This window comes from Gordonia zhenghanii, from assembly GCF_021738965.1.
GTDB classification, from domain to species: domain Bacteria; phylum Actinomycetota; class Actinomycetes; order Mycobacteriales; family Mycobacteriaceae; genus Gordonia; species Gordonia zhenghanii.
In genome coordinates, this window is sequence record NZ_JAKKOQ010000014.1 from 56,771 (window position 1) to 113,462 (window position 56,692).

Consider the following 56,692-nt stretch of genomic DNA (forward strand, 5'->3'; position numbering starts at 1 on the left):
ACTCGCCGCACACCGCACGCCAGTTCAGGACGACGAAGTCGCCGACCTCGACATGCGACACGGCGTCGCCGACGGACTCGACGACGCCTGCCGCCTCATGTCCCAATAGGAACGGGTACTCGTCGTTGATTCCGCCGCTCGCGTAGGCGAGGTCGGTGTGGCAGACGCCGCAGGTCTGCACTTTGACGACCACGTCGTGCGCCCCTGGATCGGGGATCACGACGTCGACGAGTTCGGTCGGCGCGTTCTTGGTTCGGGAGACGACTCCCTTGACCACCTCGGACACTCCGGGCTCCTATTCAGTTCGATGCATAGCTGACCCTGTCGATGGTAGGTCAGTTACGCCGTCGACCTACTTCAAAGCGGCGATCAACTCAGCCTTGTTCATCGTCGAATATCCCTTGACGCCCTTGGCCTTCGCTTCGGCCTTGAGCTGAGCGACGGTCTTCGAGCCGCCAGTCGCGGGCTTGGCTGCCGGCTTCGCGGCAGGCTTCGGCGCCGGGGTCGCGGCGGCCGGCTTGGCAGCAACGGGCTTGGCCGCAGCAGGCTTGGCCGGGGCGGCCTTCTTCACGGCGGCCGGCTTCTTCGGTGCGGCAGGCTTGCTCGCAGCAGGCTTGCTCGCCGCAGCCTTCTTGGGCGCATCAGCCTTCTTCGACGCCTCAGCCTTCTTGGGTGCCTCAGCCTTCTTGGGTGCGTCGGCCTTCTTGGTCGCGTTGCCCTTCTTGGACCCGCCCTTAGTCACCGCAGCGACGATCTCGGCGCCCGGCTCGTCCTTCTTGGCGAGCGGCGAGTAGGCGATGACGAGGTCACGCAGAGCCATCACCTCGTTCGTGAGGCGCTTGACCTCGTCTTCAAGGCGTTTGATCAAGTTCTTCTTGGCAGTCATCGGCAGATCCCCTCCGAAGATGTCGTGGCGCCTACCGGCGGTTCCGAGCAGGCTCGTCACTCACCCTACGACGCCGATCCCTCCGTCGCGGCACCCGACGCGTTGTTGATGTCAATTCCGGTCACGTGCTGCACCTGCAGTTCTTCGTCCAGAACGACGAGATCCGCGCGACGCCCGACCGTCAGGAGACCGATGTCGCTGCGGCCCAGGACGCGCGCGGGCGTCGTCGAGCACATGGCCGACGCCGCGAGCAGGGCGTCGTCGCGCGTCATGGGATCCGGTTCGGCGACGAGCCCGGCGACGGTCCTGACGAACAGCGCGTCCATCGTCGCGGTGCTCCCCGCGATGGCATCGTTGCTGCGTAGACGTGCCACGCCGTCCGCGACGTACACGTCGAGGGAGCCGAGCACGTAGTCGCCGTCGGCCATTCCCGCCGCGACCATCGCATCGGTCACCAAGGACGTGCGCGCCGAACCGACGGTCCGCTGCACGTCGGCGACGAGCGCTGGATGAAGGTGCACGCCGTCGCCGATGAGTTCGACGACGACGCGTGGATCCTCGGTGAGCGCCAGAACCGGCCCCGGCTCGCGGTGGCCGAGTGGAGCCATCGCGTTGAACAGGTGAGTCGCGACACGTGCCCCCCGATCGAGCGCCGCACGGGTCTGGGCGTACGTGGCGTCGGTGTGTCCGACGGCCACGAGAACTCCCGCGGCAACCAACCGGTCGACGGCGTCGAGCGCTCCCGGCAGTTCCGGCGCGATCGTCACCATGACGATGGTCCCGTCGGCGATCTCGAGCAGTCGATCGATCTCGGCGAGATCGGGTGCGCGCAAACGATCCGGCGCGTGGGCTCCGCATCGCGAGTGCGCGATCCATGGTCCCTCCAAGTGGATGCCCGCACTGACGCCGTCACGGACCAACGGTGCGAGACGTGCGACGATCCCCGCCAGTTCGTCAGGGCTCGCGCTGACCGTGCTCGTGACGGTCGTCGTGGTGCCGTGCGCGCGGTGGAACGCTGCGGCGGCACGTACTTGGTCGGGGTCCCCGTCGGTGTACGACGCTCCCCCACCCCCGTGCACGTGCTGATCGACGAACCCGGGCACCACTGTGCCGCTGGGGAACTCGAGATCAGGAGCGGACGGCGGAGCACCCGACCCGACGTGGTCGATCGTCCCGTCGCGGATCGCGAGCCATCCCGGCCGGTGAACCACGCCGTCGCCGACAACGGCCCCGGCACTGACGATCATCTACAGGGTCTCCGTCACCTTGCGCAGGCCGCGCGGAGTGTCCGGGTCCTCCCCGCGCGCGACGGACAGGTGCAGGGCCATCAGCTGGAACGGGATGATCTCGAGCAGCGGCGACAGGTCCTCGGGTGCGTCCGGGATCGCGACGCCGCCGGCCAGTCCGGCGATCGACGACGCGGCGCCCACACCGAAGATGTCCGCGCCACGCTCCACGAGGCGTTCGATGACGGGGGCCATCGCGTCGCCTCCGCGGCCGGCCGGAAGCACCGCGAGCACCGGCACCTGCGGGTCGACGGTCGCGAGCGGACCGTGAAACAGATCGGCCCCCGAGAACGCCTGAGCCGTCAGATACGACGTCTCCATGAGTTTCAGCGCTGCCTCGCGCGCCGTCGGGTACGAGTAGCCGCGGCCCGTGGTGAGCAGACGCTGCGCGTATCGGTACTTCTGCGCGGCGCCTGCCAACGCGTCGCTGGACTCGAGAACCTGGTCGCCGAGATCCGGGAGTGCGTCGGCGGCCGACGAGTCGGCCCCGCGCCACGCGGCGATCACCAGATACAGGGCGAGCAGTTCGGACGTGTAGCTCTTGGTCGCCGCGACCGACTTCTCCGCACCGGCGCGCACGTCGACGTGGAGCTCGGCCGCATCCGACAGGGGCGACGCGCCGTTGTTGGTGATCGCCAACGTCAACGCGCCCTGCGCCCGACCCACCTCGACGGACTTCACGAGATCGGGCGAGCCGCCGGACTGCGAGACCGCGATCAGCAGTACGTCACGCAGATCCGGTCGCGCTCCGTAGACGGTCACCGCCGACGGCGACACCATGCCCGCCGGCATCTGCAGACCGATCTCGACGAGGTACTTCGCGTACAGCGCGGCGTGATCACTGGTCCCGCGCGCGACGAACTGGACGAAACGCGGTGCGCGAGAGGCGATGACGTCGCCGATCTCGGCGCAGGCCGCGCGAGCCGCGAGAAGATCGCGCCAGGCCGCGGGCTGCTCGGCGATCTCCGCCGCCATCAGATGTCCGGGTTGGCGAGCGTTCACGGTCATGAGAGTCCTTCGCGGCGAGGGCGGACGTGTCGCCTCGACCATATCGACGATCAACGCGATCCACAGGCGGAAGACGCGTTCGTCCGTTCAGTCCAATTTCCCGTCGTACCGACACAGACCTGCGCAAATAGGCGATAGATGGACAAGAGAATCAAGCTCGGACGAGGAGCGTCATGACTTACCCACCAGGCATGCCCGACCAGCCGTACGGCTACGGACCGGACGCGGCGACCGTCGCCTTCAACACCGAGCGTCGAAAGAGTCGCCGACGGATGACCCTGGTGCTGTCGGCGATCGTCGCCGTCCTCGTCGTCGTGGTCGGCCTCGGTGCGGTGAAGCTGTATCAGGACAAGACCGGGAACATTCTGATTCCGGCCTTGAGTCTGCGGGCGGCCGACGATCCGGGCCCGGACCCGTTCACCGACTCCGTGGTCCTCAGCAACCGGGTCGCCCCGGCGAACATCGCGCCGCGCGGCACCGACGACCACGGCGTTCGAGCGGTCAGCGGCACCGCGCCCGGCCTCTACGGGACCATGGGCGGCGCATCGTGCGACACGGCTGCCCTCGGCAACTCCCTGGCCAATGATCCGGCCGCGGGCGCCGCGTGGGCCAGCGTCTTCGGCATCCGACGCTCCGACGTCCCGTGGTACCTCAACACCCTCACGCCCGTGGTGCTGACCGCCGACACGTGGGTGACGAACCACGCCTACCGCAGCGGGGTGGCTCAGCCCTTCCAGTCAGTGCTCCAGCGCGGGACCGCCGTCTACGTCGACGGTGCAGGCGTCCCTCGCGCGGTGTGCACCTGCGGCAACCCGCTGCTGCCGCCTGCTGCCGCGCCGGTCGGCGGATACCGGGTCGTCGGACACCCGTGGCCGACCTACCGGACGACGAACATCGAACGCGTCTCCTACACCGTGAACAACACGACGGTGAACAACACGAGGGTCGTCAACACCCCCGCTCCGCTGACGGAGCTGACCGTCCTCGACCTGCTGCGCGGCGTCAACGTCGTCACCGCGATCGGGAACACCCTGAACGATCTCGGTCCGGCGCCCGCGGGCATGAACCTGCCCGACCCGATGGCGAGCAACGGCCCGCCGTCCTTCACCGGACAGGCCGCGGCCGACAACGGTCTACGTGACGGCAGCACCGAGCCCGCGGAAGCGGTCGTCCAGCAGGCGGAGGACAACGGCGGCACTCCGGCCGTCGTGAGCCCCGGAACCGACGGAAGCACTCAGGCCGACGCGCCCGGCGGTTCCTCGACCACGCCCGAGGGCGCGGACAGTTCCACGGCCGCCTCGACGCCGACACCGACGGACTTCGGTACGTCGACCGGCGACGCCATCGGCTCGCTGACGTTCCGTTCGGGCGATCAGAGCGTGACCTGCACCCTGCCGTCGACGTTCGCCGCCGCCGAGGTCGGCAGCGACTGCACGGACGGGAGTGCCCGCTCGTTCGTGGCGGCCGGTCTGCTCTCCGACGCCGTCACGACTGCGGTCCACGCATCACCGGACCGCGTGTGGACGCTCGACACCACCAGCGGTCAGACGCTGACCGTGACGAGCGCGACGTGGCAGACCTTGGTTCCGGAGAGCACCGAGACCTCGGAGCCCGCCACCGAGACGACCACGCCGACCACCACCACGACCGAAGAGCCGACCATCACCGAGGAGTCGACGTCGGAGGAGACCGTGGCGACGACCGAGACCACAGAGCCGGAGTCGGGCGTCGCGCCCGCCGAGTGACCTGGACAACAGGCCTTTGAGACGATTGGTGATTGCCGTCTCAAAAGCCTTGACCTGGGCACACACCGAGGTGAGAGTCGGTAGGAGACATACTCCTATCGACTCTCCGGAGGCACACCGTGAGCACGACTGCCACGTCTTGGCTGGTTCCCGTCCGCCACCCGTCACCCGACGACCTCGAGTTGTGGCTGGAGAAGAAAGCGGCGCGCGGCGAGGTCCTCACCACGGTCGACGCCTGGAGCCCGCTGCGAATGAAGTTCGAGAAGGGCGAGGCCGGTCGTTTCCGGTACGCGCTCGAGCGTCGCGATGCACCGGTGCCTGCGCTCTACTTCACTGCGCGTGAGGACATGGGCTGGGAACGTGTCGGCAGCTTGTCGAACATCCACGTGTGGCGGCGCGCGTACAGCGCCGAGCGACCGGCCGGATTCATCGGCAACGACCTCGGGCGGCGCGCCGCCCTCGTCGGCATCGGGTTGACCGTCGTCGCCGCCATCGCGTTGATCGGAGCGATCGCGCTCGGTGTCGTCGCCGGTCTCGCCGACTTCTCGGCGGCAGACGACTTCTGGATTCCTGCCGCGGTACTCGGCGCGATCGCAGTCGTCGCCGGAGTCGTCGCACTGGTCATCGGAGTGTCGCGCCACTCCGCTGCTTCCGCGGAACCGACTACTCACCAGCCGGCGGCCCACACCGAACGCGAACTCATCGGCTCCTGAGGGCCAGTCGGACTCGCGGCGGCACTCAGGGCGTGAAGAACCGCGCCGTCTGATCCTGGTCGCCGGTCAGGTACGCGGGGTCGGGGACGTCCCACACCACGCGGAACACGTACTCGACGGCGACCGCGGCAGCATCGACATGTCGGCGATCGAAGCCGAGGACGATGGTGTCGTCGCCGTGGACCTGCCAACCCTGCGACCGAAGCAGTTCGGTGCGCGCGACCCGGTCGGTTCCGGGTGCCGCGAGCCTGGCCGCCTCGACGACGAGTTCGAGGGTGTCGTCTGCTGTCGCGACGGCTTCGGCGTGCGCCGTCGCGACGTGATCATCGGACACCATGTCGTAAACGGTGAACCGATGGCCGACGCCAAGGTCGGCCAGATAGTCGGCGAGCCTGATTCGGAAGTCCCGCCATCGGGAGTCGAGTTCGGCGTCGTACGCGGACTCGTCGAATCCGTTGACGTCTTCGGTGATCGGATCTGTCACAACACACTCCCGCGTCGGCGAACGTGGCTTGTGCCGTCAACCGTAGTCTCACCCGATCCGCCACGGGCGGAATCAGCGCAGCTTGTCGTGCCTGCAGCCGTTTCACTATGCGCAACTGTCGATTTCGCCGCGAACGTGACCCATCTGTGGGTACGGTTTGTTCACCCAAAGAGTCGACACTGCGAAGATGCGAGGCTCCGGGAACATTACGAGACTCGGGCGACCTGCCTAGGCGGTCATAGTGCTGCGGCTGGCGTCCAACAGGGAGAACGCGACCATGAGAATCAAAAGCGCCGCCTTACTGACCGCCGCAGTCCTCGCGACGACTGCCGTCGCTGGCTGCACGAAGACCGACTCCGGCGACACCGACACCCTTGCGAGCCTCCGCGACGCCGGTACCGTCACTGTCGCTTACGCCGATGAGGCTCCGTACTCGTTCGACAAGGACGGCGAGGTAACCGGCGCGACGATCGCGCTGCACCGCGAAGTGTTCAAGCGCCTCGGAGTCGACGAGGTGAAGGGCGTCAAGACCGACTGGGCCGGGCTGATCCCGGGTCTGAACGCGAAACGCTACGACCTGGTGAGCGCCGGAATGTCGATCACACCGGAGCGGTGTGATCAGGCCGCGTTCAGCGTCCCCGAGATCAACTACACGACCGCACTCATGGTCAAGCCCGGCAACCCGAAGAATCTGTCGAACATGGAGTCCATCAAGTCGAGTGGCGCACACATGGCCGCTATCACCGGCGCGATCGAGAACAATTACGCCGACGAGCTGTCGATCCCTGATCCGCTACTCGTGAAGGATCAGCAGGCCGGGATCGATGCGGTGACGTCCGGTCGCGCCGACGCCTTCGCCCTCACTGCGGTGTCGTTGAACTACGCGAAGGAGAACAACCCGGGCCTCGACGTCGAGGTGACCAAACCGTTCATCGCCGTGATCAACGGGAAGGAACAGAATCCGGCCGGTGCGACGGTCTTCCGGAAGGAAGACACGGAGCTGCGGGACGCGTACAACGCCGAAGTGAAGAAGATCCTGTCCGACAAGGCCGAGTACATGCGGATCCTGGGACCGTTCGGGTTCACCGAGGAGAACATCCCCGACCCGTCACTGACGACCGAGCAACTGTGCGCAGGCGAGTAACGGGCTCCTCAGACTGGTGAACACCAATATCGACGACCTCGTCGATGCCCTCCCCCGGATCGGGGAGGGCATCGTCGTCACTCTCGAGCTCACCGCGGGCGGCGGCCTACTCGCCTTCGTCCTCGCGATCGCTCTCGGAACCGTTGTGCGCGTGCGGTTTCTGCCGGTCCGGTTCGTCGCGCGGGTCTTGATCGAGTTCTTCCGCGGGACGTCGCTCGTGGTGCAGCTGTTCTGGCTGTTCTACGTGCTGCCGCTGCTCGGCTATCAACTCGACCCGCTGTTCTGCGGCATCCTCGCACTGGGGCTGAACTACGGCGCCTACGGTGCCGAAGTGGTCCGTGGAGCCCTCAACGCGGTGCCCCAAAGTCAGGTCGAGGCGACCATCGCGTTGAACTTCACGCCGTGGCAGCGGCTTCGGCTGGTGATCTTTCCGCAAGCGTGGGCGATGATGGTCCCGTCCCTGGGCAACCTGCTCATTCACCTGCTCAAGGGCACGGCGTTCGCGTCGTTCATCATGTTGCAGGACCTGACGGCACGCATCGTCGAACTGCAGAAGTCGACCGGAGACACCCTGTTCTCCTTCGGCATCGGCCTGCTGATCTACCTGGTCCTGGCCTACATCGTGACGTTGTTCCTCAACCTCGTCGAAGCGAGAGCCAAACACAAGCTGGGTCGTGGACCGTCATTGCGTGAGGTACTGAGCTTCCGTCCCACGACGGACGCCGCCGTGGGAGGTGGCCTGTGATCGACTGGAGTTGGCAGCGCGCCGAAGAGTCGATGCCGATCCTGTGGGACGGCTTCAAGATCACCCTGCTGGCGACGGCGATCGGCTTCCTGGTGGCTGCCGCCCTCGGCCTGCTGATCGCGGTGATCCGCCGCTCGGGTCCACGCTGGCTGTCGATGCCCGTGCACGCGGTGAGCGAGTTCGTACGGTTGACGCCCCTCGTGGTGCAACTGCTGTTCGTGTACGCGCTGTTCCCGCAGTTCTCGGCGCTGTCGATCGGTGTGACCGTGCTCGGTGTCCACTACTCGAGCTACATGGCCGAGGTGTATCGCGCAGGCATCGAGGCGGTGCCCAAAGGCCAGTGGGAAGCGGCGCACGCGTTGTCGTTGCCGCAGTCCCGGACCTGGCGCGCAGTGGTCCTTCCGCAGGTGATGCGAAACAGTCTGCCCGCGCTCGGCAACAACGCCGTCGCCATGTTCAAGGACACCCCCTACCTGTTCACCATCAGCGTCGTCGAGTTGGTGACGGCCGCACAGACCTACGGCGCGTCGCAGTTCGCCTACCTCGAAGCGTTCACCCTAGCCGGCGCCTTCTTCCTGGTGGCCAGCTACCCGACCTCGGTCCTGATCCGACAACTGGAGAAACACCTTGCCTACTGATCTGACCAAGCAGACGCCCGCCGGGCCGGGCGAGATGATCCGATTCGACCACGTGGTCAAGAAGTTCGGCGACCACGTGGTGCTCGACGAACTCGACTTCACCGTCGACCGCGGCGAGAAGGTGACGCTGATCGGCCCCAGCGGATCAGGCAAGACGACGATCCTGCGGCTTCTGATGACCTTGGAGAAGATGACTGAGGGCGACATCCTGGTGGACGGCGAGTCGCTCAACCAGAAGGAGAAGAAGCTGCGCGAGGTGCGCAAGCGCATCGGCATGGTGTTTCAGCAGTTCAACCTTTTCCCGAACATGGACGTCCTCGACAACATCACCGAGGCTCCGGTCCACGTCCTCGGACAGAAGCGGAACAAGGCGCGGACACGGGCGACGGAACTCCTCGAGATGGTCGGCCTCAGCGACAAGGCGCATGCGCATCCCAGCCAATTGTCGGGCGGACAGCAGCAGCGAGTCGCGATCGCTCGATGCCTCGCGATGAATCCGGAAGTGATGCTGCTCGACGAAGTCACGTCCGCACTCGACCCCGAACTCGTCGACGACGTGCTGTCGGTGCTGCGCGACATCGCGAAGAGCACCGACATCACCATGCTGATCGTCACCCACGAGATGCGTTTCGCGCGCGAGGTCTCCGACCGCGTGATGATGTTCGACGCGGGCCGGATCGCCGAGACGGGGCCGCCAGAGCAGATCTTCGAAGATCCGCACAGCGACCGAACCAGGGCGTTCCTCAAGGCTGTCCTCTAGCTCGGCGAGTCTCCGCACGGTCAGGCCGCATCCGCGGACCGCCGCGGCGGGCAACACGAACGAGCCGAGAGCCACGCGACTGCACACCATTCGCACCTTCGGGCCACCCGGCCCGAGGCACGCTTGCCGCCGCAACACCCTTCACGGCAGTTCGGCCCCTCCCCCGGGGCCGCTTACAGGCGAAGTCGCCATGCGCTGCGGCGCGCTATCGAATTGTCAAAGAACCGATCAGGACCTCCAGTCCGGGGACCGCGACCTGATGTGACCCACATTACCGAACGTGTGTTCGATTATCAAGAGGCTTTTCGGGCAATTCGCGCAGATTAGTTGCCGTGCGCCGCCGACCCGTGATGCCGTCCCATGAACGCCACACGTTCGCCAGGAACAGCGAGCAAGCACGACGCAATGCCGACGATTCGGCGTTCCATCGCACCCCACACTGCGTTTCGCCTGCGTCTCGCGCTTGTTTCTAGTCCGTGTCCAATCCCACATTCCAAGAGTGAAGTTTCACGTGATCGTTACACGCGGCTAGAGTTACACGCGGAATCGCCCGGCAGCCGACACGTGTTACACGGGTTCGTCGAGGCCGAGGGACGTCGCAATGGCGGGACGTCGCTCAATTTCGAGTAGAGAGAGTTGCCTATGAGTACCTGGGAACCCCAGCTCCAGGAGATCTTCGACGCCGTCGACCGCCGCAACCCGGGTGAGCCCGAGTTCCAGCAGGCGGTACGCGAGGTCTTCGATTCGCTGAGCCCGGTCGTGGCCAAGCACCCTGAGTACGCCGACGTGCTCACCCGGATGTGCGAACCAGAACGTCAGATCATCTTCCGCGTCCCGTGGACCGATGATCAGGGAAACGTCCAGATCAACCGCGGTTTCCGCGTCGAGTTCAACTCGGCGCTCGGACCATACAAGGGCGGACTGCGTTTCCACCCGTCCGTCAACCTGTCGATCGTCAAGTTCCTCGGCTTCGAGCAGATCTTCAAGAACTCCCTGACCGGCCTGCCCATCGGCGGCGGCAAGGGCGGCTCGGACTTCGACCCCAAGGGCCTGTCCGACCTCGAGATCATGCGCTTCTGCCAGTCGTTCATGACCGAGCTGTACCGCCACATCGGTGAGTACACAGACGTCCCTGCGGGCGACATCGGCGTCGGCGGCCGCGAGATCGGCTACCTGTTCGGCCAGTACAAGCGCATCACCAACCGCTACGAGTCCGGCGTCCTTACCGGCAAGGGCATGTCGTGGGGCGGCTCGCAGGTCCGCCCCGAGGCCACCGGCTACGGCGCCGTGTTCTTCGTCGACGAGATGCTCAAGTCCAAGGGCCAGAGCTTCGACGGCAAGCGCGTCCTCGTCTCCGGTTCGGGCAACGTCGCGACCTACGCGATCGAGAAGATCCACCAGCTCGGCGGCACCGTGATCGGCTGCTCGGACTCGTCCGGCTACGTCATCGACGAGAAGGGCATCGACCTCGAGATCCTCAAGGAGGTCAAGGAGGTCCGACGCGCCCGCCTGTCGGAGTACGTAGAGCTGCGCGGCAACGGCACCAAGGTCGGCACCGAGGGCTCGCTGTGGCAGGTCCCCGCCGACATCGCGTTCCCGTGCGCCACACAGAACGAGCTCGACGAGGCAGACGCGAAGAGCCTCGTGAAGAACGGCTGCACCATCGTCGCCGAGGGCGCCAACATGCCGACCACCCCAGACGCCATCAAGGTCCTGCAGGGTGCAGGCGTCGGTTACGCGCCGGGTAAGGCTGCCAACGCGGGCGGCGTCGCGACCTCGGCCCTGGAGATGCAGCAGAACGCGTCGCGTGACTCGTGGAGCTTCCGTTACGCAGAAGAGCGTCTCAACGCGATCATGCGCGACATCCACAACAACTGCCTGACCACCGCCGACGAGTACGGCGATCCGGGCAACTACGTGACCGGCGCCAACATCGCCGGTTTCGTGAAGGTCGCCGACGCGATGCGTTCGCTGGGCGTCATCTGATCTGAGCTCTCCGCACGTGCGGACTCACGTGGCCGCCGTACCCTCTCAATGGCGCGAGGGACGGCGGCCATCGTCATTTCTGGCCTCGTCGTTTCTGGCTTCATCGTTTCGGGCTTCATCGTTTCGGGGCTCATCGTTCTCAAGCGCATGCTCTGGACCGACCTATTCTCTGCTTCTGCCACACCCGCCACTTGCGTGTCAGCATCGCCTGCCAGGCCGGAGCCGCCTGGCAACCGGCTGACCTGCTCGTACCCGGAATTCTTCGCTTTCGATTTGCTGCTTGGTTGCTACCCTGGTGGAATCAGTGCGGGGAGAAGCTCCACCGACGGCGATTCGTCGGTAGACGAACAGGGGGTTCGGTCATGGGAGGAAACGTTCAACACCGACGGCAAGAGTTGGCGTCGGAGGGTTCCGCGACGGCAGTGCAGGAATCACCGACGCTGCGCGTCGCGATCCTGCAAGTCAGCGTCGTGATCGCAGTAGCCGTCGCCATCGTGCTCGCAGTGGTCGCCGCTCCCGCACAGGCGGCTACCGGCGGCCCAGACGGTCAGCTGATGCATGCCGTGCACCCTGGCACGGCACATGAACGATGACACGGCGAACTGGCTCGGCATCGCGCTCCGTCTGTTCTTCCTGATCGCGACGGTAGTGGCCTTCACGGCCGCAGTGTTCGCGGGGCAGTGAGGTCTCGGCCGGCGGAGGGATGGGTCTCGACTTCGCTCGACCAGCGGGGAGGGGCTCGACCGGCGGGGAAGGGCTCGACCGGCGGGGAAGGGGCTCGACTGGCAGGGAGGGCACTCGACCAGCGGGGAGGGGGCTCGACCAGCGACGACTACGTCTGGCCGACAGCCTTATGGACAGCCTTGGTGAACACCTCGTCGAAGCCTGCGCGGTCGACCGCACCCGACGGGCTCATCGCGGTCGCCTGAACCGACACTGTGTAACCGTTGACCGCGGCGTAACCGAGGACCATGTGCTGGGTCACCGACCGCGTGCCGACCTCGGACACCGTCGTCATCTCGACGACCAGTGTGTCGTCGACGCTCGTCTTCGGGCCGTCGACCACCTTCTGGTCGACGGTCCCCTTGACCGACTGGCCTTGGACGTCCATGTCCATCGTCAGATGGGCGCACTCGCCGCTGACCTGTGCCCGGTACTCGTCGATGGACGCCATCGAGACGCTGACGCCCTCGGCTATCGTCGCCTCCGCGCCCTTCGTGGCGACCACGAGCCCCAGTTCGTCCGCGTCGACTGACGCCGGGATGGCACTGAGTTGCAGGCAATGCGACGGTGTGACGTCGGCGGACCGTGTGCTCTCCAGGATCATGTCCATCATCTTCTGGGTCTGGTCGCGCGGCACTTCTTGCACGGTGTAGCCCGCCGGAAACGCGGAGGCGTCCAGCACGAGTTCGCGAGCCTTCGCCGAATTGGCCGTCGACGACGTGGTCTGCGAACTGTCGTCACCTGCCGCTACGGGGGACCCGGTGGTGGTCCCACACCCTGCGACCAGACCGATCAGACCCGCAGTCGTCACACACGCGCCCAGCATTCGCTTCAACCTGACACTCACGACCGACTCCCTCGTCTTCGATTCCGCGTGACGTCGCTACTGTACGGCGGCGGCCGCACCGCCATCGGTTGTCCGAATGGTGCGTCTCGTCAGCCGGTTTCGGCGACTTTCCGCACTGCGGCGGCGAGTGTCGCGTCGAATGCCGCTCGGTTCGGCGGCGACCCGTCGGCGTTGACGGCCTGGACCGTGACGAGGTAGCCGTCGACGGGCACGCGGCCGATGACGATCTCGCGACGGCCCTTGTCGGGGACGGTCGACATCTGCCGGAACACGACCCCGCGGTGTCCGTCGACGGTCGGCGTCGTGACGTCCGCGTGGGTGATGTCGACCGTCGTGCCGCTCGCGGCCCCGGTCGTCACCTCGACTCGCACTCGTGCGCACTCGCCGGTGACGGCGGCGACGAGCGTCGCGTCGTCGACGCTCGACACCGCGACCGACTCACTGAGCGTCGACGGCCCGCTCGATGCGACGACGCGGCCCGTCTTCGCGACATCGGGGGCGTCGGCGTCCGACTTGCAGGCGGCCGGCGAGACGGTCGCGTCCTTGCGGCTCTCGTCGAACTGCTCGGAGATCGCGCTCTCGTCGTCCTTTCCGAGCTTGACGACGCTGTACCCACCGGGGAAGTCGCCGTCGGTCAGCGCCGAGTCGAGAGCACGCTGCGTCTGTGGGTCCACCGACTCCGACTGCCCGCATGCCGCGAGCGTCGCCGCGAGTGCGACGCCGGTGAGGACGGTGGCGGCTGCCCGAGAGGTCTGCGACATGCAGATCAATCTACTGTGCGGCGTCCTTGTAATAGACGAGCTGGTGGGTGGTGGCGAGCAGGACGTCGGCGTCTCCCCAGATCTGGCCGTACTGGTCGAAGTGGCCGTTGCCGAATCGGGTGCCTCGTGCGGTCGCTCGGACCGAGTTCGCGCCCTGTGCGGCGAGTTCGTCGCGGGTCGCGTGGAAGTAGGTGGTCAACGAGATCGTTCCTGCGGGCATGTAGGTCCCGTGCCGAAGAAACACCCGGGGGAAGAAGGCGTCGGTCATCGACGTGAGCGCCGGGAAGTCGAGCGGGCGCGGCGGTTCGTCGCGCAGCCAGAGGGTGGACGTCGAATCGTCGCTCGCGGCCTCGAGACTCCCGGTGACGAACCGCTTGTCGTAGTTGCGGGCCCACGCGATGAAATCCGGGAAGTCCGTGGCAGGCACGTCGTCGACAGGCGGCAGTTGCGGCGCGTCGCCCTCGGTGTCGGCCCAGGTCTCGCGTCGGACGCCGAACACCGCGGTGCCGGTGGCGACGATCTGATCGTTCTGACCGATCGTGAACGTCCAATGCTGATTGGTGCGGTTGGTACGGATCGCCTCGAGGGCGAGTTCCCATTCGCCTTCGGCGATCGGCGCTGCGAAGTTGATGGTGAGCGCGAGCGGATCGCCGAGGACATCAGGATGATCCGAGACAGCGCGGACGACGGTCGCCGCGGTGATCCCGCCGAACGGTCCGACCATGTTGTTGTACGCGGGGTGCGTCGTCGCGCGGACGGTGTAGCGGTCTGCGGAGTCGAGCTTCTCGACGGTCGTCGCTTCATCGAAGACATGAGTCATACCGCGAACGATACAGAACGAACAGTCTACTGCGATATGCTGGGTTCATGACTGCTCCCTCCGTACACGACCGCCTCGTGTCGTCGGCGGTCACTCTTCTGCGCACCCACGGCGCCGACGGGTTCGGCATGTCGACACTCCTCACGCACAGCAGCGTCGCACGCCGTTCCATGTACCAGCACTTTCCCTCCGGGAAGGCCGAACTGTTGCGGGAGGCGACCGCCGCCGCAGGCAAGGGAGTGTGCGCGTACCTGAAGAGCGTGCTGGCCGAGCACAGCGCCGTCGATGCTCTCGAACTCTGGGCCGACCAGTGGAAGACTTCGATGATCGAGAGCGACTACGCCCTCGGGTGCCCGTTGGCGGCGGCCTCGTTGAGCGCCCAGGAGTATCCGGATGCGGCCGCAGAGGCGGCGAGAGCGTTCGAGCGGGCCACGTCGCTCATCGGCGACGCGCTGCAGCGCGAGGGCCTGGACGCAGAACAGGCACGGCTGGCCGGAGGCTTCATCGTCTCCGGTCTCGAGGGCGCGATCCTCGTCGCCCGGGCGACGAGGTCCGTCGAGCCGTTCGACACGTTCGTCGCGCAGGCCCGCGCCATGTGGTTCCGACCCCAGGGTCGCGTCAGCCGCTGACCGGCTCGCCTGCCTGCGCAGGCTCCAACGTCGTCCCCTTCGGGACGACGAACCACACGAGCACCGCTAACGCCAGCATGAACACACCTCCGACGAGGCTCGTGACCTGCATCGACACCGTGAACGCGTCGCCGGCCATGTCGGCGAGTCCGGGAACGCCCGCCGCACCGGCCACATCGACCGCGGCGCCGATGGATTCGCGCGCGGGAGCGGTGACTGCATCGGGAAGATCGACGAATCCAGTCGTGGCGTCGAGGTCTGCGCGATACATGACCGATGCGATGCTGCCGAGGATCGCGACGCCCAGCACGCTGCCCAACTCGTAGGACGTCTCCTCCATCGCGGCCGCGTTGCCCGCCCGGTGCTCGGGACTTCCCGACATGATGAGTACGGACCCGACGGCGAGCGAACCGATGCCCGCGCCCACGAGACACAACGAGACGACCACCGCGGGATAATGGAGCTCGCCGGGCGGCAGGTAGATCACGATCATCCCGAGTCCGGACACCGCGATCGACGCGGCGAGGACCGCTCGCGGGCCGATCATCTCGGCGAGCTTCGGTGCGATGAGGGACGCCGCAGCCGCCGCGAGAGCCAGCGGAATCAGCTGCACGCCCGTCTTGATCGGCGAACTTCCCTCCACGGCCTGCAGCCACTGCGCGAGCAGCAACAGCGCAGCACCGAGCGCGAACATCGACCCGAGCGCCGCCGCGATACCGCCGGTGAACGGCCGGCTGCGGAACAGCCCGACGTCGAGCATCGGATCGTCTTGCCGCAGACCGCGTCGCACGAACAGAGTGAGCGCGACGACGGCGCCCGCGAAGACGATCCACGCGGCCGGAACCAGCAGACTCGACTCCTTGCCGAACTTCTTGATCGCCCACATCAACGCCACCATGCCGCCGAACGAGAGGCCGACGGTCGGCCAGTCCCACGCGCCAGGCCGGTCCGAACGCGATTCGGGCAGCAGGACGGCGCCAGCGATCACCGCGACGACCATCAGCGGCACGTTGACGAGAAACGCCGCATGCCAGGACAGATGCTCCAGGAGCAGCCCGCCGACCAGAGGCCCGACGGCCGCGCCGAGTCCCGCGACTGCCGACCAGACGGCGAGCGCCATCGCCCGCTGCTTCGCGTCCGCGAAGATCGTCCGGATCAGCGACAGTGTCGTCGGCATGACCATCGCGCCACCGACGCCGAGGGCTGCGCGGATCGCGATCACTGTGGCAGGCGAGTCCGCGATCAAGACGAGCAGCGACGCGACCGCGAACACCGTGTAGCCGATCAGCAGCATCCGCTTGCGACCCCATCGATCGGCGACGCTGCTGGCCGCGACGAGCAGGCCGGCCAGGACCAGGGAGTACACATCGACGATCCACAGCAGTTGCTCGCCGCTGGGCCGCAGTTCCCGCGACATGGTCGGCAGCGCGATGTTCAGGATCGTCATGTCCATCGTGATGACGAGAAGGCTCGCCGACAGGACTGCTGTGCCTGCCCACGCGCGCCGCGACGACATCGTCGTCGGCGTCGTGTCGGTCATCGCGGGCCTCCCGAGGTCTGCACGAACGGAACGAGGGCCCGTCGTAATTGGTCTAGCTCGAGCGGTTCTCCGCGGATCGCGGCGTGGACGCCCGCGCCGTCGGTGATCATGGCGACCGCATGTGCGTTGTCGGCGCCGATGTACTCGCCGAGGACCGCGACCAGACCATCTGTCCAGGACAGGGCGAGTTCACGCGCCCGATCGTCGAACGTCGCGGTGGCCGCCAGGACGACGTCGGAGACGACGTTGCGTCGCCGCGACAGGTACTCGTGCAGGGTGCCGACGAGGGCATCGAGCGCGATCGACCCGTCTGCCCCGTCCGACTCGAATTCGCGCCGGATCTCGGCCAGTCCGTCGTCGACCTCGTCGACGAGCAGTCCGAGCCCCTCCTGCCGCAACTCGTCGAGCGAGGCGAAGTACGCGGTGGTCGAGCCGAGTGGCACCTGTGCACGTCTGGCGACGAGTCGATGGGTGAGTCGGCCCGGACCCATTTCGACGATGAGGTCCGCTGCTGCCTGCACGATCGCGGCTCGTCGTGCCTGCGGATCGTGTCGTGCCATGTGAGCGCCCCATTTCTGTACATCTGTACATGTACGTTTGTACAGAATCCACGAGAGGCACGCAACCGGACCGTTCGACCTGCGCAGAATCACCGTGCTTCCTATCGCCGAGCCGTAATGCTACGTTGACGTAGGAATATTCCTACGCTGTCGTAGGAATGCGAGAGGGGCACGATGGAGATCTTCAATCCGACGACGCACACGTTCGACGAGTTCGACACTGCGACGCAGCGCATCCTGCGCAGCACCGTCGACTACTTCGAGGGACTCGGCAAGGCGCGACTGCTCGCCGACAATCGGGACCGGGTCTGGTACCAGGACTTCCTCGACTTCAACCGACGCGAGCGGGTATTCGCCACGTTCCTGACGCCGGAGGCGATGGCCGACGGCGATCCGGACAAGCGCTGGGACACCGCTCGCAACGCGCGGATGAGTCAGATCCTCGGCTTCTACGGCATGCAGTACTGGTACGTCTGGCAGGTCACCGTGCTCGGCCTGATGCCGATCTGGCAGAGCACCAACACGGCGGCGCGCGAGCGTGCGGCCGCCAGCCTCGAGAACGGCGACATCTTCGCGTTCGGGCTCTCCGAGCAGGCGCACGGCGCCGACGTCTACTCCACCGACATGCTGCTGGATCCCACCGACGATGGCGGTTTCGTCGCGAACGGCGGCAAGTACTACATCGGCAACGGCAACGCCGCCCGCATGGTGTCGGTGTTCGGTCGCCGCAGCGACGCCCCGGTCATCGACTCGGCCGATACGGCGCACCGCATCACCGATGACGAGTACGCGGGTTACATGTTCTTCGCCGCCGACTCTCAGCACGCTGACTACCGGCTGCGCAAGAACGTCGTCGACTCGCAGATGTACGTCGCCGCCTTCGATCTGCAGGACTATCCCGTCGATGCCGACGACATCCTGCACGCCGGACGCGCGGCATTCGACGCGGCCATGAACACGGTCAACGTCGGCAAGTTCAATCTCGGTTTCGGCGCGATCGGCGCATGCGAGAACGCGATGTACGAGGCCCTGACGCACTCGGACGCCCGCATCCTGTTCGGCCATCGGGTCACCGAATTCCCACAGGTCAAGGCACTCGTTTCCGACAGCTACGCTCGCCTGGCCGGAATGAAGCTGTTCAGCGAGCGCGCCGTCGACTACATGCGGTCGGCCGACCTCGACGACCGTCGGTATCTGCTGATCAGCGCGATCGAGAAGATGGCGGTGACGCGTACCGGAATGAAGATCTACGAGGACATCGCCGACGTGATCGCCGCGCGCGGCTTCGAGAACGACATGATGTTCCCCGGCGGCCTCACCTCCATGTTCGGTCTGCCGCGCTTGGAGGGCACAGTCCACGTGAACATGGCACTGTCACTGAAGTTCATGCCCTCGTACATGTTCAGCCCGTCCGACGTCGGGCTCCTCGCCCTCAAGCACGTTCCGGCGGCGGCCCCGTTGACCGGAGCGCTTCGGCGGGCGGGAGCGCTCGCAGCGGGTGTGGTGCCCCAGTTGCGCGCCGAGGCCGCGAAGGCCGCCGTGCGCGAGGTGCCGGTGCGACGCGACGCTGCCGACGATTCGTTCCTGTTCCACCAGGGCCCGAGCTCCGGGCTCGGGAAGATCGCATTCGGCGACTGGCGGCCAGTGTTCGACGAGTTCGCCCACGTCCCGAACGTCGCGGTGTTCACCGAGCAGGCACTCGCGTTCCAAACTCTGCTGGCCGCCGCCGAGCCGACCACCGAGCAGCGCAGCGACGTCGACTTCCTGTTCTCCATCGGCGAGCTGTTCACGATGATCCCGTACGCCCAACTCGTGTTGGAGCAGTCACGGATCGAGGGCGCCGACGCCGACGTCCTCGACCATCTCTTCGACGTCTTCGTCCGCGAGTTCTCCCGGCACGCCGTCTCACTGCACACCAAGCCGACCGCGACGGCGCTGCAGCAGGCGCGCGCCCTCGACATCGTGCGGCGCCCCGTGCCCGACCTCGACCGCGCCGACCGCGTCCTGAATCGGGCCCGCGGACTCGCAGGCGCGTACACGATGAAGCCGTGAACCCGGACTCTGATCACTGGAGGAAACCATGACCGAACACACGACGTCCCGCCCGGAGTTCGGCGCGCCGACGATGCCTCTGCGCGCGACCGACTATGGCTTCTTCGGCCCCGACTCCCCCACGTGGAAGGTGTGGACCGCGCCGAGCGCCGTGATCGGATTCCAGCGTGCCGTCACCCTCGAGCACTTCGACCCGGATCTGACGGCGTCGGTCGCGGACGTCGGCGGCATCTACGCCGACCCGCACGGCAGGTTGGACCACACCTTCGCGTACTTCCTGATCGTCGCAGTCGGCGACAGCCGGATGGCGGTCAATGCTGCGGACCATCTGACGAAGGTGCACATGCAGTCGACGGGGATCGAGCCCATCTCCGGAAAGCGTTACAGCGCAAACAATCCGGCGTCGCAACTGTGGATTCACGTGACCGGTTGGCATTCGGTACTCAAGTGCTACGAGATGTACGGACCGGGCAAGCTGACGGCCGACGAAGAGCGCCGGTACTGGGCCGACTGCGTGAGGGCAGCCGAGCTGCAGACGTGCCGCCCGAGTGACGTGCCGACCTCGCGCGACGAGGTGCGCGACTACTTCGAGACGATCCGACCGACCCTCTGCGTCTCCGAACGCGCACGACGCGGCATGCACTATCTGCTGCACACGCCGCTCGACCGCGGGCCTCGCGTGTGGGCGTCGAGCCGACTCGTCGCGCCCGCCGCGATCGCCTCTTTGCCGAAGTGGATGCGCACTCTCGGCGGTTTCGATCAGCCCGCCGTCGTCGACGTCGCCTACCGGACGGCGACGCGGGTGGCTCTCGCCCCGCTCGCGAGTCAGCCGGAACTGTTGAGCCATATCGTGACTCGGGGCGTCGGCCCGATGACGGGCGCGTTGTACCGCCAGCACCTGCATGCGGACGCGCCGGCGTTCACCGGAACGGTGACGGTCGCCGACGCCCGAGAGAAGTATCTCGCCGCCCCGGCGCGGGCGACGCAGATCGGCGCGCAGTAGGCTTGCATACTGTTTCGACGACCAGACCGGAGGTGGACGTGACCGTCGATCGTCGCACCTCACGGGCCCGCGCCCCGCACCTCGGTCCGGGTCGGCGTCGTCCGCAGATCTTGGACGCGGCCTTGGAGATCGCTAGTCGGGACGGCATCTCGTCGGTGACGATGGCCGCCGTCGCCTCGGCCCTCGATGTGACTCGGCCGGTCGTGTACGCCGCCTACTCGGGGCGGTCGGAGATCCTCCGCGCGTTGATCGAACGCGAGGAGCACTACCTCGGCGAATCCCTGTCGAGCATCCTTCGCAACCGCCGCGTCGACGCCACCGAGTCCGTGTTCGTCGAAGGATTCCAGTCGTTGCTCGAAGCGGTCGACGCACGACCGCAGTCGTGGCGGCTGCTGTACGGGAACCCGGATGCGGAAGTCACGGACCTGTTCGGACGAGGACGCGCGATCGTGTTGGCTCGCTGCTGCGATCTTCTCCGGCCGACGCTCGACGCGTGGGGCACGGAGGACGCCGTCCGGAAACTGCCCGCGCTCGTCGAGTTCTGGGTGTCCTCGGGCGAAGGCGCCGTCCGGACGCTCCTGGAATCACGCGAGGCAGGCGACGAGCGGTGGACGCCTCACGATCTCGGCGCGTTCGTCGGCGCTGCCGTGTACCGCGGACTCCGCGACGCCTGACTACGCTGGCCACCATGCGATACGGGATTGCCATACTGCCCGACATGCCGTGGCAGACAGCCCGTCCGCTCTGGGAGCGGGCCGAGGAGATGGGCTTCACGCACGCGTGGACCTACGACCATCTGGTGTGGGGCGGCCTCCCCGACTCGCAGTGGTTCTCGTGCATCCCGACGCTGACCGCGGCCGCTGCCGTGACGTCGCGCATCGGGCTCGGCACCTTCGTCGCGTCGCCGAACTTCCGCCATCCAGCAGCGTTCTCGCGGGAGGTCCAGACCCTCGCTGACATCTCCGATGACCGACTCCTGGTCGGACTCGGTGTCGGCGGCTCGCCCGACTCGCAGATCCTCGGCCAGCCGGCTTCGACTGTCCGACAACGGGTCGACAGGTTTCAAGAGTTCGTCGGTGTCCTCGACGGTACGTTGCGCAGCGACCACGTCAGCGTCGACGGCGAGTACTTCTCCACCCTCGACATGCGTCTCGTCGGCGGCGAGGTCCGCTCACGTGTGCCGCTGCTCCTCGCGGGCAACGGGCCCCGCTCGGTGCGGTTCGCGGCACGCCACGGCGACGGCTGGGTGACGACCGGGTCGGCCGCCGACTCGGTCGACGAGTGGTTCGCTGCAGTCGCGGCGAACCACCGGCTGCTCACCGAGACCGCCGCGGACACCGGCCGCTCCCTCGACACGTATCTAGCCGTCGACTTCGCTCCCTGCTCGCCGCTGGAGAACATCGGCCGCTTCGACTCGCTGGTCGGTCGTGCCGCCGACATCGGATTCACCGATGTCGTCGTGCACTGGCCGCGCGAGACCGATCCATACCGCGGCGACGTCTCCGTGCTGGAAGAGTTGGCCGCACGCGGCTTTGGCGGGTAGAAGTCGGGCGAGTTCCTCACCGCTGGTCGAGCCCCAACGCTGGTCGAGCGAAGTCGAGACCGCAACGCAGGCAAAAGATCTCGACTCCGCTCGATCAACGGGGAGGAACCGCTCGATCAACAGGAAGTGCTCACCAATCGACCAACGTGCGGACCACCGCGGCTCGCGCCCACGCCGGTCGGGCCCCACCACTGGTCGAGCCCCAACGCTGGTCGAGCGAAGTCGAGACCGCAACGCACGCAAAAGATCTCGACTCCGCTCGATCAACGGGGAGGAACCGCTCGATCAACAGGAAGTGCTCACCAATCGACCAACGTGCGGACCACGCCACCCGCCCCCACGCTGGTCGAGCGAAGTCGAGACCGCAACGCAGGCAACGGGATCTCGACTCCGCTCGATCAGCCAAAGGACCGGTCGATCAGCAGAATGGGACGGTCGATCAGCGGGAGCGCAGCCGAGGATGCTCGTCGCAGTAGTACGAGACGAGGCCGGGCGGGACGGGCGGCTTCAACGGCCGGACCGGCTTGGTGCACGGCGTCCCGTCATCGTTGCGAGCGGTGCAGTATTTGGGAGTGTTCTCGGGTAGCACCATCGCGTCTCCTGGTGAGTGTCGTCAGTGGTTGACGGCTTCATCGTGCCCCGCGGGTACGACAGAATCGTCACGCTGCGCGCCCGGAACCAGCGCGACACCAACCGCGCACGCAGCCGCGAAGCATCCGAGGGTGACCCACGGCCACACGCTCACCTGGACGGTGTCCGACTGCATCTGCACCGACGATCCGAACGCGGACAGCCGGTGGTCTGCGTCCAGCGCGAACCAGAGGACGCCGAGGATCCCGACGAATCCGCAGCCGATCGTCACGTATCCGGCGACGGCCGGACGGTATCGCGGACTCAGTCTCCACAGCGCCACGACCATGAGCGCGAACGCCAGGGTGAGGAGAACGGCGCCCGCACCGGTGTGCGCTCCGACGGCGCTCAACTCCTCAGCTCCGCCTGCCCGGTCGACCTCCGCCTGCGCGATGTCCGCCGAGTCCGGGACCCGCGACCCGGTGCCGCGCGCCCACACGCACAGCACCGTCGTCGCCGATCCGATTGCGAGAAGCAGGAGCGCCCACACCAGCGCGCTCTCCCGGCCGGAACCACTCCCCCGGCCAGACTCGGTCATGGAGCGGGCTTGGGCGCTGCTGGCTGACCGCCGTTCGGTGTCAGGTTCGGCGTTCCCTGTCCCGTCGATCCGTCCTGCGCGACTCCACCGATTCCGGCGACGTCGGTGATCTGCCAGTCCTCGTCCCGATCAAGCGTCACCGTGTACGGGGTGACCGTGTTCAGGCCGTCCGGATTCTGGGTGCTCGTCATCGCCGTCGAGACGAACACCTGGACGACGAACTGCCGGTCGGCGCGCACGTCGACTGTCGTCGCGGCGATCAGCTCGGCGGTCTGCGACCACTGGACCTCTTGGATGAGCGGGGTCAGAGTCTGCACCGCCGTGTCGAACCGAGAGTTGAGTTCGGGGGCCGTCCCCTTCTTGAGCGCGGCGGACCACGCGGGCAGGTCGTCGGCCTTGAAGGTCGCCGCTCCCACCGCGTACTTCCCCGCGACGTTCTGTGCCGTCGCCTTGTCCTGATCGAGCTGTCGCATTGAATCCAGGTCGCCCGACTGCCGCGTGAACGCGACGGCGAGGACCGTCGTCGCGACGAGTGCTGCGATGCAGACGACGACGATCCCGCAGATCACCGGATGCCGACGCGGGTTGAGGTGTTCGCGGACGCGAGAGCCGACGGACGCCTTCGGACCCTCACGACCGGGTTCCGCACGCTCCCAGTCGGCGCGCGCCTCCTCGACGGCGTCGCGCCTCGCGGCCTCGAGCTCGGCGGCCCGCTTCGCCTTCTTCTTCTCCTTCTTCGCCCGCGCGGCATCCGCAGCACTCGCCTGGGCAGTCCCGGTCCGTTCAGGCTCTGCCTGGGCAGTGCCGGTCTCCACAATGTCCTCGTCCGTGACCTCAGCGGCGGTGTCGTCTCGCGTGTCGTTCATGGTCCAACCAGTCCTGTTCTCACTTGGGTGTCGTCACGGTCAGTCTCAGGGAGTCGCCCGGCAGCGTCCGCATGGCCTGTTCGAGCAAGGTGGCGATGTTGAGATCGCCCAGTATCGCCGCTCCCGACGAGCGGGCGGTCGGCACCAGGACCTGGGCAAACCGTCCGATCGGCGGAACCAGTTCGCTCACCGTGGCCGCCGCCCTCTGCAGGGTCGGTTTCCAGCGTTGCGCGATCATCTCGCCGCCGTTGGTGTAGTCCGCGAACGGCTTCACGTGAGTGATCACGTCGTAGAGGTTCTTGCCCGCCATCAGCAGTTCGGGTCTGGTCGGGCGCATCGCCGGTCCGATCCACTTCCCGTCGGCCATCATGGTCGTGCTGTTGCGGATGATCTTCATCAGCGCGGGCTGCGAGTAGATCATCGTGGCGGCCACCATCTGCGCGGCCGGGGTCAGCCGTTGCACCGCGTCCTTCGTCCCGGCGAGTGCTTGCGAGATGGTGTCGACGAGATCGTTCACCAGCGCGGGGTCGATCTGATCGAGCACGGTGCGTGCGGAACCGAGGAGTTCGGGCACCGACGCGGGGACGTCGACGACCTTCGCCGACAATGTCCGATCGCCGGAGATGTAGGGTCCCTCGTCGGACGACGGCGCCAGGTACATCGCGGTCTCGCCGAGCATCGACTGGTTCTCGATCACGAGGTCGCTGTTCACCGGGATTCGGTACGCGGCGTCGTAGGAGACCTTGATCGACACATCGCCCTCGCCGGTGTAGACGACGTCGTCGACGCTCCCGATCGGGACGCCGCGATACACGACCGCCGACCCCGCGTGCAGACCGTTGGTCTTGGGAGCCGTGATGGTGACGGTCGTCGTGTCGATGAGTGGGTTCACGTTCAGCACACCCCCGAGGAGGTAGGCGATCGAGACGAGCAGGACGGCGACGGTCGCGAGGATCGACAGCGCAGATCGGAGAGTCACTTCAGCGCTCCGATCATCCGTAGAACCGCAGCCACCGACTCGGTCACCTCGGTGTCCCCCGAGTTCATCGTCACCTTGTCCAGGGAGATCGCGCCGTTCTCCGCGAACGGGATCAGCTTGTTCTGCGCGACGTCGACGAGTTTGCCTGCGTTCCCGTTGAACTGAGTGGAGTGTGCCGAATAGCTGCGCAGAAGCGGGACGAGTTTCGCCAGGAACGGGTTGAGCTGTGCGAGGCGCGGGGTCAGCCAGTTGAGCCCGAACGCGAGACGACTCGATCCGGCAACCAGTTTGAAGCCCTCGTTGACCGCCTTGAACACTTCGGTCAGTCCGGTGCGGCCCGCCTGCCCGAACGTGTAGCCCAGGACCGTCGGGTCGGCGGAGATCTCGGCCGACACCTCCTGCAGGGAGTCGATCATCGAGTCCAGGTGGTCCGTGTCGCGCGCCAGATCTTCGACGGTCTCGGCGCCGACACGGGAGACCGCCGGAAGATCGACGCCCTGTACATCCACCGACGAGTTGACCTTTCCGACCGCGTCCTGCACTCGCATGAGCGATCCGCCTGCCATGAAATCGGCCAGGTTGGTGATGATGTCTTCGATCTGCGGACCGGGGTCGGAGTCGGCCAGGCCGATGCTGTCACCGTCGCGCAGCATGCTGGCACTCGGTCGGTCCGGCGGGGTGAGGGCCACATAGATGTCGCCGAGCATCGTGAGCTGGCGTAGTTCGGCCGTGCTGCCGACCGGGACTTTGGCTTCGTCCTCGATGCCGAGGGTCAGACGCGCCGCGCCCGGGACCAGATCGATGGCGTTGACCGTCCCGATCCGCGTTCCGCGGAACACCACGCGCGCACCGAGCGGGAGGTTCACCACCGAGACGAAGTCGACGTGGATCTCCTTGGCGTTCGACGACGCGGTGACCCGCGGCAGAGTGTCCGCGGGATTGTAGTTCCGGCCGACGAACACGGCGACAAGCGCCAGAACCACGGCCAGAACGCACAGCGTGGTTCCCAGACGGCGCCGCATCGATCGCATCATCGGCGTCCCCCTTGGATCATCCGTGTCACCAGTGTGCCCAGGTCGACGACCGCCGACCGGGACGATTTCGGATCGCAACTGCCTGCGTCGGACGCGTTCATCGCGGCGCACAGGGCCGAACTGTCGGGGGTCGCGGCCGCTACTTTCGGCGGCGTGACGGTGACTGCGAAGGAGCCCCGCTTACGACTCAACGACGCCTCCAACGATTTCGCGATGCCGGGCATCTCGCGGAGCATCGCCGTCAGGTCATCGAGTCGATTCAGACCGACGTCGATCATCGGTTTGAAGTCGTCCGTCATGTCCAGCATCGGCGGCGCGACGTTCCCCAGGAGGTCGTCGAGGCCGGGGGCGGCTTCGCCCAGCCCGTCGAAGATGTAGACGAAGCTCTTGAACAGGGAACCCATCAGGTGGGTGAGGTCAGCCGAGTTCACGCCGATGTCCCGGATCGCGCTCCAGTTGCGACCCGCGACGTCGGTCAGCACAGCGACGTTGTCGAAGACGGACCGCATCTGCGAGAGGAACTCGTTCGGGTCGGACATGACATCCGACATGTCGTGCAGGATCTTGTTGAGATCTGGCCCGATACCGGTCAGTTGCGACTGCGCCTGCGAGATCAGTTCGCCGAGCGGTTTGTCGCCGCCGACCCCGTCCGGACCGCCCATGTCGTCGAGCATCGTGGTGAACGACGCGAACGCGGTGCTCACCGAGATCGGGGTGAAGCCACGAGAGAGGGGCACGCAGTGGTCGGTCGCCAACCGGGCGCCGCCGTTCGGCGACGCGTCCACCAGTTCCAGCCGTCGGTCGGCGAGGACCGAGTTGTTCACCGCGACGACCTTGGTGTCCGCTCCGAGCGGACGGTCGTCGATCGTCATTCGGACCGTGACGAAGCCGGGCGAGGGCGTCACCTCGTCGACCGAGCCGACTCGCACCCCGCGGATGTTCACCGCGTTCCCCGCATAGAGTCCGGCCGCGTCCGGAAGCTTCGCACACACCGCGGTCGTGTCGTTCCCCGACCGCTTCACATAGACGAGCACTCCGCCTGCGACGAGCAGAGCCACCACGAGCGTGACCACGAGGGCTCGACCGCGCCCGCCGCTCAGCATGTGCGCCCCGCGATCGGAATGCACACGACCGAGGAGTCGAGTACCTGGTCGCCGAAGTCGGCCGATACTCCGTTCGGATGTGCTGCGGCCGAGAGCTTGTCGACCATGCTCTTGAGCATAGTGATGGCCCCGTCCATCCGGTCCGCCGTCTCCTTGGTGGCCGACGCCGATTCCACCAATCGGTGCAGCGGACCGGAGAACCGCTTCTGGTACGGCTCGCCGAGGATGTCGCCGACGTAGAGCACCAGTTCGGCCAGCGCGTCGTACGTGACGATCCCGCGGTCTTTATACCCGACCATGACCGGCAGTACGGCACGGATTCGACGGATCATCTGCTCGAGGACCTGTTGCTCGCCTGCGAGTTCGGACGTGTACTCGCTGCCCAGGGCCGCCAGACTCTTCACCTGCTCCTGTTGGTCGTCCAGGAGGGCGGTGAGCTTCTCGACATCGGGCACGATCTGCTGCACCGCGCCCGGCGCCGAGTCGAGTGCATCGGTCGCCGCGACAGCGGCCTCCCGCATCTTCGGCGCATCGATCTGCGTGACTGTCTTCGCCGCATTGTCGAGGACTTCGGACATGGAATACGGCACAGACGTCCGCTCGCCCGGAATCGCCGTGTGCCCCAACGGCCTACTTCCTGCCGGAAGCAGTGCGACGTACGCTCCGCCGACGACGGTCAGCATGCGGACCTGCAGTGACGTCTGGTCACCGACGAAGACCGACGAGTCGACCGAGAGCCGCACGTCGACGCGTTCGTCGGCGAGTGTCACCTCGGTGACGTTCCCGACCGGGATGCCTGCCACCCGCACCTCGGTGCCCGACGTGATTCCGCCGCTCTCGAACATGTGGGCGCGGTACTCCGCTCTCCCGACCGGTCGCAGATAGAAGACGCCGACGACGATGACGAGGACGACCACCACGACGAGGGCGACGATCGCCCACATCGCCTGTGTGCGACGTCCCACTTCGTCGCTGACGGCGAAGTCCTGCAGTCGTTTCAGCCCTTGCACAACGTCACCTTCCCCGTGCCGAGAAGAACGTCGCCCATCGGCGGCAGAGCCAGCTGCCCTTTGGAGCAGTTGACGCCGAGATCGTCTAGCTGCGTGTCGATCTCGTGCATCGTCGTCGGAATCAGCTTCATCGCCTCGGTGAGCTTTCCGGTGTCCGGGACGAGTTCCATCAGCCGCGCCTGGACCCTGTCGTGACCGCCGAGCGACAGGTCGAAGGTGTGCTTCATCGCCTCCACGATGGGCGGGAACACTTTCGAGCCCTCGCCGAACGCGCCCTTGAGGAGTTCCAGATTCTTCTCGAGAGTGTCGAACAACAGCTGCATGTTGTCCATGAGCGTCTTGATGATCTCGGACTTGCCTTTGAGCTGTTCGGCGATGACGCCGAGGTTGTCCACCAGAATTCGGATCATCGCGTTCTTGTCGGTCGCGAATCGTGAGAGCCGCTCGACGTCCTTGAGCACGTCGCCGATCCCGACACCGTTCTCGCCCTGGAGAAGGTGAATCATGTTGTCGGCGAACGTGTTGAACACAGCCGGGTCGGCGCCCTGCAGGATCGGGCGGAGCCCGTTGAACAGACGGGTGATGTCGAACGACCCCGTCGTCTCACTGGCGGGGATCACCCGTGACGAATCGACCGCCGGGGCGGAGCCCTGTCCCTCATCGAGAATCGCGAGATACCGCTGGCCCACCAGGTTCTGGAAGCGGATAGCGAGGTGATCGTCCCGAGTCAGCCGGTCTTGGTTCCGTACGGTGAACGTCACGCGAGCCACCCCGGTCGGCTGCAGCTCGATGTCCACGATCTTGCCGACCTGAACGCCGCGTACCCGGACGTCGCCGTTCTCCCGCAGGCCGAAGGCGTCGGTGAAGTCGGCTTGATAGGTCTGCGCGTCGCCGGCGACCGGACGGTTGATCGCCTGCACGATCGCGTACACGGCGAGGATCACCACGACCAACACCAGGAGGAGACGCTTGGTCGCCGAGGCAGCAGTTCTCATCGACGCGCCCCCTTGCCTGCGATCAGCGCACGAAGCGGGGTTGCCGCACCGGGCACCACGTCCAGGTCGACGTCCACCGACAGCGTGGTTCGGCCTGTCTCCCGGTCAGTGTGAAATGCCCCGCCGAAACGGTCGATCAGCGACCCCACCTGCCCCGGGGTGACGTCGCGCAACGCGTGCCGGAGCGGCGTCGTGAACGCCGTCATCAGGTCCATCGTCGCGCCGAGTCCGCTCATTCCGTTGAACAGGGTTCCGAGATCGGAGAACAGGCCGCCGATGTCGGCGATCATGTTCTGCACGCGGCCGGTGTATGCGGAGTCTTGGAGGAGTCGGTTGCTGATGATCTTCTCCAACGCGCCGACGGCGCCGCCACCCGCCTGGCTTGCGCCGTTGAGGGCGTCGTCGATCGTCGGCATCATCGAGGTCAGACGGGTGACGTCGCCGCGCTGCATGGTCTGCAGGGACACCGTCGCTGCGGTCAAGAACGGCGCCAGCCGGGTGGTGGTGTCGCTGACCTGGCTCAGGAGGTCACTCAGTTCCGGTGTCAGGACCGGCAGGGTGAACGAGCCTGCGCTGCGCACCGTCGCGGTGATCGTGTAGTTCGACGGCGGATCCTCCAGGGTGAGAACGCTTCCCGACGTCACTCGGGACCCGGTACCGCTCGGAGTCAACCGGAGGGCGTCGGATCCGAACAGGTTGCGCGAGACGAAGCTGACAACGGCGTCGTCGGTGAGTTCGGCTGTCGCCGAAGAGTTCACGCAGGCGACGATCCGAGTGGAGTCCGAGCGCGAGAGGTCCAGATCGCACACCTCGCCGACCGTCTCACCCCGGATGTCCACCGGGACGCCGACCCGGATCCCGTCGGGCACCGACGGCGCCACGATGGAGAATCTCATCCGGTCGTCCGGGCCCGCGAACGGGTTGACGGCGACCACCGCGATCACGACCGCGGCGACGACGACTGCGAGCATCCCTCGAACCCGCAGTGTCCTAGCCGACGGCTCCCTACCCCGCCTCATGCGAAGTTCAACCCGGAGTTCAAGCCCCAGAAGGCAAGGGACAGAAGCATGTCGAAAGCGACGATGAGCACCAGACTCGCTCGGATGGCACGACCGGAGGCGATGCCGACGCCTTCGGGACCACCGCTCGCGAAGTAGCCGTAGTAGGTGTGGGCGATGATCACCACGACGGCGAACACCAGCACCTTGATCGTCGAGTAGACGACGTCCACCGGGCTCACGAACGCTTCGACGTACCGGTCATACGCTCCGGCCGATTGACCGTAGAGGACGCTGACGACCACGCGGGACGACAGATAGGCCAGGCACAGCGACGCCAAGTAGAAGGGCACGATCGCGGCGACCCCTGCGACCACGCGGGTTCCGACGACGAACGGTATCGGCCGGATGGCCTGCGCTTCGAGTGCGTCGATCTCCTCGGAGATCCGCATCGAACCGATCTCGGCGGTCATCCGGCAGCCCGCCTGCGCGGCGAAACCGACCGCGGCGATGATCGGAGCCATCTCGCGGGTGGCAGCGTAGCCAGTGATCAAGCCGGCCATCGGCGACAAGTTCAGCGACTGCAGGCTGGTGACACCGAGGATGCCGATCATCGCGCCGACCGAGACGCCCAATACTGCCAGGACACTTGCGATGCCGCCGCCGACCATGATGGAGCCGTTGCCCCACGTCGTCTCGGCGAACGCTGCCATCGTCTGCTTTCGGTAGGCGCGCACCGTGTGCGGCAGACCGGCGAGCACGTCGGCGACGAACGTCACCAGTCTGCCGACGTACTCGAACGGTCGGCCTGCGGCCTCGCCTGTCGCGTGCCACCGCGGGCGGTGCACGCTCGGCGTCTGACCTCGATTCACGTACGCCACGTCAGATCACCTGAATCGGGATGAACAGTGCGGTCACCTGGGTGATGATCACGTTGATCACCATGGACGCCACGATCCCCAGCACCACGGCCGCGTTCACCGCATCGGCGACGCCACGAGCGCCCCCCGCGGCCTCGAGGCCGCGACGACTCGCGATGACGACGACCACGAATCCGAAGATCACGGACTTGAGCAGGCAGATCCACAGATCGGTGGTCGACGCATACGCCCCGAACGACTGCCAGTAGGAGCCGGCGACGACGCCTTGTCCGACGACGGCGACCACGAAACTGGCGATCACTGCGATCACGATGATCAGGACCGAGAGCACCGGAGCCACCAGGACCATCGCCACCATGCGCGGCGCGACGAGGCGTCGAGTCGGGTCGATGCCCAGTGTGCGCATCGCGTCGATCTCCTCGCGGACCGTCCGCGCACCGAGGTCGGCGGTGATCGCCGAAGCGCCTGCCCCGCCGAGCAGAAGCGCAGCCGCCATCGGCGCACCCTGCTGAATGACTCCCATGCCGCCGACGGCGCCTGCCATCGAGGTCGCGCCGAGGTTACTGGTGAGGCCGCCGATCTGAACCGCGACGATGACCCCGAACGGGATAGCCATGAGGAGAGCGGGCAGAACCGTGATGCTGAGCAGGAACCACGCCTGGGTCACCGCTTCGCGAAACGGGAAGCGGCCGCTGACCAGATCGCTCACGGCGATGACGGGGGTACGGGCACCGAGTCGCACGGTGCGGCCGAAGCCCTGCACACTCTGCGCCATCGCCACGCGCCCAACTCCTGTCCGATGCCGTTCTTCTATGCAAGTTGACACACAACGACCTCTGTCGTGTCACTTGTGAGCCTGGCCATTCTCACACACCTACGTGTCTACTGTCACATAAAGGTGGGAAGATGCTGTTCAATAGGCATTATTGGCGACTTGAGACAGTACGGAACGGCTCACATCGGCATCCAATCGCGTGGAACGACTGAGACAGCGGAGTCCCATATGATTCACTTTCGTAACATCGCGTCGTAACCGGATCGGAGGAATAGGTGGCCCCCGCACGAGCGCCGTCGTCGGATCCCGTACGGACGACCGACCGCCGCGAGCAGACGCAGCGTCGTCAGGAAGACCGGATCCTCGAGGCAGCGTCGGACGAGTTCCGACGCTCCGGGCTCCGGCACGCGAGCATCGACAAGATCGCCGAGGACGCCGGTATCAGTCGCAGCACGCTGTACCGGAGGTTCCCCAGCAAGGACGAGCTCCTCGGCACGGTCGTCGTCCGATTCCGCCGACAGTTCGTGCGCGAGATCAGCGAGAAGGTCAACGGTCTCGATCCTCGGGCCGCCGTCGTCGAAGCGTTCTGCCTGGGGATGTCCCACGTCAGCCACGACGACTTGCTCAAGCGCGTGCTCGGCGACAACCCGGACACCCTCGACGTGTTGGCCGGCTTCAGCGCACCGCAAGTGGAAGACATGGTCGACGAGTTCAGTCGTGGCATCGTCGCCACCTTGCGCGCTGCCGGCGCGTCCATGCCCGACCATCAACTCCGGCTCGCAGCTGAGATTCAGGTTCGCATGGTCGTATCACTGATCACCGCGCCGTCGCGTGCCCTCGACATCGACGACGAGGACGCCCTCCGGGATTTCGCCGAGACCTTGCTCGCGCCGATGATCTGGTGACTGCCCGGGATCAGGCCCGATCTGCCCGGAAGTCGCTGCGCTCCACCGACAGCGAGACGAGGACACCTGCGACCAGACCCCAGAACGCCGAGCCGATGTTGAGAACGGTGAGGTCTGAGACCGACACCAGGAAGGTCACGAGGGCGCCCATCGTGAACCGCGATTCGAACGCCGAGCGGAACGAGTTCTGCAGAGCACCCAACAGCGCCAGACCGCCGACCGTCGCGATGAACTCGCCGGGCATGGCCTGCATCAGTTCGACGAAGACCGGCGCGAACAGTCCGACCACGACGGCCAGAAGGCCGAAGACCAACGCTGCGATGTACTGACGCTCGCGGCGTCCGCCCGCCACCAGCAGGGCGTTGGTCGGGCCTGCCAGGCACGACGAGATCGATCCGACGCCCGCGCCGAGGACGGACCACAGGCCGGATGCCACGGTGACCAGGTTGACCGGCGGCTGGTGGCCTGCCGCACGCAGCACCGCGGTGCCCTGCCCGTTCTGGACGACGATCACGGTGATCGCCAACGGGATCACCAGTTCCATGATCGCCCGAACGGTGAACTCGGGGGTCTGCAGGACCGGCGACGCGATGGGCGAACTGGGTTCGGCGCCGAGATGGAACTTTCCGGTGGCCGCCACCGCCGCTATCCCGACGAGGAACGCTCCGATGATCGGCGGCATCACCTTCGTCACGGTGCGGTGCGCGTGCAGGGCGAAGAACGCGACGATGATCGGGAGCGCCACCCACGGCTGGGCCCCGACGGAGTTCACGATGTCGAGCCCGAACTGCAGGAACACGCCGGCGACCATGCCCATCACGATGGGCGTCGGCAACGCAGCCATGACCTTGCGCACGCGGCCGGTCAACCCGACGACCAGGATCAGCACGCCCGTGATCAGGAAGGCGCCGAGAACTTCGGGCCAGGTCAGACCATTCTTCAGCGACGCGCCGACGAGCACCGTCCCGGGAATCGTCCACGCGAACGCGAGCGGCATCCGGTACACCCAGCTCGCGATCATCGTGAGGATGCCGTTGAGGACGAAGACTCCGAAGATCCAGGACGTCAGTTCGGCGGTGCCGAGGTTTCCGGCCGCACCCGCCGCCAGGATCACCGCGACCGGTCCCGACGCGGAGAAGATCAGGCCGATGATCCCGTTGACGACGTAACTGCCACCGATGTCGCGCACGACAGCCGACGGTCGCAGAAGGCGACGCGCCGGTCGCTCGATCACTCCGGCGATCGTCGGATCGCTCGGGGACTCAGGCGACTCGGCTTCCTGCCCGGGTTCGGACACGGCGTCTCTCCTTGTCCGTAGGTGACGCACCACTGTGCGGTGGCTGCCCGGTGAACGCTACCGCCGTCGCCCGGTGAGACAAGGACTCACTGTCGCGGGATTGATCGCACCTCGTTATCACCGCAGGACCAGCGGAGATCGAGCACGAGCCTCACACCTTTTCGGACCGGATGCTGTTCTTGATCTTCCGCTGCTTGCGACGAGCCGCCTTGATGATGAGCGGCATCAGCGCGCGTCCGACACGAGGAGACGCTGCTCCGATGCGGGCCTGCGCTCCGCGCCACTTCGGCAGCGAGGTGATCTCCCGCGGCCCGTCGAGGACCTTGCCCACGGCGGCGACCACGTCCTCCGGCGACAGCAGCTTGCCGGAGAACGACAGCGCCGACGCCGGATCGTCGAGTTTGTCGAAGAGCATCGGCGTCCAGATGCCGTCGGGGCAGATGCACGAGATGTCGATGTCGTCGATCCCGGCGAGACGCAGGTCGGCGACCGTGCTCAGACTGAATCCGACGACCGCGTGCTTGGACGCGGCGTACACGGCCTCGCCCGGCACCGGCGTGAGACCGGCGAGGGAGGCGATGTTGACGACGTGGCCGCTGCGCGCGGCTTTCCGCATGGTCGTGATGGCGGCGACGGTGCCGTGGATCGTCCCCAGTGCGTTCACCTCGAGCATCAGGCGGTGCGCCGAGGGGTCCTGGGTCCACGCGTCCCCGGTGATGAGCACGCCTGCGTTGTTGACCCACACGTCCAGCTCGCCCGCGATCTCGACGATCAGGTCCGCCGCGGCCTGCACCTGGTCGGCGTCGCGCACGTCGAGCGCCATCGACGTCGCCTGGGATCCGATCTCCGCAGCGGTGGCGGCCGCGAGCTCGGCGTCCAGGTCGGTCACGAGAACGTGGTGCCCGCGACTGGCGAGGAGCTCGGCGATCTGCTTCCCCAAGCCGCGACCGGCGCCGGTGACGACGGCGCCGCCTCGTGCGGTCACTTGAGACCTGATTCGATCGTGCCGTAGTCGATTCCGCCGTGGACATAGGTCGGGACCACTGGCCAGAAACGCTTCCACGGAGCGAGCTCGGTCGACGGCAGGATCTGCAGCCACCGCGGATCGTCGCCGCACGGATCGGCCATCGTCTTCTCTTTGATCATCGAGTCGTACTGGTCGAGCGAGTCTTCGAGAGTGTTCGAGTTCGGGCAGATCTCGCGACCGAACTGCTCGTGGTACCTGCGGACACCCGGGATCTTCGACAGCTCGGGCTGCCAGTTGTCCAGCGAGATGCCGTTCTCCGACGACACCCAGATGCCGTCTTCGGTGTTGATGACGAGCGAGTGGTTGCCGTCGGTGTGTCCGGGTGTCCACAGCAGCGAGACGCCGACGCCGAGCTCGATGTCGCCGTCGAAGGTCGCGAACTTGTCCGGGTCCACGCCGCCGAGACTGCCGTCGACGTACCACGCCCACTGCATCGGATGCATCGACTGCAGGGTCGCGAGCTCCCGGCTGTGCACGAGCATCTTGGCGTCGCCGAACAGCGGTGTACGCGGCGCGCGCTCCCCCTCGATCACCTCGGTGGACCCGAGGATCATGCGTGAGTCCTGCACGTGCAGGTGGTCGAAGGTGCAGAAGTCGATGTCGTCGGCAGTCAGACCGAGCTTCTCGAGGACATCGCCCGGCTCGTTGTACTGCTTGTAGATGAAGTCCGTGAACAGCTTGCCGCCGGGAACCTTGTCGGCCAGCTTCTGCAGGTTCCGGTAGTACGGGGCCTCCGCCGAGCCGTCGGGGACGGTCGGCTCGAAGACGAGGGTGCGCGGGGTGCCGTTCCAGTCGTCGTACTGCACGACGACCATCCGGTTGATCATCGACAAGATCGGGAGGCTCGGGACGGTCACCGCGTCGTGGAACGCGTAGTTCACCGGGTACGGGGCTGCAGCGATGTCGACGGACTTCGCGGCCCGGATGACGCCCTGCTCCTTGAAGCGCTTCTTGTACGCAGCGGCTGCCTCGCGCACCGCCTGCAGGCGGTCGCCGCGAGGCCAGACGTCGTGGACGCCGTCGAACTCGGGGATCGAGCGCGCGCCGATGCTCTGGAGACGGTCGTCAAGTGCTTGTTCGTTGGCCATTGTTCACTCCTGCTGGTTTTGCCGTTAGGTAGGAGCTTAGGCGGGCAGAAATGAAAAACTTGTTCTAACGCGACAGGTTTAGCTTCCTCAGTTCGCGCGGCGAGACGCCGAACCAGCGCTGCACGGCGTGCGTCATGGCCGACTGTTCGGCGAAGCCCACGGATCGGGCGATCTCGTCGAACGAATCGTCGCTGCCGGTCACCAGCCGGTGCACATACTCGCGCCGGACGCCGTCCCGGACCTCGCGAAACGTGGTGCCCTCGGCCCGCAGTTGCCGTTGCAGTGTCCGCGGATGGGTGACGAGGAGTTGTGCCGCGTCGTCGATCGTTGGCGCGGACGCCAGGGCTCCGGCGATGACGCGCTGGACGCGAGCCGTCGTCCTGACCTGCGGGTTATCGGGGAACGTGGCGGCCAGGTAGTCGATCGCGACCTGCCGGATTGCGTCGTTCCCACTTGCCAGAGTTCTGCCGAGGAGTCGGCGCTCGATCCGTATCGCGGGCGTCGCTTGATTGAACCGGACGTCCGTGCCGAAGAACTCGGTGTATCGGGAGATCGGCGACACCGGGGCGTGCGCGAAGTCGACGGACCGGAGCCCGACGGTGTCCTCGATCAGCAGTCGCGCGATCTGGAACATCAGGCCGATGCCGAGTTCGATCCCTTGGCTGGAGTACGGCGACTGCAGGATGTCCTTCCGGTACGTCACCGCAACCACTTCCGACCGACCGAGAGGGTCGTCGTCGACCGTGACGTGCAGTGCCGGACTGTGCACGAACAGGAAGCGGGATGCCGAGCGGAGCGCGATGTCGAGCGTCTCGGACGCCTGGATCGCGATGGCCAGCGGCCCCAGCACGCTCACGTCCTGCATTGTCGCCATCCGCAGACCGAGGTCGGGGCAGTTCAGCTCGGCTGCCGCCGCGTCCAACATCTTGTCGTGGTCGGTGATCGACACCGGTTCGTCGTCCTCGGCGACGGCGTCGGCAGAGATGCCGAACCTGCGGAAGTACTCCCCCGGATCCGCCCCGAGTTCGCCGAGCAGCACAGGGAATCCGCGCAGACTCGAGGCGCGGATCGTCGGCTTCATCCTGCCGATCGTAGCCATCTGATTCTCCGCCGGTCGAGCAGTTCTCCGCCGGTCGCGCACCCTCCGCCGATCGAGCGCCCCTCCGCCGGTCGAGCGATTCTTCGCCGGTCGAGCGAAGTCGAGACCCTCCCGCCGGTCGAGCGATACTCCGCTGGTCGAGCGATACTCCGCTGGTCGAGCGATTCTCCGCTGGTCGAGCGGAGTCGAGACCCCTCCCTCCGGTCGAGCGACCCTCCGCTGGTCGAGCGAAGTCGAGACCCCCAACCGGACGAATACTGACCTCTACCCCACCTACCGTCAGTGATGACCACGTAGTGCACGAACTCCGAAGGGACCACCCATGGCCGGCACGTACACCCCCGTGACTCTCAACGTCGATGTCTCAGGCGAGAAGAACGACCTGCTGACTCTCCTCAACGATCAACGAGGCCTGTTGAAGGTCACGGCGCGCGGACTCACCGAGGAGCAGGCTCGTACTGCGTCGACGGTGAGCACTCTGACCGTCGGCGGCCTCGTCAAACACGTCGCGCGAGTCCAGCGCGACATGACGAGTCAGATCGTGGAACGGGACGAGAACGCCGAGCTCGACTTGGCCTCCCTGGCCGACGCGTACCGCTTGGGTCCGGACGAGACGCTGGCCGAATCCCTCGCCGAATACGACCGCACAGCAATGGAATTCGATCGCCTCATCGCGGGCCTCGACAGTCTCGACGAGATGATTCCGCAGGCGAAGGCTCCGTGGGATCCCGAGCCCGAGGCCTGGAGCGTCCGCCGACTCGTGATGCACCTGCTGCGGGAGACCGCCCACCACTGCGGGCACGCCGACATCATCCGCGAAGCACTCGACGGGCAGACCACCATGGCCGCGATCACCGAGGGGCAGACCTGGGAGGCCTGACTATCGGCCCCGGCACGCGATGTGTCGTCGGCTCAGGCCCCGATAGCCGGTCCGATCACGCGCCACGACTGACGCAGCCCGGCTTCGAAGACGGGCCACCCGTGGTCACCGTGCAGTCCGTCGGAGGTCACGCGAACGCCCTGCGCGCGCAGGGCTGCGGCCGACCCGTCCGAGCATGCACGGATCGGGAGTTCGGGTCCGACGTCGCCTGCGGAGATGTAGATCGCCTTGCCGCGGAGTCGCGCAGCGTTGAGCACCGGATCGTGGACGACGTAGTCGCCGGGCGTCCACATGTTCAGCGGGTTGCCGCCCTGTCCGATCACCGTGCCGATCACTGCGGGAAAGCCCAAGGCCTGGGCGGGGCATCCGCTGTACGACGCCGCCGCCCGGTAGAGGCGCGGCGCCCGCGCCGCCAGATCGATGGCCGGTCCGCCGCTCATCGATACGCCGGCGATCGCGTTGCGGCCGTTGCCGCCGAAGTGTCGGTTGACGGCGGCCGGCAGTTCCCGGGTCAGGTAGGTCTGCCACTTGTTCAGCCCGAGCTTCGGGTCTCGCGCGCGCCAGTTCGAGTAGAAGGAGCCGGCACCGCCGACCGGGGACACCACGGTCACGTTCTTGTTCCGGAAGAACTCGCGGTATCGGGTGTTCCACTCCCAGCCGATGTGGTCGCTGCCGCCGCCCGCACCGTGCAGGAGATAGAGGACGGGAGCCTTCCCGCCACCGGACGCGGGAAGAACGTTGTTCATGATCGTTCGATGCATCGACGGTGAGTACACCGGGAATTGGACCAAGCCCCGCGCCGGTGCGGCCTCTGCGCGCCCTGTCCCGGCCACCGTTCCGGCGGCGGTGAGCAGTAGCCCCGCGATCAGCAAGATTCTCAGTGCACGTCGCATGCGAGTCCCTACGTCTCGTTCGTTTCGTCCTGTCTCCGGAGCGTAACGCCGAGGGCGACGGATTCGCGGCTCTCGGCCACATCCGCGTGCCGCGTTTGCGGGCAACATAGCGGATATCTGCGGTCACGCGTCACGCACTAACTCCCGCTAATAGTCCGGACAATAAGCGGGAGTAGACGCGTGAAGCGTTAACGCTCGGATCGCACAAAAAATGAGCCGCGACACCGGGTAAGCGGTGTCGCGGCTCATTGTGTGGTGGGCGAAGGGGGACTTGAACCCCCACGTCCCGAAGGACACTGGCACCTGAAGCCAGCGCGTCTGCCATTCCGCCACTCGCCCGTGACGTCGATGATCGACATATGTCCGCGTGGACTCGAAAACGATAGCATGCAGCTGGTGCCGAACGTAAATCGTCGCCGGGCAGACCATCCGACCTGCATATACGCACATCTGAGGGCGTAATCGCACGTCGGACGTCGTGTGACGTCAGTTGCGCAAGTGACACGCAGGCGGCGCTGAGCTTGCCTGGCCGGTAACATCGATAGGCACGGTATGCACGTCGACACGCCACAAGGCACGGAAGGAGCCGGGACGAGTGGGTATTCTCGACCGTTTCGAGCGCAAGCTCGAGTCCGCCGTCGACGGCGGATTCGCCCGAGTCTTCGGTGGCAAGGTGGCTCCGCAGGAGATCGAGCAGAGCCTTCAGCGCGAGGCCGAAGGCACCATCGAGAACCTTGGCGACGGCGCAAGCCTCGTCGCCAATAGTTACGTCATATCGCTCAGTCCGTCCGACCTGGAGCACGTCTCCACCGAGTACGAACTGAACCGGAAGATCTTCTCTCGCCATTTAGAGGACTTCATCCGCGACAATGGGTGGCAGACTTATGGACCAGTGGTCGTAGAGTTCGATCAGATACCGTCACTGCACACCGGACAGTTCCACACCGACGGCGTCGTCAATCCCGATGCCACACCACGCCCGGTCCCCGCGCCCGCCGCGGCCCCGGGACCCGCTAGTCACCGAGGAGCCCCAGCCATGACCAATCCCCCCGGAAACGATCAGGGCGGCCAGTACCCCGGCTACCCGCAACAGGGCGGACAGTACCCGCAGTACGACTACGACCAGCAGCAGTACGACCCGCAGCAGGGCTACGCTCCTCAGGGTTACGATCCGCAGGCCCCGCAGGGTTACGACCCGCAGGCGCCCCAGGGTTACGCACCTCAGCAGGGCGGGTACGACCCGCAGTACGGCGCGCCCGCCGATCAGGCGTACGGCCAGCAGCCTGCCTACGACTACAACCAGCAGGGCTACGGCCAGCAGGATTACGCCCAGCAGGGCTATGCCCCGCAGGGTTACGACCCGCAGGCACCGCAGGGTTACGCACCTCAGCAGGGTGGATACGACCAGGGCTACGCACCCCAGCAGCCCGCGTACGACCAGGGCTATGCACCGCAGCAGGGCTATGCGCCGCAGGCCGGCGATCCGGGCTACGCACCGCAGGGATACGACCAGGGCTACGCGCCGGCACCCGATCAGGGCTACGCACCCGCGGGCTACGACCAGGGATACGGCCAGCAGCCCGCGTACGACCAGGGTTACGCACCCGTCGACCAGGGCTACGGCCAGCAGCCTGCCTACGACCAGGGCTACGCGGCTCCGGCCGATCAGGGCTACGCCGCTCCCCCCGCAGGCGGCGGCTACGCACCCGCAGGCATCACCCTCGTCCTGGAAGACGGCAGCAACCGCACCTTCGCGCTCCGTCAGGGATCGAACGTCCTCGGCCGCGGCCAGGACGCGCAGTTCCGTCTCCCCGACACCGGCGTCTCGCGCCGTCACGCCGAGATCCGCTGGGACGGGCAGACCGCGATGCTGACCGATCTGAACTCGACGAACGGAACCACCGTGAACGACCTTCAGGTCAGCGCGTGGGAACTCGCCAACGGCGACCGGATCCGTGTGGGACATTCCGATATCACCGTCCGCTTCCAGTAAGCCGGACCGCATTAAGATGCTGTCGGGGGATCTTCGCGTCCCCCGACAGTTGACTGCATCCAGGCGACCGCCCGGATGTCGATGTTCTTCGTGAGGGAGGTGACACGCAGGTGCAGGGCATCCTGTTGCAGGTGACCCGTTTCGGGTTCCTCATCTTGTTGTGGCTGTTCGTCTACGCCATCATCCGCACCATGCGCAGCGACCTCTCGGCTGCCACCAGCGGTCGGATCCCGATCGGCTCGAGCCGATCCGATCGTCGTGCCCGCAGCTCACGCTCTCGCGGATCGGCCAAATACCTGGTCGTCACCGCGGGCGCCCTCGCGAACACCCGCATCACCCTCGGCGCGCAACCCGTCCTCATCGGTCGCGCCGACGACTCGACGCTCGTCCTCACCGACGACTACGCGTCCGAGCGCCACGCCCGACTGTCGCCACGCGGCGACGACTGGTACGTCGAAGACCTCGGCTCCACCAACGGCACCTATCTCGACCGCGCCAAAGTGACCACCGCCGTCCGAGCCCCGATCAACACCCCGATCCGGGTCGGCAAGACTGTGATTGAGCTACGCCCGTGACCCTCGTCCTGCGCTACATAGCGCGAAGCGACCGCGGGCTCGTGCGGTCGAACAACGAAGACTCCGTCTACGCGGGCGCCCGTCTGTTGGCGCTCGCCGACGGAATGGGCGGGCACGCGGCGGGCGAGGTCGCCAGCCAGCTGGTGATCCAAGCCCTGCGCGGACTCGACGACGACGAACCCGGCGGCGACCTCCTCGACGCCCTCGGCCGCGCCACCGCGGTCGGCAACGCGGCCATCGCCCACCAGGTGGAGCAGACGCCCGAACTCGAAGGCATGGGCACGACGCTCACCGCCATCCTGTTCGCGGGCAGTCGACTCGGCTTGTGCCACGTCGGCGACTCGCGCGGCTACCTGTACCGCGACGGCGCCCTCACCCAGATCACCCGCGACGACACCTTCGTGCAGAGCCTCGTCGACGAGGGCCGTATCACCGCCGAACAGGCCCACTCGCATCCGCAACGGTCGCTCATCATGCGCGCCCTCACCGGTCAAGAGGTGGAGCCGACGCTCATCATGCGCGAGGCGCGGGCGGGCGACCGTTATCTCCTGTGCAGTGACGGCCTCTCCGACGTCGTCAGCGAAGAGACCCTCGCCGACACACTCGACGGCATCGACGACCACCGCGAGTGCGCCGACCGTCTCATCGAGTTGGCTTTGCGCAGCGGCGGACCCGACAACGTGACCGTCGTCGTCGCCGACGTCGTCGACGATCAGTACGGCGAGTCCCGTCCCATCCTCGGCGGCGCCGCAGGCGACGACGACCAGGACGGGTACGTCCCCGACCCCAAGACCGCAGCGGGCCGTGCAGCCGCACTGCGTCCGCCTGCACCCGCGACCGCGCGACCGACCATCACCGCGGACGCCGAGCCCGAACGTCGGCGTTGGCGCTGGCCGCTCACCATCATCGGCGTGCTCCTCGTGATCGCCGCGCTCGTGGCCGCGTTCTTCGTCGTCCGCTCGCAGGCGATGAACAGCAACTTCGTCACGGTGAACGACGACGGCGCCGTGGAGATCCACCACGGCACTCCCGACAAACTGTTGTTCTTCACCGTCGAATCGCCCAACCAGCGGGCCTGCGTCGACGACGCGAGCAACGAGACGCCGTCCGTCACCTTCGTCGACGCCGACTCCTCCTGCTCGCCCATGCTGGTGGACGATCTCACCGAGATCAGCCGCAACGCCGTCGAGTCGCAGAGCATCAAGAACCTCTCGCTTGACGCCGCGCAGGAACGCGTCCAGAACGAACTCCACTTCCTGGCGCCGTGTGCTCCGCCCGCTCCCGCACCGAAACCGAGCGACACCCACAAGCCCGGGGACGACAAGCCCGGCGACGACAAGCCGACCACCACGCAGGCGCCCCCACCGACGACCGACGCCGACGGCCGCCCCCTCTGCCGGGAGGTCGGATGACGGCGGCTCCCGCTGGGCACGCACCCCCGACGACACCACCGGCCAGCACGGGCCGCACCACAGAGATGGTGCTGCTCGGCTTCGCCGTGGCGATCGTCACGGTCGCTCTGATCATCGTCGAACTGGCCCAAGGCGATCCGTTGACCTGGGAGGTCGCCAAGTTCGTCGCCGCGTTCGCAGCCATGTGCGCGGTGGCGCACACGGTGGTCCGCTACTTCGCTCCGTACGCCGATCCGCTGCTGCTGCCCGCAGTCGCGGCCCTCAACGGTCTCGGCCTGGTGATGATCCATCGCCTCGACCTCGGCTCGGCGCGCTCCGACGAACTGCTCAAGGAGACTGAGCGCACGCACAACGCCGACCAGCAGCTCCTCTGGATGTTCATCGGCATCCTGCTGTTCGCGCTGACGGTGGCCTTGCTGCGCGATCACCGCGCGCTGTCGCGCTACGCGTACACGCTGGGCCTCGGCGGTCTGGTCTTTCTCGCGATCCCGGCGATCCTGCCGTCGTCGATGTCGGAGATCAACGGCTCCAAGATCTGGATCCGCGCGGGCTTCTTCAACATCCAGCCCGGCGAGTTCTCGAAGATCCTCATCATCGTGTTCACCGCGTCGTTCCTCGTGTCCCGCCGCGACCTGTTCACCACCGCGGGCAAGCAGTTCGCCGGAATCGACTTCCCGCGCGCCCGCGACCTCGGTCCGCTGATCGCGGCCTGGGCGATCGCCGTCGGCGTCCTCGCGTTCGAATCGGACCTCGGCACGTCGCTGCTGATCTTCGTCACCGTGCTGACCATGCTGTACGTCGCGACCGGCCGGGCGAGCTGGCTGATGCTGGGGATCACCCTGTTCGCGCTCGCCGCCGTCGTCGCCTACCAGCTGTTCTTTCACCTGCAGATGCGTGTCGCGGTGTGGCGCGACCCGTTCGAGCAGTACGACACGTACGGATATCAGGTGGCGCAGAGCATGTTCGGGTTCGCCACCGGCGGCATGTTCGGGACCGGGCTTGGGTCCGGACGCCCCAACATCGTGCCGTTCGCGAACACCGACTTCATCCTGACCAGCTTCGGTGAAGAGGTCGGGCTCGTCGGCCTCACCGCGATCATCCTCATCTACCTGATCCTGGTGATCCGCGGGCTGCGCACCGCGATCGCCGTCCGCGACAGCTTCGGCAAGCTACTCGCCGCAGGCCTGTCGTTCACCATCGTCTTCCAGTTGTTCGTCGTGTTCGGCGGCGTGTCCAAGCTGATCCCGCTGACCGGCCTGACGACGCCGTTCCTCGCGTACGGCGGGTCGTCGCTGCTCGCGAACTATCTGCTACTCGCGCTGCTCATCCGCATCTCCAATGCAGCCCGTGAACCCGACGCGCCCAAACGCCGACCCAAACGGAGCGTCGACGCGATGGCCACCCAGGCGGTGCAGCGCCGATGAACAAGCCCATCCAACGCGTCGCGATCGCCGCCATGGTGCTGGTGATCGCGCTGCTCGCCAACGCCACCTATCTGCAGGTGTTCAAGGCCGACGCCCTGCGCAGCGATACCCGCAACTCGCGGGTTCTGCTCGACGAGTACTCCCGTCAGCGCGGCGTGATCGTCGCCTCCGACGGCACGGTGATCGCCGAGTCGATCGCCACCGACAACAAGTTCAAATACCTCCGCAAGTATCCGATGGATCCGCGCGCCTTCGCACCGGTGACCGGGTATTTCTCATTCATGTACCGCGCCGACCGCGGTATCGAGGCCGCCGAGGACTCGGTACTCAACGGCAACGACGACCGGCTGTTCACCCAGCGGTTCATGGACATGTTCTCCGGACGCGACCCGCGCGGCGGCAACGTCGTCACGACAGTGGACCCGCGCTTGCAGCGCACCGCGTACCGGGAGCTCGCGAACGCCGACTGCGACGGACCGTGCCGCGGATCCGTCGTCGCGATCGAACCCGGAACAGGCAAGATCCTGGCGATGGCTTCCTCGCCGAGCTACGACCCGAACGCTCTCGCCACGCAGGACTTCGGCGAAGCCGAGAAGGCGTGGACGTCGATGAACGACGATTCGGCCCATTCGCCGTTGATCAACCGGGCCATCTCCGCGCTGTACCCGCCCGGATCGACGTTCAAGGTGGTCTCGACGGCCACCGCGTTGAACGCCGGACTCGGAGCCGACACCCGACTCACCGCGTCGCCGCGTTGGCAGTTGCCCGACAGCGCCACCTACCTGTCCAACGACTCCGGGTCGACCTGCCCCGGATCGTCGAACGACACCGTCACGCTGACGCAGGCGTTCGAGCACTCGTGCAACACCGCATTCGCACAGCTCCTCACCGAGAAGGTCCCGGGCGACAAGCCCGAGGAGTTCGCGACCACCGCCAAGACGTTCGGCGTCGGCGACGACCCGGCGGGCATCCCGATGCCGGTCGCGAAGAGCTCCATCGGCGACATCGGCGACGACCTCGCCGCGCTCGGCCAGTCGGCCATCGGACAACGCGACGTTCGGCTCACCGTGTTGGAGAACGCGGTGATCGCAGCGACCGTCGCCAACGGCGGTGCGCGGATGCGGCCGTACCTCGTCGACAAGCTCCAGACCGCGGACCTGCGGACCATCTCGACGACGTCGCCGACAACGCTCAACCGTCCGTTGACCGCCGACCAGGCCAACACGCTCACCGACATGATGATCAAGTCGGAGCAGAACACGGCGGGCTCGCAGTCGGGCATCGCGTCGAAGACCGGAACCGCCGAGCATTCGGACAGCGCCCAGGGCGGGGAGACGCCGTACGCCTGGTACATCGCGTTCTCGCCGGGAACCAACAGGCGGATCGCGGTGGCAGTGATGCTCGAGAACGGCGCGCAGGGACAGAACTCTTACGGCGGCACCGTTGCCGCCCCGATTGGACGTGCAGTGATGAACGCATATACGGGAGGTGGCCGATGAGCCTGCAGAACGGGACCATCATCGCCGACCGGTACCGCCTGGTCCGGTTGATCGCGACCGGCGGCATGGGACAGGTGTGGGAAGCGCTCGACACCCGCCTGGGACGTCGTGTCGCCGTCAAAGTCCTCAAGGCCGAGTACTCGAGCGACTCCGAGTTCCTCGCACGTTTCCGCACGGAAGCACAGACGACGGCACGCCTGAACGATCCGGGCATCGCCAACGTCTTCGACTACGGCGAGACGCCCGACCGCAACGGCGGCGACCCGCTCGCCTACCTCGTCATGGAACTCGTCGACGGTGAGCCACTGAACTCCGTGATCAGTCGGATGGGTCAGCTGGCGCTGACGCACACCCTCGACATGCTGGAGCAGACCGGACGCGCGCTGCAGGCCGCGCACACGGCGGGCCTCGTGCACCGCGACGTGAAGCCGGGCAACATCCTGATCACGCCGACCGGGCAGGTCAAGATCACCGACTTCGGCATCGCGAAAGCCGTCGACTCCGCTCCGGTGACCCAGACCGGCATGGTGATGGGCACCGCCCAGTACATCTCGCCCGAGCAGGCGATGGGCGGCGAGGCGACGGCCGCGTCGGACGTGTACGCGCTCGGCGTCGTCGGATACGAAGCTCTCACCGGGCGTCGCCCGTTCCTCGGCGACGGTGCGATCACCGTCGCGATGAAGCACATCCAGGACACGCCGCCGCCGCTTCCGTCGTCGATTCCGGCTCCGGTACGCGAGCTCATCGACACCACGTTGTCGAAGGATCCCGCGCAGCGGTACGAGACGGGCGGCGAGTTCGCCGACGCCGTCGCCACCGTGCGCGCAGGCCACCGCCCGCCGCGTCCGCGCACTGCCGGCGGAGTGGCGCCCGTCGCCGCGGCGAGCGCCACTCGCGCGATGACCTCGCCGGCCCCCGGGCCGATGTCACGCCCGATGACCGCGCCGTCAGCTGCACCAGCACCGGACTCCGACAGTGGATGGACCACCACCCACAAGGTCTTGACCGCAGTCGCCGTGTTGCTGCTCCTGGCCGCCGTCGGCCTGGTCGCGTGGTGGATCGCCAGCAGTCCCAAGGATCCGGTGCAGCCCCAGAACTCGACTCCGGTCACCGTCACACAGACGCAGCAGCCCGAGCAGACTCAGACCACCGACGAGGAGACGACACCGACCTCGACGTCCGAGGAGACGACGACGTCCGAGGAGACGACGACGCCGACCGAGGACACGACGACGCCCACGGACGAAGAGACGACACCGTCGCAGAGCGACGGCATCGAAGTGTTACCCGGGGTCACAATCCCCACTAGATGAGGCGAGAAGATGTGAGCGACTTCGATCCGCACTACCTCTCCGAGCGCTACGAACTCGGTGAGACACTCGGCTTCGGCGGCATGTCCGAAGTCCAGTACGCGCGTGACCTCCTGCTGCACCGGGACGTCGCGATCAAAGTGCTGCGCGCCGATCTGGCTCGCGATCCGTCGTTCTATCTGCGTTTCCGCCGCGAGGCCCAGAATGCGGCCAAGCTGACCCACCCGTCGATCGTCCAGGTCTTCGACACCGGTGAAGCCGACACGGGCGAAGGTCCGCTGCCGTTCATCGTGATGGAGTACGTCGACGGCGACACGCTCCGCGACATCCTCCGCGCCAGCGACTCCGGCGTCATCGCGCCCAAGCAGGCGATGACCTGGATGGCCGACGTCTCCGCCGCGATGGACTTCTCCCATCGCGCGAACATCGTCCACCGCGACATGAAGCCCGCCAACGTGATGATCGACCGCACCGGCGCGGTCAAGGTGATGGACTTCGGCATCGCGCGCGCCATGGACGACACGTCGGCGACGATGACCCAGACCTCCGCCGTGATGGGCACCGCCCAGTACCTGTCGCCCGAGCAGGCCCGCGGCATCAAGGTCGATCCGCGTAGCGACATCTACTCGATGGGCTGCGTGCTGTTCGAGCTCGTCACCGGTGAGCCGCCGTTCACCGGCGACTCACCGATCGCCGTCGCCCACCAACACGTCCACGAGGATCCGCGCCGCCCGTCGACTGTCCGGCCCGAGCTGTCGCCGGAACTCGACTCCATCGTCATGCAGGCGATGAGCAAGAACCCGGCCAACCGCTACCAGACGGCAGCCGACTTCCGATCCGACCTGATCAAGGTCCTGGCAGGCGGCAAGCCGTCGGCGCCGATGCTCCTGACCGACCAGGAGCAGACCGACCTCATCGAGGCGACGCAGAACTCGGCTCGCAGCGAGCAGCCCTCGTCGCGCCGCAACAGCCATCGGTTGTCGGAGGTCATCGAGGACGATTCGACACCGCTCCACCGTCGTAAGCCACTGGTGGTGGCGGTCGCACTGCTGTTGATCGCCGCCCTCGTCGGAGGTCTGCTCGCGTGGGCTCCGTGGAGCAGCGGGGACCAGCGGCCGACGGTCGCCGTCCCGAAGGTCGCGGGCCTGACCGCAGAAGCAGCGAAGGCCAACCTGGAACAGACCGGGTTCACCGTCAAGGAACAACGCGAGTCGAGCTCAGAGATCACCGAGGGCCTCGCGACCAGGACCGTACCCGGAGACGACGTCCCGACGCCCGAAGGCTCGGAAGTCACGCTGTACATCTCGTCCGGCCCACAACGGACCGCGGTGCCCGATCTCCGCGGAAAGACGGAGAAGGAGTCGCGCAGACTGCTTCAGACGCGCGGCTTCAAGACCATCAAGACCGAGAAGATCGAGTCGACGTCGGCCCTCGAAGGGAAGATCGTCCGGACCACCCCGCAGACCGGCTCGACGGTGGCGGTCACCAGCACCGTCGTCCTGTACATCGGTACTGGTCCGAGCGAGGTCACCATCCCCGATCTGGTCGGCCAGAACGAGGGTGAGGCGACGACCGCACTCGAGCAGATGCAGTTGGAAGTCGTGACCGTGCAGGCCGACTCCGAACGGCCGGCAGGCCAAGTGGTCAGCACCTCACCTGACGCCGGCACCTCGGTCCGGGTCGGCACCACCGTTCAGGTGACCGTCTCGCGCGGCAACCAGTTCACGGTGCCCGACCTGAGCGGCAAGACGCCCGATCAGGCACAGGCCGCCCTCGTCTCAGCAGGCTGGGATCCGAACACCATAAACATCACCGAGCGCAAGGTGCCGCTCGGCAACCGCAACGACGGCCGCGTCATGTCCCAGCGCCCCGCCGCAGGCACCAAGCTCCGCAAGGGCGAATCCGTCTCCGTCGTCGTCGGTAAGGAATCGCTGTTCTGATCTGCTGATCGAGCGAGTTCCCCACGCTGATCGAGCGGAGTCGAGATCCACACGTTGATCGAGCGAGTTCCCCACGCTGATCGAGCGGAGTCGAGATCGTTTGCAGCAGAGGTCTCGACTCCGCTCGACCGACGGGTGGGGACGGATCGCTGTCACATGCGTGGCAGGGTTCTCGACTCCGCTCGACCAACGGGTAGGGACGAAGTGCTGTCACATGCGTGGCAGGGTTCTCGACTCCGCTCGACCAACGGGTAGGAACGAAGCGCTGTCACATGCGTGGCAGGGTTCTCGACTCCGCTCGACCAACGGGTAGGGACGAAACGCTGTCACATGCGTGGCAGGGTTCTCGACTCCGCTCGACCAACAAACCAACGGCAGAGCGCTAAGCGCCGAGCGCCTTCGCCATCTCGCTCTCTAACTGGGCGACGCGCTCTTCCGGGACCTCGAGGCCGCAGACGCGGAGCCAGTTCGCGAGCATGCGGTGACCGCCTTCGGTGAGGACGCTCTCGGGGTGGAACTGGACGCCGGAGATCGGGAGGTCGCGATGCTCGAAGGCCATGACGACGCCGGTGTCGGTGGTTCCGGTGACGACCAACTCGTCCGGGATCGTCGCCGGGTCCACGGTCAGCGAGTGGTAGCGGGTGGCGACGAACGGATCGGGCAGTCCCGCGAGCACGCCCGTTCCGTCGTGACGGACGAGCGACGTCTTTCCGTGGAGCAGTTCCGGAGCGCGTCCGACCGTCGCGCCGAACACCTCGCCGATCGCCTGATGGCCGAGACACACGCCGAGCAGCGGGGTCCCCGCGGCAGCAGCGATCGGGATGATCGGCTCGGTCGCGCCCGCGCGGTCGGGCGTGCCCGGACCGGGACTCAATAGAATGCCGTCGTAATCGGCGACGACGGCCTCGAGGTCGGTCAACTGATCGTCGTCGTTGCGCCAGACGACGGCCTCGACACCGAGCTGGCCGAGGTACTGGACCAGGTTGTAGACGAAGCTGTCGTAATTGTCGATGACGAGGATGCGCACCGCTAAAGGTTATCGTTTTGGCTGCTGGCGGTGCAGCTGGGATACCGTGGAGGGTATGCCGAAGTCAAAAGTCCGGAAGAAGACCGACTATACGGTCAACAGTGCGAGCCGCACCCCGGTGAAGGTCAAAGCGGGCCCGTCGGGTGTCGTCTACCAGTCCGTCATGTTCGGTCTGATGCTCATCGGTCTGTTATGGCTGCTCGTCTACTACTTGGGCGCCACGCAGGACACGTTCGGAGCCGAAGGCAAGTTCCTGCACTGGATGTCCGAGTTGGGCCCGTGGAACATGCTCATCGGGTTCGGAATCATGGTGGTCGGGCTGCTCATGACCATGGGCTGGCGCTGACCGGAGAGTTCTCCACAGTGGGGAAATTACATGTGTGTAATTCATCCCCACTGTGAATAACTCCTGTGGATAACTCTGTGAGAACTGTGCAGAAGGAATGGTCGTCGCCGGTCGCGGCCGGTATCGCACTGATCGTCGGCGGCGTCGCATTGGCGGCGGCCGCAGCCGCGTCGTACACAGATCCGGCGGCGACGGTGTTCCTCGGCGTCGCCGCATTCGGTGTGTTCGCCGCCGGTGTGGTGATGCTGGTCCGCCGACCTCGTCTGGCTCTGAGTGCGGGGCCCACACTGACCGTTCGGACCTTGACCGGACGCATCGAGTTGACGCTCGACGACGTCGAGCGCGTGTCGACGCTACGGACTCGCAGGCTCGCCGCGCACGGCCGTCAACTGATGATCGATCTGCCCGACGACCGGTTGTTGATCTTCGGTCGCTGGGACCTCGGAGCGGATCCTCGCGCGGTGGCCGACGAACTCGCCGAAGCCGGATTCCGGGTCGACGAGCGTTAGAGCCGCTAGACGCTTGCGCCGAGCCCGATTCCCGCGCCGACGGCGAGAGCGAGGACCGCGAGCACGATCAGTCCGTACCAGCCGACCCGGTCGACGGCGGCCTGCGTGCGCTTGGCCGGCGGCAGGACCACCCCGGGCAACCAGACGACGACGGCTGCCGATGCCGCGCCGAACACCAACCCGCCGAGGTGGCCGAGGATCGAGACGTTCGGGATGGTCACCGAGAACACGATGTTGATCACGATGATCACGATGACCGTGGTGAGCGGAGCCTTGAGCTTCACCAGAATGACGAACAGGGCGCCCATCAGGCCGTAGATGGCTCCCGATGCGCCCGCGGTGAGCGTCGGCTCCTGCTGCAATGCCATGATGGCCGCGCTCCCGCCGAGGAGCCCGACCAGGTAGATAGCCAGATAGCGACCGCGCCCGAGGACCCGTTCGAGGTCGGCGCCGATGATGTACAGCGAGAACATGTTGAGCGCCAGATGCGGCACGCTCTGATGGAGGAATCCCGACGTCAGGAGACGCCAGTACTGGTTGTCGAATCCCGAGCCGTTGACGAGCACACCGTTGGTGTAGATCGACGACGACAGAAGATCTCGGACGTCCGTGCCGCCCGCCTGCAGCATGACGGCGCCGAACACGAGGACATTGATCGCGATCAGCGCGTACGTGACCACCGGCTTCGTGTCTGTGCGGGCAACGGTCGGACCCGTCGCACGCTGGGCGGCGTTGGCGTCCGCGACGCAGTCGACGCAGTGTTGGCCGACCGAGGCAGGACGTAGGCACTCCGGACACGCCGACCGCCCGCACCGCGTGCACGAGAGCGCGGTGGGGCGGTCGGGATGCCGGTAGCAGACCTGGTTCAACAGGTGCTCCCGAGTTGTATCAGGAGAGCTCGACGCTCTCGATGACGACGTCCTCGACCGGGCGGTCGCCCGGGCCGGTCTTGGTGGCGCCGATGGCGTCGACGACGGCCTGCGACGCAGCGTCCTTGACCTCGCCGAAGATCGTGTGGCGACGGTTCAGGTGCGGGGTCGGGCCGACCGTGATGAAGAACTGCGAGCCGTTGGTGCCCGGTCCGGCGTTGGCCATCGCGAGCAGGTACGGACGATCGAACTGCAGCTCGGGGTGGAACTCGTCCTCGAACTGGTAGCCCGGTCCGCCGCGGCCGGTGCCCGTCGGGTCGCCGCCCTGGAGCATGAAGCCCGAGATCACACGGTGGAAGACCGCACCGTCGTAGAACGGGCCGCTGGCCTCGCCCTTGGCGTTGGTGGTGGAGTACTCCTTCGAGCCGTCGGCCAGGCCGACGAAGTTCGCCACGGTCTTCGGAGCGTGGTTCGGAAAGAGTTCGATGACGATGTCGCCGCGATTGGTGTGCAGGGTCGCGGTCTTGTTCTGCTCACTCACGCTCTCCATACAACCATGTCTGTACGACATCGCGCCGCCGCTGCTCCAGACGGACCGGCGCGATACGTGCGCGCCGCCACGTACCGGAGACCTGGCGTGTGCCGGTTTCACCTGGCAACCTGGAAGGATGCGCCAGAAACTTCTCGTCGCCGCAGGTGCGGTCCTCCTGTTCCTGCTGACCGCCGTCGTCATCGTGCTGCGGCGCGCGCGCACCGAACACCCGCCCGTCTCGCCGATCATTCCGCGAATCGACGCACCATCGTCCGATGCCGACGACGTCCAAGCAGGTAGTTTGTAGGCGTGACGACCGACGACCAACGCCCCAGCACACCACCCGCGAACGGTGGGTCGGTGCCCGCGCACCGTGCTGCCCCGCGGCCCGCGGCGCCGTCGGCACCTAACACCGGCGAAACGCCCCGACCTTCGGGGCCTCCGGCGTCCGGGCCGTTCCCATCGGGGCCCGCTGCTCAACGCCCTCCGGCCTCGGGCCCTGTTGCCTCGGGCCCTGGGGCGTCCGGCTCCCAGCCCACGCCTCCGCCGACCGCGCCCCGGCAGCCATCTCGCCCACCGACAGCGCCTCCCATGCCGCCGCGACGGCCGAACGCCGCGCCGCCATCGGACCCGTCGGGCTCTGAGCCTCGCCGCCTCGCCTATTCTGCCGTGCCCGACCCGAGCCCGTTGTCGGGCCGTCCGCAGCCGCCTGCAGGCCCGACACCGCCCAACCGGCCGAGTAACACCCGACCGCCCGTCGACGGCCCCGCGATCGGCAGTTCGTCCGCCGCCAATCGGCTGCCCGGCCGTTCACAGACGTTCCGTCCTTCCGCGACGGACACAGCCGCCAAGGAGAACTCTGTGACCGCTTCCTCGCGCTCCACGATGTCCCGCCCCGCCGAATCGTCGAACGACGCGGTGAACGTCGTCGCGATCGTCGCCCTGGTCCTGTCCGGCCTGGGCATCACGTCGCCCTTCGGCATCTGGCTCGGCTACCGGTCACGCAACGAGATCGACACCGACGGAGGCGTCGGTCGCGAGTTCGCGAGCGCCGCGATCATCGTCGGCTGGCTCTGGGTCATCTTCCTGGTGCTCGGCATCATCGCCTACCTGTGGATTCTCATCTGAGCGGTCTCGACCCTTCGACGCGCTCCGCTTGCTCAGGACGGCGCTCCGCTCGACCAGCAGCAAGGGTCTCGACTCCGCTCGACCGGCGAAGAGATGCTCGACCAGCGAGCCTGGCTAGAGGCGACGGGCGAAGAAGCGATCGAAAGCTGCCCACTGGGCGGCGTTCATATCGGTGTGCGAGCCGTCGCCGACGACCGTCGTGAACGGGACGCCGTTCAGAGCGAAGTCCGCAGCGAGCTTCGCATGCAGCGGCGACGGCACTGTCGTGTCGCGCGAGTTCAGGAGCAACAGGATCGGCTCGTCGTAACCGCTGACCGGGACCGCCATGTAGCGGTTCAAGGCCGACGTCATCTGCGGTGTCGTCAGCGGGCGCGACAACAGCGAGCCGAAGGCGAGGTTCGCCGGCAACTCCGGACCGTGGCACGTCGTACCGACCTGGTCGACGAGGTTCTTGCCGTACGGGGTGAGATACGAGTTCACGTGCGCGCCCGGATCGGCCTGCCGAAGGCCAGCCAACGTCGCGAGGAGGAAGCCGTACGAGCCGTCGAGCGGCGACGGCAACGCCGGAACGTACGGTCCGAGGAACGGCATGATCTTCTCGACGTCCGACTCGGGATCGATCGCCACCGCCCCACGGAAGTCCGTCTCCGGACCGTAGGTCTTCTGCCGATGCGCCGTGGCGAGTGCGGCCTGCCCGCCTTGTGAGTCGCCGGTCACTGCCCACTTCTTCGATAACGACGACTCGAAGGTCCGCGCGGCCGTGACGAGGTCGATGGTCGCCGACGACTCACTGCGCGTGTTCAGATACGGGTGGACGCCGACGTCCTCGTGTCCGAGCCCCACGTAGTCGGGTGCGACGACGGCGTAGCCGTTCCCGACCAGCCGCGTGATGTAGCGGTTGGGTTCCGCATCGGCGAAACTCTGTCCGCCGCAACCAGTTCCATATCCCGAGGTACCGTGCGTGTACGCGACGATCGGCCACCCGCCCGCCGGTGCTCGTCCGGTCGGCACGAAGACGGCGCCACTCGTCTGCACCGGACGACCCTGCGGGTCCTGCGTCCAGTAGTCGACTGCGCGACCGTTCGACAGTCCGCGCCAGCCGTCGGGCCGCACCGTCATGGAGATGAGAGAGCCGTGGTCGTTGCTCGCGGCCGACGCGATCGGCGGCGACACCGCCGGAGTCACAAGCAGTGCAGACGCTGCGATTCCAATGAGAAGTCGTCGTACCGGGAACACCGCTCACCCCTCTCGTAGGCCGTGCAGATGACAGTACGCCGTCGTACCGGCGATTTCGCCGAGACCGAGACTGTCCGAGAAGGGGTGCGCGGCACCGGGTCACATGCCGACGGCTCCCCCACCCTTGCGCCACACGGCGACGACCGACGGACGCGGCTGAGCGTTCCCGCCGTCGGGCCAGTGCGAGAACGGGCGGTCGGCCGAGTAGTCGTCCTCTTCGCCCGGATGCTGGACGCAGACGATGACCCGCTTCTCGTCGATGATCGGCCCGCAGGTCTCCGCACCGCGCGGAACGGTGAGGAACTGCTTGGTCTCGCCGCGACGCTCCCCTTCGAGAGCCACCGCGAACAAGCCGTCGTTGCTCTTGAGCGCATTGCCGTCGGTGGAGATCCACAGGTTGCCGTGCGGATCGAACGCGACGTTGTCCGGGCAGGAGATCGGACTGACCTTCTCCTTGTCGAAGCCGCCGTAATAGGTGTCGGCGGCCTTCGGATCACCGGCGACGAGCAGGAGATCCCAGGTGAACGACTCCCCGGCGTGATCATCGGTCATCTCGAGGATCTGACCGCTCTTGTTCTCGTTGCGCGGGTTCGCTGCCGTCGGCCCCTCTTCACCGTCGACGCCGCGATCGTCGTTGTTGGTGAGCGCGCAGTACACCTTGCCGGTGACCGGATGCGGCTCGATGTCTTCGGGACGGTCCATCTTGGTCGCCCCGGCCTTGTCGGCCGCCTCACGCGTGAACACGGCGACCTCGGCGGCCGTCATCCCCTTGATGTGCGACTGTGCCGAACCGTCGGCCGCGACGGTCATCAGCTTGTGCCATGTGCCGCTGCCCGCAGCGTCGTCGGTCGTGACCGGCTTGTCGCTGGAGAACGATGCGACGTACAGCGTCCCCTCGGTGAGGATCCCCATGTTGTGCCGCGTGTCGCCCTCTTTGATCTTGCGACTCGACACGAACTTGTAGATGTACTCGAACTTCTCGTCGTCGCCGGTGTAGGCGACGACGGCGCCCGCGTTCGGTCCGTCCTTCACCACGTGGATGGTGGCCGACTCATGCTTGAGGCGTCCCAGCGCGGAGTGCTTGAGAGGGGTGCCGTTCGGGTCGGTCGGATCGACCTCGACGACGTAACCGAAGCGGTTGGCCTCGTTGGGATCCTTCGCCAGATCGAAGCGCGTCTCGAACTTGCCCCACTGGTGGTAGTCGGCGTCGTCCTCGAAGCCGTAACGCTTCAAGTGCGCGGCCGCCGCCTTGTCGGTCACCTTGCTCGTGTTGGAGAAGTAGTTGTTGTAGTTCTCCTCGCCGGAGAGCATTGTCCCCCACGGTGTGATGCCGCCCGAACAGTTGGCGATGGTGCCCGCGATCGCGTTCCCCGCGCGGTCGGCGGTGGTCTTCACGAAGTCGGTGCCTGCCGCGGGACCGGTCAGCCGGAACGGGGTGCTCGCGGTGATGCGACGGTTACGCGGTCCGACTACGGGCGTCAGCGAGCCGTCCTTGCCGGACGCCTTCACCTCGAGAACGGTGATGCCGTGCGCAGCCATCGAGATGCGCGCCTGCTCCTCGGTAGGCTCCTTCTCCTTGTAGCCGTGGAACATGAACTCCTCGGAGGTGTACTCCTGGTTCACGACGAGGTAGAAGCTGCCGTCGTGGCCGGCGATCGGGATGAGGCCCGCGAAGTCGTTGTTGAAACCGAACTGCTTCGACTGCGCGTCGGCCGTCTGGTTCTCGAAGTCGAACTCGGGGGCGCCCGGCACCACCGGATCGCCCCAGCGGATGACGACCTTCTGGTCGTAACCGTTCGGGACGCGCAACGCGTCGTCGGTGTTGGGTGTGACGATGTCGAACTTCATGCCGTCCACCGGGCCGCTGCCCGACCCGGTCGACGGCGCGCCGCTCGACGTGGCCCCGTCGTCGCCGCACGCCGCGAGGAGAGACGTGGCTCCCACCGCGAGCACCGCGCCCGCACTGCCCCGCAGGACCGTCCGACGCGAGAGCGCCGTCCGGGCAACGTCACGGAAGTACT

Annotated in this window: 58 protein-coding genes and 1 tRNA gene (2 of these 59 cut by a window edge); 26 read left to right on the plus strand and 33 right to left on the minus strand. The window is 66.6% G+C overall.

Annotated elements, in window-relative coordinates:
* The 4 genes from L5G32_RS15135 to L5G32_RS15150 all read right to left on the minus strand — a co-directional run.
* Positions 1-286, minus strand: the beginning of a protein-coding gene (locus L5G32_RS15135) for an S-(hydroxymethyl)mycothiol dehydrogenase (RefSeq protein WP_237011907.1). The gene continues 803 nt to the left of window position 1, outside the view; 286 of the gene's 1,089 nt are visible here — the first part of the coding sequence; its start codon is at positions 284-286; its stop codon lies beyond the left edge, outside the window.
* Between the two features lie 66 nt (positions 287-352).
* Positions 353-886 carry a Rho termination factor N-terminal domain-containing protein gene (locus L5G32_RS15140; RefSeq protein ID WP_237011908.1) on the minus strand — a complete coding sequence of 178 codons (534 nt, stop codon included), beginning with the start codon at positions 884-886 and terminating at the stop codon, positions 353-355.
* Positions 887-951: 65 nt separating this feature from the next.
* Entirely contained in the window at positions 952-2,133 is a 1,182-nt protein-coding gene (locus tag L5G32_RS15145; protein ID WP_237011909.1) for an N-acetylglucosamine-6-phosphate deacetylase, read from the minus strand.
* The gene (locus tag L5G32_RS15150) at positions 2,134-3,147 is read right to left on the minus strand and encodes an SIS domain-containing protein (protein ID WP_237012023.1); all 1,014 of its coding nucleotides are present in this window, start codon (positions 3,145-3,147) and stop codon (positions 2,134-2,136) included.
* Positions 3,148-3,353: 206 nt separating this feature from the next.
* On the opposite strand from L5G32_RS15150, the gene L5G32_RS15155 reads away from it, so the two are divergent.
* Both L5G32_RS15155 and L5G32_RS15160 read left to right on the plus strand, forming a co-directional pair.
* Entirely contained in the window at positions 3,354-4,925 is a 1,572-nt protein-coding gene (locus L5G32_RS15155) for a DUF6777 domain-containing protein (RefSeq protein WP_237011910.1), read from the plus strand.
* A gap of 119 nt (positions 4,926-5,044) precedes the next feature.
* On the plus strand, positions 5,045-5,638 hold the full coding sequence (locus L5G32_RS15160) for a DUF2812 domain-containing protein (protein ID WP_237011911.1): 594 nt from the start codon (positions 5,045-5,047) through the stop codon (positions 5,636-5,638).
* A gap of 25 nt (positions 5,639-5,663) precedes the next feature.
* Here the strand turns inward: L5G32_RS15160 and L5G32_RS15165 are convergent, their stop codons facing one another.
* On the minus strand, positions 5,664-6,122 hold the full coding sequence (locus tag L5G32_RS15165) for a TY-Chap domain-containing protein (protein ID WP_237011912.1): 459 nt from the start codon (positions 6,120-6,122) through the stop codon (positions 5,664-5,666).
* A 277-nt stretch (positions 6,123-6,399) separates the two neighbouring features.
* Here L5G32_RS15165 and ehuB point away from each other — a divergent pair, with 277 nt between their 5' ends.
* The 6 genes from ehuB (at position 6,400) to L5G32_RS15195 (ending at position 11,988) form a co-directional block, all read left to right on the plus strand.
* Positions 6,400-7,266 (plus strand): ectoine/hydroxyectoine ABC transporter substrate-binding protein EhuB, encoded by an 867-nt coding sequence (gene ehuB, locus L5G32_RS15170; RefSeq protein WP_237011913.1) that lies wholly within the window; start codon positions 6,400-6,402, stop codon positions 7,264-7,266.
* Between the two features lie 16 nt (positions 7,267-7,282).
* Complete coding sequence (ehuC, locus tag L5G32_RS15175) at positions 7,283-8,011, plus strand: ectoine/hydroxyectoine ABC transporter permease subunit EhuC (RefSeq protein ID WP_237011914.1); 729 nt, start codon at positions 7,283-7,285, stop codon at positions 8,009-8,011.
* Between the two features lie 32 nt (positions 8,012-8,043).
* Complete coding sequence (gene ehuD / locus L5G32_RS15180) at positions 8,044-8,649, plus strand: ectoine/hydroxyectoine ABC transporter permease subunit EhuD (RefSeq protein WP_237012024.1); 606 nt, start codon at positions 8,044-8,046, stop codon at positions 8,647-8,649.
* Positions 8,650-8,683: 34 nt separating this feature from the next.
* Positions 8,684-9,409 (plus strand): ectoine/hydroxyectoine ABC transporter ATP-binding protein EhuA, encoded by a 726-nt coding sequence (ehuA, locus tag L5G32_RS15185; RefSeq protein WP_237012025.1) that lies wholly within the window; start codon positions 8,684-8,686, stop codon positions 9,407-9,409.
* Positions 9,410-10,051: 642 nt separating this feature from the next.
* Positions 10,052-11,395 (plus strand): NADP-specific glutamate dehydrogenase, encoded by a 1,344-nt coding sequence (gene gdhA, locus L5G32_RS15190; RefSeq protein ID WP_237011915.1) that lies wholly within the window; start codon positions 10,052-10,054, stop codon positions 11,393-11,395.
* Positions 11,396-11,757: 362 nt separating this feature from the next.
* Positions 11,758-11,988, plus strand: coding sequence for a hypothetical protein (locus L5G32_RS15195; protein ID WP_237011916.1), 231 nt, complete (start codon positions 11,758-11,760; stop codon positions 11,986-11,988).
* A 239-nt stretch (positions 11,989-12,227) separates the two neighbouring features.
* Here L5G32_RS15195 and L5G32_RS15200 read toward each other — a convergent pair whose 3' ends face one another.
* The 3 genes from L5G32_RS15200 to L5G32_RS15210 form a co-directional block, all read right to left on the minus strand.
* Complete coding sequence (locus L5G32_RS15200) at positions 12,228-12,965, minus strand: hypothetical protein (RefSeq protein ID WP_237011917.1); 738 nt, start codon at positions 12,963-12,965, stop codon at positions 12,228-12,230.
* Positions 12,966-13,054: 89 nt separating this feature from the next.
* Positions 13,055-13,726 carry a hypothetical protein gene (locus L5G32_RS15205; RefSeq protein WP_237011918.1) on the minus strand — a complete coding sequence of 224 codons (672 nt, stop codon included), beginning with the start codon at positions 13,724-13,726 and terminating at the stop codon, positions 13,055-13,057.
* Positions 13,727-13,736: 10 nt separating this feature from the next.
* Positions 13,737-14,546, minus strand: coding sequence for an acyl-CoA thioesterase (locus tag L5G32_RS15210; protein ID WP_237011919.1), 810 nt, complete (start codon positions 14,544-14,546; stop codon positions 13,737-13,739).
* Positions 14,547-14,593: 47 nt separating this feature from the next.
* Here L5G32_RS15210 and L5G32_RS15215 point away from each other — a divergent pair, with 47 nt between their 5' ends.
* Positions 14,594-15,175, plus strand: coding sequence for a TetR/AcrR family transcriptional regulator (locus tag L5G32_RS15215; protein ID WP_237011920.1), 582 nt, complete (start codon positions 14,594-14,596; stop codon positions 15,173-15,175).
* Here the strand turns inward: L5G32_RS15215 and L5G32_RS15220 are convergent.
* Entirely contained in the window at positions 15,165-16,715 is a 1,551-nt protein-coding gene (locus tag L5G32_RS15220) for an MFS transporter (protein WP_237011921.1), read from the minus strand. The genes L5G32_RS15215 and L5G32_RS15220 overlap by 11 nt on opposite strands.
* Positions 16,712-17,275 carry a TetR/AcrR family transcriptional regulator gene (locus L5G32_RS15225; RefSeq protein WP_237011922.1) on the minus strand — a complete coding sequence of 188 codons (564 nt, stop codon included), beginning with the start codon at positions 17,273-17,275 and terminating at the stop codon, positions 16,712-16,714. The genes L5G32_RS15220 and L5G32_RS15225 overlap by 4 nt, the downstream gene beginning before the upstream one ends.
* A 174-nt stretch (positions 17,276-17,449) precedes the next feature.
* On the opposite strand from L5G32_RS15225, the gene L5G32_RS15230 reads away from it, so the two are divergent.
* The 4 genes from L5G32_RS15230 (at position 17,450) to L5G32_RS15245 (ending at position 21,873) form a co-directional block, all read left to right on the plus strand.
* Positions 17,450-19,327, plus strand: a complete 1,878-nt coding sequence (locus L5G32_RS15230) for an acyl-CoA dehydrogenase family protein (protein ID WP_237011923.1) — start codon at positions 17,450-17,452, stop codon at positions 19,325-19,327.
* Between the two features lie 73 nt (positions 19,328-19,400).
* The gene (locus L5G32_RS15235; RefSeq protein WP_237012026.1) at positions 19,401-20,330 is read left to right on the plus strand and encodes an oxygenase MpaB family protein; all 930 of its coding nucleotides are present in this window, start codon (positions 19,401-19,403) and stop codon (positions 20,328-20,330) included.
* Between the two features lie 38 nt (positions 20,331-20,368).
* Complete coding sequence (locus tag L5G32_RS15240; protein ID WP_237011924.1) at positions 20,369-21,004, plus strand: TetR/AcrR family transcriptional regulator; 636 nt, start codon at positions 20,369-20,371, stop codon at positions 21,002-21,004.
* A 14-nt stretch (positions 21,005-21,018) separates the two neighbouring features.
* A complete protein-coding gene (locus L5G32_RS15245; RefSeq protein ID WP_237011925.1) occupies positions 21,019-21,873 on the plus strand; it encodes an LLM class flavin-dependent oxidoreductase in 855 nt (284 codons plus the stop codon).
* A 439-nt stretch (positions 21,874-22,312) separates the two neighbouring features.
* Here L5G32_RS15245 and L5G32_RS15250 read toward each other — a convergent pair whose 3' ends face one another.
* The 11 genes from L5G32_RS15250 to L5G32_RS15300 are packed head-to-tail and all read right to left on the minus strand — an operon-like array spanning position 22,313 to position 31,688.
* The gene (locus L5G32_RS15250; RefSeq protein WP_237011926.1) at positions 22,313-22,465 is read right to left on the minus strand and encodes a hypothetical protein; all 153 of its coding nucleotides are present in this window, start codon (positions 22,463-22,465) and stop codon (positions 22,313-22,315) included.
* Between the two features lie 21 nt (positions 22,466-22,486).
* Positions 22,487-23,041 carry a hypothetical protein gene (locus L5G32_RS15255; RefSeq protein WP_237011927.1) on the minus strand — a complete coding sequence of 185 codons (555 nt, stop codon included), beginning with the start codon at positions 23,039-23,041 and terminating at the stop codon, positions 22,487-22,489.
* Entirely contained in the window at positions 23,038-23,907 is an 870-nt protein-coding gene (locus L5G32_RS15260; RefSeq protein WP_237011928.1) for a serine/threonine protein kinase, read from the minus strand. The genes L5G32_RS15255 and L5G32_RS15260 overlap by 4 nt, the downstream gene beginning before the upstream one ends.
* Positions 23,908-23,926: 19 nt before the next feature.
* Positions 23,927-24,886, minus strand: a complete 960-nt coding sequence (locus tag L5G32_RS15265; protein ID WP_237011929.1) for an MlaD family protein — start codon at positions 24,884-24,886, stop codon at positions 23,927-23,929.
* Complete coding sequence (locus tag L5G32_RS15270; RefSeq protein ID WP_237011930.1) at positions 24,883-25,920, minus strand: MlaD family protein; 1,038 nt, start codon at positions 25,918-25,920, stop codon at positions 24,883-24,885. Before L5G32_RS15270 ends, L5G32_RS15265 begins: the two co-directional genes overlap by 4 nt.
* A complete protein-coding gene (locus tag L5G32_RS15275; protein WP_237011931.1) occupies positions 25,917-27,047 on the minus strand; it encodes an MlaD family protein in 1,131 nt (376 codons plus the stop codon). The genes L5G32_RS15270 and L5G32_RS15275 overlap by 4 nt, the downstream gene beginning before the upstream one ends.
* The gene (locus tag L5G32_RS15280; protein ID WP_237011932.1) at positions 27,017-28,033 is read right to left on the minus strand and encodes an MlaD family protein; all 1,017 of its coding nucleotides are present in this window, start codon (positions 28,031-28,033) and stop codon (positions 27,017-27,019) included. The genes L5G32_RS15275 and L5G32_RS15280 overlap by 31 nt, the downstream gene beginning before the upstream one ends.
* Complete coding sequence (locus L5G32_RS15285; RefSeq protein WP_237011933.1) at positions 28,021-29,028, minus strand: MlaD family protein; 1,008 nt, start codon at positions 29,026-29,028, stop codon at positions 28,021-28,023. The genes L5G32_RS15280 and L5G32_RS15285 overlap by 13 nt, the downstream gene beginning before the upstream one ends.
* Entirely contained in the window at positions 29,025-29,999 is a 975-nt protein-coding gene (locus L5G32_RS15290; protein WP_237011934.1) for an MlaD family protein, read from the minus strand. Before L5G32_RS15290 ends, L5G32_RS15285 begins: the two co-directional genes overlap by 4 nt.
* 44 nt (positions 30,000-30,043) lie before the next feature.
* A complete protein-coding gene (locus tag L5G32_RS15295) occupies positions 30,044-30,898 on the minus strand; it encodes an MlaE family ABC transporter permease (RefSeq protein WP_237012027.1) in 855 nt (284 codons plus the stop codon).
* Between the two features lie 10 nt (positions 30,899-30,908).
* Positions 30,909-31,688, minus strand: coding sequence for an MlaE family ABC transporter permease (locus L5G32_RS15300; RefSeq protein WP_237011935.1), 780 nt, complete (start codon positions 31,686-31,688; stop codon positions 30,909-30,911).
* Between the two features lie 269 nt (positions 31,689-31,957).
* Here L5G32_RS15300 and L5G32_RS15305 point away from each other — a divergent pair, with 269 nt between their 5' ends.
* Positions 31,958-32,587: a TetR/AcrR family transcriptional regulator gene (locus L5G32_RS15305; protein ID WP_237011936.1), complete on the plus strand. Its 630-nt coding sequence runs from the start codon at positions 31,958-31,960 to the stop codon at positions 32,585-32,587.
* Positions 32,588-32,597: 10 nt separating this feature from the next.
* Here the strand turns inward: L5G32_RS15305 and L5G32_RS15310 are convergent, their stop codons facing one another.
* The 4 genes from L5G32_RS15310 to L5G32_RS15325 all read right to left on the minus strand — a co-directional run bounded on the left by L5G32_RS15310 (position 32,598) and on the right by L5G32_RS15325 (position 37,080).
* Positions 32,598-33,830, minus strand: a complete 1,233-nt coding sequence (locus L5G32_RS15310; protein WP_237012028.1) for a benzoate/H(+) symporter BenE family transporter — start codon at positions 33,828-33,830, stop codon at positions 32,598-32,600.
* Positions 33,831-34,035: 205 nt separating this feature from the next.
* Complete coding sequence (locus tag L5G32_RS15315) at positions 34,036-34,869, minus strand: SDR family oxidoreductase (protein WP_237011937.1); 834 nt, start codon at positions 34,867-34,869, stop codon at positions 34,036-34,038.
* Positions 34,866-35,999 (minus strand): hypothetical protein, encoded by a 1,134-nt coding sequence (locus tag L5G32_RS15320; protein WP_237011938.1) that lies wholly within the window; start codon positions 35,997-35,999, stop codon positions 34,866-34,868. The genes L5G32_RS15315 and L5G32_RS15320 overlap by 4 nt, the downstream gene beginning before the upstream one ends.
* A 64-nt stretch (positions 36,000-36,063) precedes the next feature.
* Positions 36,064-37,080, minus strand: a complete 1,017-nt coding sequence (locus L5G32_RS15325; protein ID WP_237011939.1) for an AraC family transcriptional regulator — start codon at positions 37,078-37,080, stop codon at positions 36,064-36,066.
* 340 nt (positions 37,081-37,420) lie between these two features.
* Between L5G32_RS15325 and L5G32_RS15330 the strand changes: the two genes are divergently transcribed.
* The gene (locus tag L5G32_RS15330; RefSeq protein ID WP_237011940.1) at positions 37,421-37,978 is read left to right on the plus strand and encodes a DinB family protein; all 558 of its coding nucleotides are present in this window, start codon (positions 37,421-37,423) and stop codon (positions 37,976-37,978) included.
* Between the two features lie 32 nt (positions 37,979-38,010).
* Here L5G32_RS15330 and L5G32_RS15335 read toward each other — a convergent pair whose 3' ends face one another.
* Positions 38,011-38,871, minus strand: a complete 861-nt coding sequence (locus L5G32_RS15335; RefSeq protein WP_237011941.1) for an alpha/beta hydrolase — start codon at positions 38,869-38,871, stop codon at positions 38,011-38,013.
* 253 nt (positions 38,872-39,124) lie between these two features.
* Positions 39,125-39,210 (minus strand) — tRNA-Leu (locus tag L5G32_RS15340).
* 256 nt (positions 39,211-39,466) lie between these two features.
* Between L5G32_RS15340 and L5G32_RS15345 the strand changes: the two genes are divergently transcribed.
* The 7 genes from L5G32_RS15345 (at position 39,467) to pknB (ending at position 49,024) form a co-directional block, all read left to right on the plus strand.
* Positions 39,467-40,864, plus strand: a complete 1,398-nt coding sequence (locus L5G32_RS15345) for an FhaA domain-containing protein (protein WP_237011942.1) — start codon at positions 39,467-39,469, stop codon at positions 40,862-40,864.
* Positions 40,865-40,974: 110 nt separating this feature from the next.
* Positions 40,975-41,439: an FHA domain-containing protein FhaB/FipA gene (locus L5G32_RS15350; protein WP_237011943.1), complete on the plus strand. Its 465-nt coding sequence runs from the start codon at positions 40,975-40,977 to the stop codon at positions 41,437-41,439.
* Positions 41,436-42,851 carry a PP2C family protein-serine/threonine phosphatase gene (locus L5G32_RS19410; protein WP_308192050.1) on the plus strand — a complete coding sequence of 472 codons (1,416 nt, stop codon included), beginning with the start codon at positions 41,436-41,438 and terminating at the stop codon, positions 42,849-42,851. Before L5G32_RS15350 ends, L5G32_RS19410 begins: the two co-directional genes overlap by 4 nt.
* Positions 42,848-44,275 carry an FtsW/RodA/SpoVE family cell cycle protein gene (locus tag L5G32_RS15360; protein ID WP_237011944.1) on the plus strand — a complete coding sequence of 476 codons (1,428 nt, stop codon included), beginning with the start codon at positions 42,848-42,850 and terminating at the stop codon, positions 44,273-44,275. Before L5G32_RS19410 ends, L5G32_RS15360 begins: the two co-directional genes overlap by 4 nt.
* A complete protein-coding gene (locus L5G32_RS15365; RefSeq protein ID WP_237011945.1) occupies positions 44,272-45,774 on the plus strand; it encodes a peptidoglycan D,D-transpeptidase FtsI family protein in 1,503 nt (500 codons plus the stop codon). The genes L5G32_RS15360 and L5G32_RS15365 overlap by 4 nt, the downstream gene beginning before the upstream one ends.
* The gene (locus tag L5G32_RS15370; RefSeq protein ID WP_237011946.1) at positions 45,771-47,087 is read left to right on the plus strand and encodes a serine/threonine-protein kinase; all 1,317 of its coding nucleotides are present in this window, start codon (positions 45,771-45,773) and stop codon (positions 47,085-47,087) included. Before L5G32_RS15365 ends, L5G32_RS15370 begins: the two co-directional genes overlap by 4 nt.
* Positions 47,084-49,024, plus strand: coding sequence for a Stk1 family PASTA domain-containing Ser/Thr kinase (pknB, locus tag L5G32_RS15375; protein WP_237011947.1), 1,941 nt, complete (start codon positions 47,084-47,086; stop codon positions 49,022-49,024). Before L5G32_RS15370 ends, pknB begins: the two co-directional genes overlap by 4 nt.
* A gap of 382 nt (positions 49,025-49,406) precedes the next feature.
* Here pknB and L5G32_RS15380 read toward each other — a convergent pair whose 3' ends face one another.
* Positions 49,407-50,051 (minus strand): aminodeoxychorismate/anthranilate synthase component II, encoded by a 645-nt coding sequence (locus tag L5G32_RS15380; RefSeq protein WP_237011948.1) that lies wholly within the window; start codon positions 50,049-50,051, stop codon positions 49,407-49,409.
* Between the two features lie 55 nt (positions 50,052-50,106).
* On the opposite strand from L5G32_RS15380, the gene crgA reads away from it, so the two are divergent.
* Positions 50,107-50,397 (plus strand): cell division protein CrgA, encoded by a 291-nt coding sequence (crgA, locus tag L5G32_RS15385; protein WP_237011949.1) that lies wholly within the window; start codon positions 50,107-50,109, stop codon positions 50,395-50,397.
* A 77-nt stretch (positions 50,398-50,474) separates the two neighbouring features.
* The gene (locus L5G32_RS15390) at positions 50,475-50,906 is read left to right on the plus strand and encodes a PH domain-containing protein (RefSeq protein ID WP_308192051.1); all 432 of its coding nucleotides are present in this window, start codon (positions 50,475-50,477) and stop codon (positions 50,904-50,906) included.
* A 5-nt stretch (positions 50,907-50,911) separates the two neighbouring features.
* Here the strand turns inward: L5G32_RS15390 and L5G32_RS15395 are convergent, their stop codons facing one another.
* Positions 50,912-51,775: a rhomboid family intramembrane serine protease gene (locus tag L5G32_RS15395; protein WP_237011950.1), complete on the minus strand. Its 864-nt coding sequence runs from the start codon at positions 51,773-51,775 to the stop codon at positions 50,912-50,914.
* Positions 51,776-51,794: 19 nt separating this feature from the next.
* Positions 51,795-52,325 (minus strand): peptidylprolyl isomerase, encoded by a 531-nt coding sequence (locus L5G32_RS15400; protein WP_237011951.1) that lies wholly within the window; start codon positions 52,323-52,325, stop codon positions 51,795-51,797.
* 118 nt (positions 52,326-52,443) lie between these two features.
* On the opposite strand from L5G32_RS15400, the gene L5G32_RS15405 reads away from it, so the two are divergent.
* Entirely contained in the window at positions 52,444-52,614 is a 171-nt protein-coding gene (locus tag L5G32_RS15405) for a hypothetical protein (RefSeq protein WP_237011952.1), read from the plus strand.
* A gap of 352 nt (positions 52,615-52,966) precedes the next feature.
* On the opposite strand, the gene L5G32_RS15410 is transcribed toward L5G32_RS15405, so the two are convergent.
* A complete protein-coding gene (locus L5G32_RS15410) occupies positions 52,967-53,158 on the minus strand; it encodes a hypothetical protein (protein ID WP_237011953.1) in 192 nt (63 codons plus the stop codon).
* A gap of 10 nt (positions 53,159-53,168) precedes the next feature.
* Here L5G32_RS15410 and L5G32_RS15415 point away from each other — a divergent pair, with 10 nt between their 5' ends.
* Positions 53,169-53,435 (plus strand): DUF4190 domain-containing protein, encoded by a 267-nt coding sequence (locus tag L5G32_RS15415; protein ID WP_237011954.1) that lies wholly within the window; start codon positions 53,169-53,171, stop codon positions 53,433-53,435.
* Positions 53,436-53,549: 114 nt separating this feature from the next.
* On the opposite strand, the gene L5G32_RS15420 is transcribed toward L5G32_RS15415, so the two are convergent.
* Together L5G32_RS15420 and L5G32_RS15425 are read right to left on the minus strand one after the other, a co-directional pair.
* On the minus strand, positions 53,550-54,671 hold the full coding sequence (locus L5G32_RS15420) for a lipase family protein (protein ID WP_237011955.1): 1,122 nt from the start codon (positions 54,669-54,671) through the stop codon (positions 53,550-53,552).
* A gap of 99 nt (positions 54,672-54,770) precedes the next feature.
* On the minus strand, positions 54,771-56,692 hold the 3' portion of the coding sequence (locus L5G32_RS15425; protein WP_237011956.1) for a PhoX family protein. 130 nt of this gene lie beyond the right edge of the window; the window shows 1,922 of its 2,052 coding nt (coding positions 131-2,052); the start codon falls outside the window, past its right edge; it ends in the stop codon at positions 54,771-54,773.

Excerpts from the sequence above, each read along its gene's own strand:
- L5G32_RS15140 (WP_237011908.1), bottom strand. The coding sequence starts at position 886 with ATGACTGCCAAGAAGAACTTGATCAAACGCCTTGAAGACGAGGTCAAG.
- L5G32_RS15145 (WP_237011909.1), bottom strand. The coding sequence starts at position 2,133 with ATGATCGTCAGTGCCGGGGCCGTTGTCGGCGACGGCGTGGTTCACCGG.
- L5G32_RS15150 (WP_237012023.1), bottom strand. The coding sequence starts at position 3,147 with ATGGCGGCGGAGATCGCCGAGCAGCCCGCGGCCTGGCGCGATCTTCTC.
- L5G32_RS15155 (WP_237011910.1), top strand. The coding sequence starts at position 3,354 with ATGACTTACCCACCAGGCATGCCCGACCAGCCGTACGGCTACGGACCG.
- ehuB (WP_237011913.1), top strand. The coding sequence starts at position 6,400 with ATGAGAATCAAAAGCGCCGCCTTACTGACCGCCGCAGTCCTCGCGACG.
- ehuD (WP_237012024.1), top strand. The coding sequence starts at position 8,044 with ATGCCGATCCTGTGGGACGGCTTCAAGATCACCCTGCTGGCGACGGCG.
- ehuA (WP_237012025.1), top strand. The coding sequence starts at position 8,684 with ATGATCCGATTCGACCACGTGGTCAAGAAGTTCGGCGACCACGTGGTG.
- gdhA (WP_237011915.1), top strand. The coding sequence starts at position 10,052 with ATGAGTACCTGGGAACCCCAGCTCCAGGAGATCTTCGACGCCGTCGAC.
- L5G32_RS15195 (WP_237011916.1), top strand. The coding sequence starts at position 11,758 with ATGGGAGGAAACGTTCAACACCGACGGCAAGAGTTGGCGTCGGAGGGT.
- L5G32_RS15205 (WP_237011918.1), bottom strand. The coding sequence starts at position 13,726 with ATGTCGCAGACCTCTCGGGCAGCCGCCACCGTCCTCACCGGCGTCGCA.
- L5G32_RS15210 (WP_237011919.1), bottom strand. The coding sequence starts at position 14,546 with ATGACTCATGTCTTCGATGAAGCGACGACCGTCGAGAAGCTCGACTCC.
- L5G32_RS15215 (WP_237011920.1), top strand. The coding sequence starts at position 14,594 with ATGACTGCTCCCTCCGTACACGACCGCCTCGTGTCGTCGGCGGTCACT.
- L5G32_RS15220 (WP_237011921.1), bottom strand. The coding sequence starts at position 16,715 with ATGACCGACACGACGCCGACGACGATGTCGTCGCGGCGCGCGTGGGCA.
- L5G32_RS15225 (WP_237011922.1), bottom strand. The coding sequence starts at position 17,275 with ATGGCACGACACGATCCGCAGGCACGACGAGCCGCGATCGTGCAGGCA.
- L5G32_RS15230 (WP_237011923.1), top strand. The coding sequence starts at position 17,450 with ATGGAGATCTTCAATCCGACGACGCACACGTTCGACGAGTTCGACACT.
- L5G32_RS15235 (WP_237012026.1), top strand. The coding sequence starts at position 19,401 with ATGCCTCTGCGCGCGACCGACTATGGCTTCTTCGGCCCCGACTCCCCC.
- L5G32_RS15245 (WP_237011925.1), top strand. The coding sequence starts at position 21,019 with ATGCGATACGGGATTGCCATACTGCCCGACATGCCGTGGCAGACAGCC.
- L5G32_RS15250 (WP_237011926.1), bottom strand. The coding sequence starts at position 22,465 with ATGGTGCTACCCGAGAACACTCCCAAATACTGCACCGCTCGCAACGAT.
- L5G32_RS15255 (WP_237011927.1), bottom strand. The coding sequence starts at position 23,041 with ATGACCGAGTCTGGCCGGGGGAGTGGTTCCGGCCGGGAGAGCGCGCTG.
- L5G32_RS15260 (WP_237011928.1), bottom strand. The coding sequence starts at position 23,907 with ATGAACGACACGCGAGACGACACCGCCGCTGAGGTCACGGACGAGGAC.
- L5G32_RS15270 (WP_237011930.1), bottom strand. The coding sequence starts at position 25,920 with ATGATGCGATCGATGCGGCGCCGTCTGGGAACCACGCTGTGCGTTCTG.
- L5G32_RS15285 (WP_237011933.1), bottom strand. The coding sequence starts at position 29,028 with ATGAGAACTGCTGCCTCGGCGACCAAGCGTCTCCTCCTGGTGTTGGTC.
- L5G32_RS15290 (WP_237011934.1), bottom strand. The coding sequence starts at position 29,999 with ATGCTCGCAGTCGTCGTCGCCGCGGTCGTGATCGCGGTGGTCGCCGTC.
- L5G32_RS15320 (WP_237011938.1), bottom strand. The coding sequence starts at position 35,999 with ATGGCCAACGAACAAGCACTTGACGACCGTCTCCAGAGCATCGGCGCG.
- L5G32_RS15325 (WP_237011939.1), bottom strand. The coding sequence starts at position 37,080 with ATGAAGCCGACGATCCGCGCCTCGAGTCTGCGCGGATTCCCTGTGCTG.
- L5G32_RS15330 (WP_237011940.1), top strand. The coding sequence starts at position 37,421 with ATGGCCGGCACGTACACCCCCGTGACTCTCAACGTCGATGTCTCAGGC.
- L5G32_RS15335 (WP_237011941.1), bottom strand. The coding sequence starts at position 38,871 with ATGCGACGTGCACTGAGAATCTTGCTGATCGCGGGGCTACTGCTCACC.
- L5G32_RS15360 (WP_237011944.1), top strand. The coding sequence starts at position 42,848 with ATGACGGCGGCTCCCGCTGGGCACGCACCCCCGACGACACCACCGGCC.
- L5G32_RS15365 (WP_237011945.1), top strand. The coding sequence starts at position 44,272 with ATGAACAAGCCCATCCAACGCGTCGCGATCGCCGCCATGGTGCTGGTG.
- L5G32_RS15370 (WP_237011946.1), top strand. The coding sequence starts at position 45,771 with ATGAGCCTGCAGAACGGGACCATCATCGCCGACCGGTACCGCCTGGTC.
- pknB (WP_237011947.1), top strand. The coding sequence starts at position 47,084 with ATGAGGCGAGAAGATGTGAGCGACTTCGATCCGCACTACCTCTCCGAG.
- crgA (WP_237011949.1), top strand. The coding sequence starts at position 50,107 with ATGCCGAAGTCAAAAGTCCGGAAGAAGACCGACTATACGGTCAACAGT.
- L5G32_RS15400 (WP_237011951.1), bottom strand. The coding sequence starts at position 52,325 with ATGGAGAGCGTGAGTGAGCAGAACAAGACCGCGACCCTGCACACCAAT.
- L5G32_RS15405 (WP_237011952.1), top strand. The coding sequence starts at position 52,444 with ATGCGCCAGAAACTTCTCGTCGCCGCAGGTGCGGTCCTCCTGTTCCTG.